The sequence below is a fragment of the Nonomuraea fuscirosea genome, assembly GCF_003001935.1.
GTDB lineage: Bacteria > Actinomycetota > Actinomycetes > Streptosporangiales > Streptosporangiaceae > Nonomuraea > Nonomuraea fuscirosea.
Genome location: NZ_PVNG01000013.1, coordinates 284,804 through 342,474, shown reverse-complemented (window position 1 = coordinate 342,474; position 57,671 = coordinate 284,804). Strand labels below are relative to the sequence as shown.

Sequence of the window (57,671 nt, the reverse complement as noted above, 5' to 3'; positions counted from 1 at the left end):
CACGCCGGTCGAGGACCAGCGGTAGGAGGACGGAAGGTCGCACGTGCCGGGGTTGCCGGGGTCGCCGCCTCCGCCGTCCACGCGGACGAGTTGCCATTGCTGGTTGGCGCCGCCCCAGTCGTCGTACTGGACGATGTTGGCGTTGTCGGTGGTGGCGGCGCCCTGGACTTCGAGGGCCTTGCCGCTGTGGCGGCTGATGAGTCTGACGTGGCCGTCGCTGCTGTCGGCGAGTCGCCATTGCTGGTTGGTGCCGTTGAGGTCGGACCATTGGACGATGGCGCCGCCGTTGGCGGTGGAGAAGTTGTAGACGTCGAGGACCTTGCCGGAGTGGCGGGATTTGACGCGGTAGTAGCCGCCGCCTGAGTCGACGAACTGCCACTGCTGCTGGTTCTGGTTGTTACGGCTCCATTGGGTGATGCGGGCGCCGTCGTTGGTGGCCAGGTTGTAGACGTCCAGGGCCTTGCCGCTGTTGCGGTTGACGAGGACGTACCAGGCGTTGGTGTCGACGGTGGCGGCGCCGGCGGGTTGTGCGGCGATGAGCAGGCTCGCCAGTAAGGCGGCCAACGCCGCCAGGACGGTCGGGAGTCTCAATCTCACGGCTGTGCCTTTCGGTCAGGGAGTGGTGAGGTCGAAGCGGCGCACGGTGATCGCGCCGCCGAGGGACTGGGTGGCGTAGTTGAAGATCCCGAAGCGGTAGCCCATGAAGAACTGCCAGGCGTTGTTCAACGTGAACGCCGGGCCGAGACTCACGAACGTGCTGCCGTCGGTGCTGTAGGAGAAGCGGGCCTGCCGGCCGGACCCCGGCCGGATGTCGGCGGTCGCCCGCAGCCAGATCCGGCCGCCGGAGACGGTCGCGCTCGCCGCCTCGGTGCCGGTGCCGGTGGTCTGCCACGAGCTGTTCATGGTCAGGCCATTGGTCATCACGACCCGGTTGACGCCGTTGTCGCGTTTGACGCCGATCCAGGCCGACTGGTCGCGCAGCATGGCCAGCCCGGCGCGGTCGCCGTTGCTCATCTGGGTGTAGTCGAGCTCGATCGTGGCCGTGGACGACGGGCCCTGGATGCGGTGGGTCAGCGTGTTCCGGGCGTTGTAGAGGTCGCCGGTGACGGTCGCGGTCTGCAGGCGCAGGCCGTTACCGGTGGAGAAGCGGCTGGTGTCGGGGTTGTGGTTCCACTCCCAGCGGTGGCCGAGGCTGCCCGAGGTGAAGGTGTCGGGGCCGGTCATGGAGGCGACGGTGCGGTTGGTCTGGATGTTCGGCCTGGGGTAGGTGGCTCCCCAGCCGCCGTTGACGGTCTGGAGGGTGGGCCAGTCGCCGTTCCAGGTGATCGGTGCGAGGGCGGGCACGCGGCCGCCTGGGTAGGCGTCCACGAACGACATGTAGTACCAGTCGCCGTTCTGCGTCTGGACGAGCCCGCCCTGGTGCGGGACGCCGCCGCCGGAGATGGGGCCGGGCAGGTTGAGCAGGACCTGGCGCATCTCGTACGGGCCCCACGGCGAGGTGGAGCGGAGCACGTACTGGCCGTTGGCGGGGCGGGTCAGCCAGATGTAGTAGTAGCCGTTCCGCTTGTAGAACCGGGCTCCCTCCAGCGTCCCGACGCTGCTCGGGGTCTGGAACACCTGCTGGGCCCGCACCTGGCTCAGCCCGTCCGCAGAGAGCTGGGCGACGCTGATGGTGCTGTTGCCGTAGGCGACGTACATGGTGTCGTCGTCGTCGATCAGCAGGCCGGCGTCGTAGTAGCAGTTGTTGATCTGCGAGCGCTTGGTCCAGGTGCCGTCCACGGCGGAGGCGGTGTAGACGTAGGTGCGGTTGAACTCGACGCAGCCGATCCAGTAGTACGTGCTGGTGCTGGGCCGGTAGTTCAGGGTCGAGGCCCAGATGCCCTTCACGTACGCCCGGCCGCCGTTGAGGTCGTACGCGCCCGACCCGAAGTCGAGCCTCGGCACCGAGTGGCCGGCGTACTCCCAGTCGACCAGGTTGTACGAGCGCAGGATCGGCGCGCCCGGCGAGTAGTGCATCGTGGAGGCCGAGTAGTAGTAGGCGTCGCCGACCCGGATGATGTCGCCGTCGGCGAAGTCCTGCCAGACGACCGGGTTGCTGAAGCCGCTGCCGCCGCCGCCGTCCACGCGGACGAGTTGCCATTGCTGGTTGGCGCCGCCCCAGTCGTCGTACTGGACGATGTTGGCGTTGTCGGTGGTGGCGGCGCCCTGGACTTCGAGGGCCTTGCCGCTGTGGCGGCTGATGAGCCTGACGTGGCCGTCGCTGCTGTCGGCGAGTCGCCATTGCTGGTTGGTGCCGTTGAGGTCGGACCACTGGACGATGGCGCCGCCGTTGGCGGTGGAGAAGCCGGAGACGTCGAGGACCTTGCCGGAGTGGCGGGATTTGACGCGGTAGTAGCCGCCGCCTGAGTCGACGAACTGCCACTGCTGCTGGTTGCCGTTGTTGCGGGTCCACTGGGTGATGCGGGCGCCGTCGTTGGTGGCCAGGTTGTAGACGTCCAGCGCCTTGCCGCTGTTGCGGTTGACGAGGACGTACCAGGCGTTGGTGTCCACCGTCGCGGCCGACGCCTGTGGCGGGAGGAACACCCCGACCATGAGCAGGGACGACAGGATCACGAGCAGACGCCTCACAGGAACCTCCAGAGAGTGGTGTCGGCCCCGTTGTCGTCGGCGAGCACGACCTGCGCGCCCTGCGCGGCGCCGGCCAGGCCGAGGACGCGGCCGCCGTTGGCGCACTGGACGCGGAAGGCGGCGCCCGTCCCGTAACGCAGCCGCCAGCGGTGGTCGGCGGTGCCGTTGTCGGCCCACTGCACGACGCGCGAGCCGGCGGCGGTGCCCATGTTCTCCACGCCCAGCACCTTCTGGCTGTGGGAGTTACGCAGCCGCAGGTAGCCGCCGGCGTCGGCGACCGCCGTCCACAGGTGGTCGGCGGTGCCGCTGTCGCCCCACTGGACGACGAGCGCGCCGTCGGCCGTGGACATGCCGGTGACGCCGAGGACCATGCCGGTGCCCACGTTCTGCAGGCGGCGCGCGCCGTTCGGCAGGAAACGCCACTGGTTGTCCGGGCTGCCGTTGTCGGCGTCCTGCACCACCGGGGCGCCGTTGGCCGTCGAGCCGCCCCGGACGCCGAGCAGCTTGCCGCTGTGCGCGTTGCGGATCCTGACGGAGCCGTCGCCGGCGTCGGTGACCGTCCAGCGGTGGTCGGCGGTGCCGGTGTCGCCCCACTGGAGCACGCGGGCGTCGTCGGCCGTCGACATGTTCTCGACGCCGAGCACCTTGCCGCTGTGGACGTTGCGGAAGCGCAGGGCGCCGCCGTCGACGACCGTGACCCAGTCGTGGTCGGCAGTGCCGTTGTCGGTCCACTGCAGGGCGGGGCCCCCGTCGGCGGTGGACATGTCCTGGATGCCGAGTACGAGCCCGCTGGCCGCGTTGACCAGCCGGAAGCTCGCCGCGCCCGCGTCGGACCTGCCGCTCGTGTTCCAGTAGACGACGTAGTTGTGGTCGTGGGCGTCGTGGAACGGCTCCAGCCGCACCTGCGCCCCGCCGGCCGTGGCCGTGAAGGTGAGGGCGGAGGTGCTGGTCCGGGAGATCGAGGAAGGGGTCAGGACGGGCGCCGCCGACAGGGCGGTGTCGCCGTAGTCGCCCGACAGCACGAGCGGGCCGTAGGTGACGGCCTGCAGATCCGGGTCGTCGTTGGCGGCCTTCATGACCACCCGCATGGGCAGCCGTACGGTCACGGTGTCGCCCGCCGTCCACGACCGGGTGAGGTCGGCGTACGTGCCCGGTGTCGTGGCGACGCTCTGCTGGACGCCGTTGACGCTGATCGTCGCGTCCCGCGTCCAGGCCGGGATGCGGACGCGCATCGACCACGACCCGCTCACGTTCCCGGTGACCCGCAGCGACGTGGTGTCACTCGCGGGGTAGGAGGTCGTCTGGGTGATCGTGATGCCGCGACCGCTCCAGTCGAGCGTGGAGGGCACGAAGAGGTTCACGAACAGGGTGGTGCCGTCGTGGAAGTAGATCGAGTCCATCAGCTTGGTGTTGGTCTCGATCCCGGTGCCCTGGCAGCACCAGAAGGAGTTGTAGTCCGTGCTCCAGGTGCCGCCGCCCCAGGCCGGGCCGACGCCGCGGCGCCCGCCGGGGTTGAGCGGGGTGAAGTAGGTGACGTGCCCGTGCGCGTCGGCCGGGCGCTGCTGGCCGAGCAGGTGGTTGAACAGGGCGTTCTCGTAGTAGTCGAAGTAGTCGGCCCGGCCGGGTGCCAGCAGCCACAGCTCCCGGGTCAGCTTGAGCATGTTGTAGGTGTTGCACGCCTCGCCGGTGTCCCTGGTCAGATGGCCGGCGATCGCGTTGGGGGCGCGGAAGTGCTCGGCCCGGCTGTTGGAGCCGTTCGCGTACGTGTGCGCGCCGACGGTGATGGACCAGGCGTTGACGGCGATGTCCCGGTAGCGGGTCGTGCCCGTCGCCTTGTACTCGCGGGCCGCCCCGATCCACTTGGGCACCTGCGTGTTGGCGTGCAGGCCGTCGAGCCGGTCCTGGCCCGCGGCCAGCGGGTCGAACACGGCCGCGTGGTCGAACCGCCGGGCCGTGGCCAGCCAGCGGGAGTCGCCCGTCATCTGGTACAGGTCCGTCAGCACCGCGTTCATGCCGCCGAACTCGGTGCCGAGCATGGCCTGCATCTGGCTCGTGCTCAGCCGGGACGTGCGGGTGTCCACCCATCCGGCCAGGGCCAGCAGCACGGTCCTGGCCTGCGTGTCGCCGATCAGTCGCCAGACGTCCAGCAGCCCGGCCATGGTCTTGTGGACGCAGTAGTACGGCACGTTGCCGTTGCTCAGCGTGCGGTTCTCCACGGCGGTGATGTCCGACTCGGGAAAGCCGGACAGGTAACCGCTGGTGAACCCGGCGGCGCCGTTGTTGGCCTGGCATTTCGCCAGCTCGGCCACCATGTGGGTGGCCTTGTCCCGGCAGGTGGTGTCGCCGAGCACCGCGTACGCCTGCGCCCACGCCGTCAGGAAGTGGCCCTGCATGTGGGAACGGAACGGGAAACTGGGCGCGTCCCAGCCGCCGTTGGCCGCCGCGCCGCCGGTGGACAGCCGGTGGTTGGCGCGGAAGACGTACAGGAGCCGGTCGACGTCGACGAAGCGCAGGTAGCTCAGGGTGCGGTTCTGATTGTCCAGCAGGCGGCCGGAGGTCAGCCGGACCTGGCCGAGGTCGAACTCGTAGGCCGACACGCCGAGGTCTGATCTGGCCCAGGGGATCGCGGCCAGGGCGGGGGACATGCCGGTCAACTGGCCGGTGGCCGAGAGCGCTGCGGTCGCGCCCGCGGCCTGCAGAAGCCGGCGGCGGCTCAAGGACATGCGGACTCCTTGGCTTCCCAACGTGATGTTAGCGCTAACATTTCGGGCTGCAGGGGTACGGGGGCCTCCTCCGGTGAGGGCGTTGTGGCGGAGTACATCCGACGGTCCGGCCTGACGTCAACGAGGGGAAGCCCCTGCCGACCCGGGCCGCGCCGCGGAACCCGCGGGAACGCCCGTCCTGCCTGGAGTTTCTCGTCTCCGGGGAGATCACGGCGCACCGCCCGTGGAAGTGAAAGTTTCACAGGAGTTACCGGTTGGCAAGAGATAACTTGCGACGGGTTCGAAGTTACGTTGCGGAGGAGTCGTGCTCGCATCGGTGAGGCCGCCCGGCGGGGTGGGCGGACGCGGTGGCCGGCGAGGCGGGTCGGGCTCTTCCCGCTGGGCTGGTCCTGAATGCTGCCGCAGCACTCCTGACGTGGGGAAAGGCGCCTGCTGAGTGCGGAGTGCGATGCCGTGGAGCGCGTTCCGCGGCACGGGCGGCTTGGGGTCGGGAGCGTTGACGCCAACTCGATGATCTTAGTTAAGTTTCCGGCCGCGCCTGGTTGACGACTCCCGTCAGAGGCATTTACCTTCCTCCAGGAAGTCGGCCGCGACGACATGCACCACCCGCCAAGCCCGCAGGCCCGTCCAGAGCTCGCATGCCCGTCCAAGCCGCACGCCTGTCCAGAGCTCGCATGCCCGTCCAGCCCGCACGCCCGTCCAGAGCCCGCACGCCCGTGCGGAGAACGAGAGCGTCATGTCGGATTTATCGCGAAGACAAGTGCTGAGGTTCGGCGCGGCCGGCGCCGGAGCCGCGATGGTGCCGCTGTCCTGGACGGCCACCGCCCGGGCCGCCCCGGCGCCCCCCGCGGAGGTGCGCGCCGCCGGCGACCTGGCCCTGTGGTACGACGAGAGCGCCGGCACGGACTGGCTGAGAGCGCTGCCGATCGGCAACGGCCGTCTGGGCGCCATGGTGTTCGGCGGCACCGACACCGAGCGGCTGCAGCTCAACGAGGACACCGTCTGGGCGGGCGGGCCGTACGACCAGAGCAACCCCCGAGGCGCGGCGGCGCTGGGGCGGATCAGGGAGCTGGTGTTCCAGGACCAGTGGGCCCAGGCCCAGGCCCTGATCGACCAGAACATGCTCGGCGCCCCGGGCGGCCAGCTGGCCTACCAGACCGTCGGCGACCTGCGCCTGACGTTCGGCGGCGCCGGCGGCGTCTCGGAGTACAGCCGCCACCTGGACCTGACCACAGCCACCACGGGCGTGTCCTACCTGCGCGACGGTGTGCGCTACCGGCGCGAGGCACTCGCGAGCGCGCCCGACCAGGTGATCGCCATTCGCCTGACCGCCGACAGGCCCGGCTCGATCACGTTCTCCGCGACGTTCGGCAGCCCGCAGCGTACGACGCGCACCAGTCCGGACGGGTCCACCGTGGCGCTCGACGGCGTCTCCGGAGACATGGAGGGCGTCACCGGCTCCGTCAGGTTCCTCGCCCTGGCCCGGGCCGTCGCCGAGGGCGGCGGCGTCAGCAGTTCCGGCGGGACGCTGCAGGTCCGCGACGCCGACAGCGTGACCGTGCTGATCTCCATCGGCTCCAGCCGGGTCGACTGGCGCGACGTCGGCGGCGACCACCAGGCCATCGCCCGGCGCCATCTCGACGCCGCGGCCGGCCGGGCCTACGACGACCTGCGCGAGCGGCACGTCGCTGACTACCGGCGGCTGTTCGAGCGCACGACGCTCGACCTCGGCCGCACCGCGGCCGCCGACCAGCCGACCGACGTACGGATCGCGCGGCACGCGAGCACCGACGACCCGCAGTTCTCCGCGCTGCTGTTCCAGTTCGGCCGCTACCTGCTGATCTCCTCCTCCCGGCCCGGCACCCAACCGGCCAACCTGCAGGGCATCTGGAACGACTCGCTGACGCCGGCGTGGGACTCCAAGTACACGATCAACGCCAACCTGCCGATGAACTACTGGCCGGCCGACACCACGAACCTGGCGGAATGCTACGAGCCGGTCTTCGCCATGATCGAGGACCTCACGGTCAGCGGCGCCCGCACGGCCCGGGCGCAGTACGACGCCGGCGGCTGGGTGACCCACCACAACACCGACGCCTGGCGGGGGACATCGGTCGTGGACGGCGCGTTCTGGGGCATGTGGCAGACCGGCGGCGCCTGGCTGGCCACCCTGATCTGGGACCACTACACCTTCACCGGCGACCTCGGCTTCCTCCGGCGGTACTACCCGGCCATGAAGGGCGCCGCGCAGTTCTTCCTCGACACCCTCGTACGCGAACCGAATCTCGGCTACCTGGTCACGAACCCGTCGAACTCCCCGGAGCTGGGCCATCACCAGGACGCCAGCGTCTGCGCCGGACCCACAATGGACAACCAGATCCTGCGCGACCTGTTCGACGGCTGCGCCAAGGCCGCTCAGGAGCTCGGCACCGACGCCGGCTTCAGGACCCAGGTCCTGGCCGCCCGCGACCGGCTGCCGCCGATGAAGATCGGCTCGCGCGGCAACATCCAGGAGTGGCTGTACGACTGGATCGAGCCCGAGACCAGCCACCGGCACGTCTCCCACCTCTACGGCCTGCACCCGAGCAACCAGATCACCAGACGCAGCACCCCGGCCCTGCACACCGCCGCCCGGCGCACCCTCGAACTGCGCGGCGACGACGGCACCGGCTGGTCACTCGCCTGGAAGATCAACTACTGGGCGCGCCTGGAGGAGGGCAGCAGGGCGCACGCGCTGCTCCGCCTCCTGGTCCGGACGGACCGGCTCGCGCCCAACCTGTTCGACCTGCATCCCCCGTTCCAGATCGACGGCAACTTCGGCGCCACGTCCGGCATCGCCGAGATGCTGCTGCAGAGCCACACCGGCGAGCTGCACGTGCTGCCGGCCCTGCCGTCCGCCTGGCCGGCCGGCACGGTGCGGGGGCTGCGCGGACGCGGCGGCCACACCGTGGACGCGACCTGGAGGTCCGGCGCGGCCACCGACGTCGTCATCGGCTTCGACCGGGACGCGACGGTCGATGTCCGCAGCCGCTCGTTCGCCGGAACCGTCCAGGTGACCGACACCACGACCGGCGGTGCCGTCACGGTCACCCGCCCCGAGCCGGACGTCGTCACCCTGACCGGCACGGCCGGCCGCGCCTACCGCGTCACGGTGACCGCCGCACCCGCCGCCTACGTCCGCATCGCCAACGTCACCACCGGCCTCGTCCTGGACAGCGGCGGCAACGTGGCCGCCGGGTCGGTGCTCAAGCAGTGGACCTACGACGGCAGCACCAACCTGCAGTGGCAGCTCCTCGACCTGGGCGGCGGCTGGTACCGCATCGTCAACCGCACCAACGGCATGGTCATCGACAGCTGGGGCGCCACCGCGAACGGCGCGAGCGCGCGGCAGGCGCCCTGGAACGGCGGCGACAACCAGCAGTGGCGGCTCAACGCGGTGACACAAGGGAGGTATCAGATCATCAACCGGGGCACCGGGACCGCTCTCGACGGGATGGGCAACGGCGCCGCCGGCTCCACCGTGGCGATGTGGGCGCCGAACAGCAGCACCAACAACCAGTGGACCGTCATCTCCTGACGGCCGGACAGCTCGTGACGGCCGGGCCTTCACACGCCGGAGCGCCGGTGCGCCGGGGACGATCGTGCTAGCGCCGCAGGCGTACGGGGTCGGCCGTGCCGTCGCGGCGCACGATCCAGGCCTCGGTGATGTGCTGGAACATCGCCTCGGCGGCGCCCTCGGGATCGTGGGCGGCGATGCGCTCGTAGATGCGGCGGTGGCCCCGGTTCGAGGCCACGCACAGGGCCCGCTCGGTCCGGCCCAGGTAGCGGGCGGTGTTGACGACCTGGCCTTCCAGCGACCGCACGACGCCACGCGCGATGCGGTTGCCCGACGCCCGCATGATCGTGTCGTGGAAGGCGCGGTCGCTCTCGGCGTACGTGACCGGGTCGTCCACGAGCTCGTCCATCTCATCGACCAGGGTGCGCAGCCGGTCGACGGTGTCGGGCCCGGCCAGGCGGGCGGCGACGTTGGCCATGTCGGACTCCAGCACGCGCCGCGTGACGACGAGGTCGTCGAGGATCGCCAGGCTCTCGTCCACGGCGATGGTCGCGGTGAGGACGAGCTCGTCGAGCATGTCCCACGTCGCCGGCGGGGTCACCATGGTGCCGGAGCCCTGGCGGACCTGCACCAGCCCCTTCTCCTGGAGGATCTTGACCGCCTCGCGCACGACGGTGCGGCTCACGGAGAACGCCTCGCACAGGGCGGGCTCGGGCGGCAGCGAGGTGCCGGGCGGGTGCACACCGCGCACGATGCGCTCCACCAGCTCCGCCGTCACCGCTCTGGCCAGGCTCGCCGGGCGGCGTACCCAGGCCGGTTGCGCCGGGACACTGCCGGTCGATTCCCGCGATGCCGTCATTTCGCCTCCGCTGACCCGGCAAGCAGTATACGCGAGACTCTCTTGCCGTCAGACGTCATACGAATTATGTTTGGCCGGAGTCGGCCGGATCCGGTGGCCGCTCCCGGGAGGCGGGCAACGATGCAGCAGCGAACGTTATGGTCGGCTCTGATGGCCGTGGCACTGACCGTGGCGGGCTGCGGCAGCGCCACCCGGACGGAGTCACCGTCCGGACAGGCGTCGCAGCCGCAGCAGAAACTCTTGGTCTGGGACTGGAAGTCCGGGGAGGCGGCCGCCGCCACCTACATCGAGCAGGCCAAAGCGGACTTCGCCAAGCGGCACCCGGACGTCACCGTCGAGTTCGTCGCCCAGCCGTTCGACCAGTACTACACCCTGCTCGGCACGGCGATCCAGACCGGCAAGGGGCCCGACGTCATGCTCTTCAACGGAGGAGGGCAGATCCGCGACCGGGCCGACGCGCTCCTCCCGCTGGATTCGTACGTGGCCCAGGACAAGAGCCGGCTGGCGGGCTGGGACGCCTTCAGCAAGGACGGCAAGATCTACGCCGCGCCGGTGACCCTGCAGGGCCACCCGATCTACTACAACAAGGCGCTGTACGAGCGGGCAGGGCTCGACCCGGCCGCACCGCCCAAGACGTGGAGCGAGTTCGTCAGCGGCTGCGCCGCCGTCAAGAAGGCGACCGGGGCCGCCTGCTTCGCGCTCGGCAACAAGGAGGGCTTCGGCATCCAGTTCTTCCTGTCGGGCCTGGGGTCCGGTGTCCTCACTCCCGAGGAGTACGACGACTGGATCGCCGGCAAGCGCGACTGGAACTCTCCCGGCGTGAAGCGGATCTTCGAGCTGTGGAAGGACGTCGGCGACAAGGGGCTGAACAACGACGGCGCCAACTCCACCGCGATGTTCAGCGACGTGTTCCGCGTCTTCGAGACCGGTAAGGCCGCGCACATCATCGGCCTCATGTCGGATATCGGGCACTGGAACGACTTCAAGGAGTTCCTGCCGCCCGACAAGATCGGCGTCATGCCGGCTCCGGTCGTCACCGACGGCGCCGTTCCGAGCCTCCCGTACGACGGCGGGATCGGCTACGCGGTCGCGAAATGGACGAAGGCCCCCGAGCTGGCCGCCGATCTCGTGCGGTCCCTGACCTCCACCGGCGCGCTGACGGCGTTCTACGGCAAGGCCGGCGCGATCGTGTCCGACACGACGGTCGACGTCTCGCAGGCCGGCCCGGCCGTCGCCGCGATCACCGCCCAGATCGAGACCGGCAAGCCGGCCCTGCACGTGGCGCTGTCCTCCAAGACCCTCGACGTGATGGGCCGGCTGTCCCAGCAGCTGCTGAGCGGGTCGACCACCGTGGACAAGGCTCTGGAGCAGCTGGCCGCCTCCGACCGGAAGGGCTGACCGCGTGCGGATCGCGGAGCCGTCGTCGTCGGCGCTGGCCGAGCGCCTGGCACCCTACGTGCTGGTGGCCCCGGCCGTGCTGATCATCGTGGCGCTGCGGCTGTGGCCGCTGGCCCTGGGCGTCAACTTCTCCTTCACCGGCGACGGCGACCTCAACGGCACCCCCGTCGGACTGGGCAACTACCTGGAGCTGGCCGCCGACCCGCTGTTCCGCGTCTCGCTGCGCAACGTCGGGCTGCTGGTCCTGCTGCTGCCGGTGGCCGTGGCGATCCCGGGCCTGCTCGCGACCTTCATCTACCTGCGCGTGCCGGGCCACCGGGTCTACCGCAGCGTCTACTTCTTCCCGGCCGTGCTCTCCCCGGTGATCGTCGGCGCGATCTTCAACCTCATGCTCGGGTACGACGGCCCGCTGAACTCCCTGCTCGGGATGGTCGGCGCCGGCCCCGTCGACTGGCTCGGCGATCCGGGCATCGCCATGTTCACCGTCGTCGGCGTGCACGTCTGGGCGACCTTCGGGATGGCCCTGGTGGTGTTCCTCGCCGGATTCAGCACCTTGGACTCCTCGTTGCTGGACGCCGCCCGGGTGGACGGCGCGTCGCTCCGCCAGTCGATCTGGCACGTGATCATCCCTAGCCTGACCCGGACCATCCAGTTCGTCTTCGTGACGACCATGATCGGGATGCTGACGTCCATGTTCGGCCTGCTCTTCGTCATGACCAGCGGCGGCCCGGAGGGCGCCACCTATCTGCCGGAGTACTACATCTGGCATCAGCAGGGACAGCTCAACCGGCCGGCGCTCGCCTCGGCCGCCTCGACGGTGCTCTTCGTCGTCATGCTCGTGGTCGGGCTGCTGCAGATCACGCTGCTCCGGCGCGCGGGAAGGCAGGACTGATGCCCGGAGGACGCCTGGCCAGGTGGGCGGCCACCGTGCCGATGGCCGGTCTCGCGCTGGCGACGATCTATCCGCTCGTCTTCACCGCCAACGTCGCGATGAAGACCCGCCGCGACTACGTCCTCGACCGGTTCGCCCCGGCGGGCGGCCTGCGCTGGGACAACATCGCCGAGGCGTGGACCGGCGCCGGGATGGGGCGCTACTTCGTCAACTCGTTCGTCGTCGTCGCCTGTGCCGTGGCGCTGCTGCTCCTGCTGGGGTCGATGGCGGGCTTCGCGCTGGCCCGGCTGAGGTTCCGCGGTTCTTCGATGATCTTCCTGGGCTGTCTCGCCGGGCTGTTCATCCCGTTCCAAGTGATCATGGTCCCGCTCACCCGGGTCATGGCCGACAGCGGGCTCGTCGACACCTACCCGGGGCTGATCCTGGCCTACGTCGCCCAGTACCTGCCGTTCACCGTCTTCCTGATGACGAGCCACTACCGGACCATCCCGGCGGAGATCGTCGACGCGGCCAGGATCGACGGCAACTCGGTGTACGGCGTCTACCGGCGGATCATGCTCCCGCTGGGCGTGCCCGCGCTGCTGTCGGTCGGCATCCTCGACGCCCTGTTCTGCTGGAACGACGTGCTCATCGCCCTGCTCATGATGCCGTCGCCGGAACACCGCACCCTCATGATCGGGGTCAACGCGCTGCGCGGGCAGTACTCCGGCGACATTCCCACCTTCGCCTCGGGTGTCCTGATCGCCGCGGTACCCGTACTGATGATCTATCTGTTCCTCCAGCGGCAGATCGCCGACGGCGTCACCGCCGGTTCCACGAAAGGCTGACATGCGGATCACGGGGTATCGCACCATGACGACGGTCCAGGAATGGGGCCGTCCCGTCGGGGACGTCAACGGCGTCTTCGCCGACGGAACCGTCCCGGTGCCGCTCGTCCTGGTGGACACCGACGAGGGGATCACCGGCGTCGGCCTCGGGCCGCAGGTGGAGATCGACACCGTCTTCGCCGCGATCGAGGGTGAGGACCCGCGCGGGGTGACGGCGCTCTACGACCGCATGCTGCGGCGGACCTTCAAGGTCGGCCACGCCGGAGCCGTCTTCGGCACGATCGGGGCGCTCGACACCGCCCTGTGGGACATCAAGGCCCAGGCGGCCGGTGAGCCGCTCTGGCGCCTGCTCGGCGGGCGCGACCGGCGGGTGCCCGCCTACGCCTCCGGCCTCGACATCGGCCTGACCGACGACGAACTCGTCGCGGTCTACCAGGTCTACGCCCAGCACGGGCTCCGCGCGGCCAAGATCAAGGGCGGCCTCGACATCGAACGCGACCTGCGCCGCCTGACGCTGGTCCGCGATGTCCTGACCGAGGCCGGGCAGGGCGCGCGGCCGGGCCTCATGCTCGACGTGAACGAGGCCTGGACCCGCAAACAGGCCGTCCGTCACGTCTGCGAACTGGAACGCACGCTGGACCTCACCTGGATCGAGGAGCCGGTACGGCGGTGGGACGCCGAGGGCCTGGCCGCCGTCGGCCGCGGGATCCGCGCCTCCGTCGCCACGGGGGAGAACCTCACCGGGCTGGAGCAGTTCCGCCCGCTGCTGGCCGCGGGGGCCGTGGACATCGTCCAGACGGCCGTCGTCTGGGGGGTGTCCCACTTCCTGCGGGTCTCCGCGCTGGCGCACGCGCACGACCTGCCGGTCAGCCCGATCGGCGGCACGCCCGTCGCGCTGCTGCACGCCGCCACGTCGGTGCCGAACCACCTGGCCAGCGAGTTGCAGAATCTGCACCCGCCGCTCGGGCTGTCCCTCGACCTGCACGTCGAGGACGGCGCGGTCGTTCTCGGCGACTCACCTGGCCTCGGCGTCACGGTCGACGAGCAGGCGGTGGACGCCTTCCACCGGCCGGCCGTCAGGACGGCCGAGAGCCCCGACGTCCGGCCGGAGCACGCCGGACGACGGCTGCTGGCGGTCGCCGACCACTCCTTGCCGGCGCGGTCACCGGGATGAGCCGGCCCCGCTCCCGCCCGCCCGGCCCCGCCCCGCCGCCCGGCCCCGCCCCGCCGCCCGGCCCCGCCCCGTCGGCTGGACCCGCCCCGCCGCCCGTGCGCGGCCCGCGCCGGTCCGGGCCGGCCGCATCAGCGGTCGCCTCAGCGGTCGCCTCAGCGGGCCGAGAAGAGGCGCTGCTGGATCTCCCTGCGGTAGTCGGCGAGGGTGTTGTCGATGTGCGTGGCCGCCGCCTGCGCGGCCGCCTCCGGATCGCCGGCGCGGATGGCCCGGTGGATCGCGTCGTGCTCCTCGACCGCCTTGGCGGCGTGACCGCCCACCGAGCCGCGCAGGCCGATGAGGCTCGACTGCGCCTGCAGCCTGCGCGCCTCCCCTACGGCGACCTGGAGGAACATGTTGTGCGAGGCGGTGGCGACGGCGGTGTGGAAGGCGTCGTCGCCCTCGTTGAACAGGTCCTCGCGCCCGGTCTCGAAACCTCGGCGGCACAGGGCGGCGGCTTCCTCGATGGCCCTCAGCTCGGCCGGGGTGGCGCGGCGGGCGGCCAGCCGGCTGGTCTCCATCTCCTGCGCCTGGCGGAACTCGAACAGCATGTAGACGTGGTCGAGGTCGGTCGGAAGGAAGAAGGACGCCCGGCGCCCGGAGCCGAACATCCCCTCGTCGTCGGCCACGTACAGCCCGCGGCCCTTCTGGGCGCGCACCCGGCCCAGCGCGGAGAGGATCTTCACCGCCTCGCGCACCACGGTGCGGCTGGTGCCCAGCCGCCGGGCCAGCTCGTTCTCGGTCGGCATGCGGTCGCCAGGACGCAGGCCGAGCTCGACGATCAGTTCCAGCACCTGCTCGGCCGCCACCTCGTAGCCCGGCCGGTATCCGCTCTCGCGGGGAGTGTCGGTCACCGTGCTCCTTCCTCGCCGTTCCCTGCCTGAGTATGACTGATGGACCGAAATCCCCGAGGCCGGGCCGATGATGAGTACGACTTATATGAACGGTTCATTCGCGACCGCTCGATCCGAAAACGCGCCACCCGCGGAATAATCGCTGGTGAGTGCGGCTATCGGGGCACCGGGATCGCAGCGTTCGGGCGTGGAGCGAGGAGATAAGCCCGCCTAATCTCTTGACGGGCCGTCAAGATCTGACGCTAATGGGGGAGGCAGGCCGGCGCCCCCCACCCCCCGGAGGAACGACTGTGCCCTCACCCTCGCCCGTCACGCCGCCGAGACCCACCCTGATCGGCCTCGTGACCGCCGTGCTCGCCGCGGCGTTCGTCCTGATCGCCCCCGCTCCGGCGCTCGCCGCCACCACCACCCTTCACGCCGCACCGTCCGGCACCGGCACCGCCTGCACCTCCACTCAGCCGTGCGCGCTGTCCGCCGCGCAGGCGGCGGTACGTGCGCTGAACGCCGGGATGTCCGGTGACATCGTCGTCGAGCTGGCCGGCGGGGTATACCGGCTCTCCGCGCCGCTCCGGCTGACCGCCGCCGACTCCGGCACCAACGGGTACACGGTCACGTGGCGGGCCGCGGCGGGAGCCGTTCCGGTCATCAGCGGGGCCAGGGCGGTTACCGGCTGGTCACTGGCGGACTCCGGCAGGAACATCTGGCGCGCCGGCGTCGGCGCCGGGATCGACACCCGGCAGCTGTACGTCGACGGCGCGCTCGCCACCCGGGCGCGCACCGCCGTCAACCGGTCCGACTTCACCGCCGGCAGCACCGGAATGAGGTTCACCAGCGGCGCGCTGAGCTACCTGAACAACCTCACCGGCCAGGACCGGATCGAGATGGAGAGCGTCGGCTCCTTCACCGACCGGTACGCGCCCGTGCGGAGCATCGGCGGCAACCTCATCACGATGCGGCAGCCCGCCTGGAGCAACAACAACTTCGGCTACGACACCTTCACCAGCCCGCACCGGGCGGGGCCGCTCTACCTGGTCAACGCCTACGAGTTCCTCGACTCGCCGGGGGAGTGGTACCTCGACCCCGCGACCGGCGTCCTGTCCTACATCCCGCTAGCCGGGCAGAACATGGCCGACGTCAGCGTGGAGCTGCCGGTGCTGCAGTCGCTGGTACAGGTCGGGGGCACCTATGGCGCGCCCGCGCACCACATCACGTTCAGCGGGATCACCTTCACCGGCACCAGCTGGCTCGGCCCGAGCGGCGACCAGGGCTACGTGGACCAGCAGACCGGCGCCTACATCGCCGGCGACTGGAGCCGGCCCGCCTTCACCGCCTGCCACCAGGGCTGCCGCGAGTTCGAGGCGACCCGGCCGAACTGGTTCCAGATGCCCGCCGCCGTGCAGGTCTCCGCGGCCGACACCATCACCTTCACCGGCTCGCGCTTCGTCAACCTGGGACAGACCGCCATCGGCATCGGCAACGACGCCAACGCGCACGCCTCCGGGGTCGGCCTGGGCGCCACCGGCATCACGGTCACCCGGTCGGAGATCGCCCACAGCTCCGCCGGCGGCATCGTGGCCGGCGGCGTGCGCGCCGACGCGCACCACCCGGGCGACCCGCGCATGGTCAACCGGAACATCACCGTCAGCCACAACCGCATCCACGACCTCGGCCTGGACCACCGTGGCGTCGTCTCGGTCCTGACCACGTACGTCACCGGCACCGACGTGTCCCACAACGAGGTCTACAACCTGCCCTACACCGGCATGTCGATCGGGTACGGCTGGGGCGCCAACGAGCCGGGCGGCAGCGACCACTACGCCCAGCGCGGCCTGTACGACTTCCAGCCCCGCTACACCACGCCCACCACCGCCTCCGGCAACCGGCTCGTCGGCAACTACGTGCACGACGTCATGCGGCAGATGACCGACGGCGGCTGCATCTACACCCTCTCGTGGAACCCGGGTGCGGTGATCAGCGACAACCACTGCCTGCGCACCAACGGCTGGTTCGGCGTCTATTTCGACGAGGGCTCCAGGTACTACACCGTCAGGAACAACGTGCTGTCCAGCACCGGCACCTGGGCCACCGCCAACTACTGGTACGGCGAGAACATGGGCGACTTCACCGTCACCGGCAACTGGTCCACCAACGGGAGCACGAACGTGACGAACGGCGACCGCGGCAGCGTGGTGAACGGCAACATCACCGTCTCCGGCGGCTCCTGGCCGGCCGGCGCCCAGGCCGTGATCGCCGCCGCCGGTCCCGAGGGCGCGCCTTCCGGCGGCACCGGCGCGCTGAAGCACGCGGGGTCGGGCCGCTGCCTGGACGTCAACGGCGCCTCGCAGGCCAACGGCGCGCAGGCCCAGCTTTGGGACTGCCACGGCCAGGCCAACCAGCAGTGGACCCAGACCGGCGCCGGTGAGCTGCGCGTCTACGGCGGCAAGTGCCTGGACGTCAACGGGGCCGGCACCGCCGACGGCACCGCGGTGATCATCTGGGACTGCAACGGTCAGAACAACCAGAAGTGGCGGCTCAACGCCGACGGCAGCGTCACCGCCGTCGGGGCGGACAAGTGCCTGGACGTGCCTAGCACCGCCAACGGCGCCAAGGCGCGCATCCGGACCTGTACCGGCGGCGCCGACCAGAAGTGGTCCCGCGCCTGACACCGTCCGACCGGTCTTCCTGTCGCAGGAGGGAACCCTCATGTCCCGACGTCCGTGGCGCGTGCTGCTGACCGCGCTGGCGCTGATCGCCCCCGGAGCGCTCGCGCTCGACGCCACCCCCGCCTACGCCCTCGACATCCCGCCCTCCGACTACCAGCAGGTGTCGCTCGCCTCGGGCGGCACGGAACTGGGCGAGGCGATGTCGCTGGCCGTGCTGCCGAACCGGTCGGTGGTGCACACGGCACGCGACGGCACGGTACGCGTCACCGACGCCGCCGGCGCCACGAAGGTGGCCGGCCGGCTCAACGTCTACACCCACGACGAGGAGGGCCTGCAGGGCGTGGCGGCCGATCCCGGCTTCGCCTCCAACCGGCACCTGTGGCTCTACTACTCCCCGCGGCTGAGCACGCCGAGCGGCGACGCGCCGAGCACCGGCACGCAGTCCCAGTTCGACCAGTGGAAGGGCGAGCTGTATCTGTCCCGGTTCACCCTGAAGACGGATGACACGCTCGACCTGTCCAGCGAGAAGGTCGTCCTGCGGGTGCAGAACGACCGCGGCATGTGCTGCCACGTGGGCGGGGACATCGACTTCGACGCCGCCGGCAACCTCTACCTGACCACCGGGGACGACACCAACCCGTTCGAGTCGGCCGGCTACTCCCCGCTGGACGAGCGGACCAGCCGCAACCCGCAGTACGACGCCCAGCGCTCCGCCGCCAACACCAACGACCTGCGCGGCAAACTCCTGCGCATCAAACCGCAGGCCGACGGCACGTACACCATCCCCAGCGGCAACCTGTTCCCGCCGGGGACGGCGCGGACCCGGCCGGAGATCTACGCGATGGGCTTCCGCAACCCGTTCCGGATGAGCGTGGACAAGGCGACCGGCATCGTCTACCTCGGCGACTACGGGCCCGACGCGGGCGTGTCCAACTCGGCCCGCGGGCCGAGCGGGCAGGTGGAGTTCGACCGCGTCACCGCTCCGGGCAACTACGGATGGCCGTACTGCACGGGCACGAACACCACCGCCGAGACCTACAACGAATGGAACTTCGCCACCAACGCCACCGGTCCCAAGTACGACTGCGCGGGCGGCCCGGCCAACAACTCCTTCCGCAACACCGGCCAGGCCACGCTGCCCGCCGCGAAGCCGGCCTGGATCCGGTACGCGGGGGACGCGGGAAGCCCGCCGGAGTTCGGCTCCGGGTCGGAGTCGCCGATGGGCGGCCCGGTCTACCGCTACGACCCCGGCCTGAACTCGGCCGTCAAGTTCCCCCAGTCGCTCGACGGGCGGTACTTCGCCGGCGAGTACGGGCGGCGCTGGATCAAGGCGATCGAGGTCGAGCAGGACGGAGGCTACGGAGAGATCGCCGCGTTCCCCTGGTCGGGGACGCAGGTGATGGACATGGCCTTCGGCCCCGACGGAGCCCTGTACGTCCTCGACTACGGCACCGGGAGCAACAACCAGGCGCTCTACCGCATCGAGTACATCGGCGACGCCGACCGCAACCCGATCGCCAAGGCGTCCGCCGACAGGACGTCAGGGCCGGCGCCGCTCACCGTGGCCTTCTCCTCGGCGGGCAGCTCCGACCCGGAGGGCGGCGCGCTGACGTACGCGTGGAACTTCGGCGACGGCACCACCTCCACGGCGGCGAACCCGACCAAGACCTACTCCGCGAACGGCTCCTACACGGCCACGCTCACGGTCCGGGACCCGCAGGGCCTCACCGGCACGGCGAGCGTGACCGTGACCGTCGGCAACACCGCGCCCACGGTCACCCTCACCACCCCGGGTGACGGACAGCCCTTCTCCTTCGGCGACACCGTGCCCTTCCAGGTCACCGTCAGCGACCCGGAGGACGGCACGATCGACTGCGCCGGGGTCACCGTCGCCTACTTCCTCGGCCACGACAGCCACCGCCACCAGATCACCTCCCGAACCGGCTGCTCGGGTTCCATCGCGGTGCCCGTGGACGGCGAGCACGACGCCGCGGCCAACATCTACGGGGTCTTCGAGGCCTCCTACACCGACGGCGGCGGCCTGACCTCCACCAGCGCCCGCGTCCTCCAGCCACGGCACCGGCAGGCGGAGCACTTCGGCGCCCAGCAGGGCGTCCAGACGGCCGAGCACGCCACGGCGGAGGGCGGCATGACGGCCGGCTTCATCGACGACGGCGACTGGATCTCCTTCCAGCCGTACCGGCTGGCGGACGCCACGCGGATCACCGCCCGCGTGTCCTCGGCCGGCGCGGGCGGCCGGATCGAGGTGCGGGCCGGCTCGGCGACGGGCACGCTGCTCGGCACCGCGACCGTGGCGAGCACCGGAGGCTGGGACGTCTTCACCGACGTCTCGGCGTCCCTCGCCGGTGCGCCGTCCGGGACGACGACGCTGTACCTCGTCTTCCGCGGCCCGTCCGGGCAGGGCTATCTGTTCGATGTGGACGCCTTCACCCTGTCCACCGGCGGCGGCCCGGGCGGCACGGGCGCGCTCAAGGGCGTGGGCTCGAACCGCTGCCTGGACGTCAACGGCGCCTCGCAGGCCGACGGCGCACTGGCCCAGCTCTGGGACTGCAACGGGCAGCCCAACCAGCAGTGGACCTCCACCGACGCGGGAGAGCTGAGGGTCTACGGTGGCAAGTGCCTGGACGTGAACGGGGCCGGCACCGCCGACGGCACCGCGGTGATCATCTGGACCTGCACCGGCCAGAACAACCAGAAGTGGCGGCTCAACGCCGACGGCACGATCACCGCCGTCGGCGCGAACAAGTGCCTGGACGTGCCCGGCACCGCCAACGGCGCCAAGGCACGCATCTGGACCTGCGACGGAGGAACCGACCAGCGCTGGACCCGCATCTGAAAGGGACACCCATGCTGCGACATCTGACTTCGGCCCTACCCGGGAGCGGCCGCAGGACGCTGCGGCGCCTGACCGTGACAGCGGCGGCGATCGGCCTCGCCGCGACGATGCTCCCCGCCCTCCCCGCCACGGCTGCCGCCGTCAAGGTGCTGGTGTTCTCCAAGACGGCCGGCTTCCGGCACGACTCCATCCCCACCGGGATCCAGGCCATCCGCGACCTGGGCGCGGCCAACGACTTCGCCGTGGACGCCACCGAGGACTCGGCCGCCTTCAGCACGGGCAACCTGGCCCAGTACCAGGCGGTGGTGTTCCTCAGCACGACCGGCGACGTGCTGAACGCCGACCAGCAGGCCGCCTTCCAGACGTACGTGGACGGCGGGGGCGGCTACGTCGGCGTGCACGCGGCCGCCGACACCGAGTACGACTGGCCCTACTACGGGCAGCTCGTGGGGGCCTGGTTCAACAACCACCCGGCGATCCAGCGGGCCACCGTGCGGACCGAGGACCGGGCGCACGCCGCGACCGCGCACCTCGGGGCGACCTGGTCGCGCACCGACGAGTGGTACAACTACCGCACCAACCCCCGCCAGAACGTCCGGGTGCTGCAGAGCCTGGACGAGAGCAGCTACAGCGGCGGCGGCATGGGCGACCATCCGATCACCTGGTGCCACCCGCAGTCCTCGGGCCGCTCGTTCTACACCGGCCTAGGGCACACCCAGGAGTCGTACGCCGATCCGGACTTCCGCGCGCTGCTGGCCGGCGGGATCCGGTACGCGGCCAAGGCCGTCAACGCCGACTGCCGCCCGGAGACCGGGTACACGACGTTGTACAACGGCTCCACGGCGGGCTGGTCGCAGGCGGGGCCGGGATCGTTCGCCGGCAGCGACGCCACGCTGACCTCCCAGGGCGGCATGGGCATGCTGTGGTACGACGCCAAGGAGTTCGGCTCCTACTCACTCAAGCTCGACTGGAGGCTGACCGGCGACTCCAACTCCGGGGTGATCGTCGGATTCCCGGCCACCGGCGACCCGAACGCGGCGCTCAGCACCGGATACGAGGTGCAGATCGACGCGACCGACACCCCGGACAGGACGACCGGGGCCGTCTACGGCTTCAAGTCCGCCGACCTCGCCGCCCGCGACGCCGCGCTGAACCCGCCGGGCCGGTGGAACACCTACGAACTGCTGGTGGAGGGCGAGCGGCTGCAGGTGTTCCTGAACGGCACCAGGATCAACGACTTCACCAACACCGATCCGGCCCGCTCGCTCCAGCAGGGCCACATCGGCATCCAGAACCACGGCTCCGGCGACGTGGTGTCCTTCCGCAACATCCGGATCAAGGAACTGTCCGGCCCGCCGGGCGGCACCGGCGCGCTGAAGCACGCGGGGTCGAACCGCTGCCTGGACGTCAGCGGCGCCTCGCAGGCCAACGGCGCGCAGGCCCAGCTCTGGGACTGCCACGGCCAGGCCAACCAGCAGTGGGCCTCGACCGCCGCCGGTGAGCTGCGCGTCTACGGCACCAAGTGTCTCGACGTGAACGGGGCCGGCACGGCCGACGGCACCGCGGTGATCATCTGGACCTGCAACGGCCAGAACAACCAGAAGTGGCGCATGAACGCCGACGGCACGATCACCGCCGTCGGCGCGAACAAGTGCCTGGACGTCGCCGGCACCGCCAACGGCGCCAAGGCGCGCATCTGGACCTGCAACGGCGGAACCAACCAGCGCTGGACCCGTGGCTGAGCCCCCCGGGAGCCCGAGAAGGCAGGCCACGTGCTGAGCATGCGCGGCATCGGCAAGGGCTTTCTGGGCGTGCGAGTGCTGTCCGGCGTGGACCTGGAGGTGACGGCCGGCGAGGTCCACGCCGTCGTCGGCGAGAACGGCGCCGGCAAATCCACCCTCATGAAGATCATCTGCGGGGTGCACGCGCCGGACGAGGGCACGATCGAGATCGACGGCCGGCCCGTCACCTTCGGCCACCCGATCGAGGCGCAGCGCTCCGGCATCGCCATCATCCACCAGGAGTTCAACCTGCTGCCGGAGCGCACCGTGGCCGAGAACGTGTTTCTCGGCCGCGAGCCCGTCAGGCGCGGCCTGGTCGACCGCGCCGCCATGGAGGAGGCGACCGCCAGGCTTCTCGACGAGCTGGGCGAGGGCACCTTCGGCCCCCGCGACACCGTCAAGCGCCTGCCGGTGGCCCAGCAGCAGATCGTCGAGATCGTCAAGGCGCTGTCGGTGAACGCCCGGCTCCTCGTCATGGACGAGCCCAGCGCGGCGCTCGCCGAGCACGAGGTCGAGCTGCTCTACCGGCTGATCGGGCGGCTGAGGGACCGCGGCGTCGCCGTCGTGTACATCTCCCACCGATTACGCGAGGTGTTCGACCTCGCCGACCGGGTCACCGTGCTCAAGGACGGCGCGCGCGTCACCACGCTCCCGATCGGCGAGGTGACCTCCGACGAGCTGATCCGCCTCATGGTGGGCCGCGACCTCGGCGCCTGCTTCCCGCCCCGCTCGGCGGGCGCCGGCGAGGTACGCCTCAGCCTGCGCGCGGCCGGCAACCACCGGCTCCGCGACATCGATCTGGAGCTGCGCGCCGGGGAGATCGTCGGCATCGCGGGCCTGCAGGGCTCCGGCAGGTCGGAGCTCGCCAAGGCGATCTTCGGGGCGGAGCCGTTCACCACGGGCGAGATGACCCCCTCGTGCCCGCGCTCGGTCCGGGAAGGCGTGGCCATGGGCATCGGGCTCGTGACCGAGGACCGCAAGGCCGAAGGGCTCGCGCTGCGCCAGTCCGTGCGCGACAACGTCCTGCTCGTCGCCCGCGCGGTCGGCGCCGGGAACCGTGGCGGTGTCCGCGACCTGCTCGAACGGGTGCGCCTGTCGCCCGCGCGCCGGGAACAGGAGGTCCGCTACCTGTCCGGCGGCAATCAGCAGAAGGTCGTGCTCGTCAAATGGATGACGATGGCACCGCGGGTGCTGTTGTGCGACGAACCGACCCGGGGCGTCGACGTCGGGGCCAAGGCCGCGATCCACGGCCTGATGCGCGAACTGGCGAACGACGGCATGGCCATCATGATGATCTCGTCCGAGCTGCCCGAGCTCATCGGCATGAGCGACCGCATCGTCGTCCTGCGCGACGGCCGCGTCGCGGGCACGCTGCCGGCCGGGGCCTCCGAGGAAGCCGTCATGCGTCTGGCCGCGGGCGAGGTGGGCTGAGTGGACCTGCTCACGCGCGCCGGCCGCGCCGCCCGACAGGCGCGCGGCGGCCCGGCGAGTCACGCGCACGACCCCGCGCGAGTGGTGTTCCTCGCGCTGTTCGGCCTGGTCGCGGCAGGCTGGGCCCTCGTCGCGATCGACGGCGGCCAGTTCCTCACCATGGAGAGCGTCGTCGGGATCCAGCAGCGCTCCGCCGCCCTCGGCATCGTGGCGATCGGGCAGACGCTGGCCATCCTGGCCGGGTCGCTCGACCTGTCGGTGGCGTACCTGATCAGCCTGGCCTCGCTCGTCGCGGCGGAGATCATGGCGGGCCAGGACGGGAACATCGGGCCGGCGATCGCCGCGGTGCTGGTCATCAGCGCGCTGGTGGGACTTTTCAACGGGCTGGTCATCACCCGGCTCCAGGTCCACGCCTTCATCGCCACGCTCGGTGCCGCACTGATCATCAAGGGCGTCGTCGACCACCTGTACGACGGCCCGGCGGGCAAGGTGCCCGAGTCGTTCCAGCTCCTCGGCTACTCCCGCGTCGGGCCGATCCCCGTCTCCGCCATGCTGTGGGCGGGCGTCGCCGTCGTGGCCTGGTTCTTGCTGAGCAGGACCCGGCTGGGCCACCGGATCTACGCGGTGGGCGGTGACGAGGAGGTCGCCCGGCTGTCCGGGATCCGCACCCCCCGTGTCATCGTGATCACCCACGTGCTCTGTTCGGTCTGCGCCGGCATCGCGGGCCTCCTGCTGGCCGCCAGGCTCGGGGCGGGAGCGCCCACGGTGGGCACCGACGGCGGATACGACCTGGAATCCATCGCCGCGGTCGTGCTCGGCGGGACCGCGCTGGCCGGAGGCAGGGGCGGGGTCGCCGGGACCGTGGGCGGGGTCCTGCTGCTGGCCGTCCTGGACACCATCTTCAACCAGCTCGAGATCAACTCCTTCGTCAAGGATGTGGTCCGCGGCGCGGTCATCGTCGTCGCGGTGGCCGTCTACGCCCGGCGCGGCACGAGGCGGACGGCATGAGGCGGGCCCTTCCCATCCTCGCGGTCCTCGTGGTGCTGCTGGCCGCGATCGCGATCGCCAACCCCTTCATCCTGGAGCCCGCCGGATTCCTGGCGTTCCTCAAGCGGGCCGCGCCGCTGGTGGTCCTCGCCGCGGGACAGTATTTCGTCGTCGTCTCCGGCGAGTTCGACCTGTCGGTCGGCTCGCTGGTGACGGCCGAGGTGGTGATCGCCGCCCGGCTCATCGACGGCGACGAGTCCGCCACCTGGCCGGTGCTCGCCCTGCTGATCGTCGCCGGGCTGCTCGCCGGCCTCGTCAACGGCGTGCTCACCACCAAGCTGCGGGTGCCGTCGTTCATCGTGACGCTCGGCATGCTGCTCGTCCTCAGCGGGGCGGTCTTCCTCTGGACCGGTGGCGCGCCGCGCGGCGCGCTGTCGGAAGGCTTCCGGGAGTTCGGCCGCGGCGGCCTCGGACCCGTGCCGTGGTCGGTGCTGATCCTGCTGGTCACGGGAGCGGCGGCGATCTGGCTCATGCGCGCCGACTTCGGCAGGACGCTGATGGCCACCGGCGACAACGAGCGCGCCGCGGCACTGTCCGGGGTGCGGGTCGATCGGGTCAAGATCTTCGCCTTCATGCTCTCCGGCCTGTCCGCGGCCGTCGCGGCGATCCTGCTCGGCGGATTCGCCGGGGTCTCGGCGCAGGCGGGCCAGGGGCTGGAGTTCTCCGCCATCACCGCGGTCGTGCTCGGCGGCGTGGTGCTCGGCGGCGGCCGCGGTTCCGTGCTCGCCGCCATGGCCGGGGCGGTCACGCTGGAGGCACTGTTCACCCTGCTCAACCTGTACGGGATCTCGGGGGCGCTGGAGTTCACCGTGCAGGGCGTCATCATCATCGCCGCGGTCGCGGCAGGAGCCATCCGGCTTCCCCGGAAGCCCACCCCCCGAAGAGGAGACGCACATGCCGCGTCCTAGGGCCGCAGTCGCCGTGCTCGCCGTGCTCGTCGCCGCCGGCTGCACCACCGACAAGCCGGCGGCCACCACCCCGTCCGCGGCGCCCGCCGCGAGCGCTCAGGGCTCCGGAACGGGCGCGCAGTCGAAGTTCTTCGTCCAGGCGGACTTCGACGCCCAGCTCGGCATGCGCTCCCAGACGCCTGAGGGCCCCGCGAACAAGCCCTGGGAGCAGGCCATCGCCCCGAAGATGATCGACACGGCGCAGTACAAGAAGGACGGGCCGTACCACCTGTGCTTCTCCAACGCGGCGGTCAACAACCCCTGGCGCCAGGTCGGCTGGAAGACGATGCAGGCCGAGGTGAGCCTGCACGAGGAGATCGGAAAGTTCACCGCCCTGGACGCCGAGGGCAAGGACGACAAGCAGATCTCCGACATCGCCGAGCTGCAGGCCAAGGGCTGCGACGCGCTGATCGTCTCGCCGAACACCACGGCCACGCTCACCCCCGCGGTGGCGGCCGCCTGCGGGAAGGTGCCCGTCATCGTGTTCGACCGGGGCGTGGAGACCGACTGCCCGGTGACGTTCATCAAGCCCATCGGCGGCTACGCCTTCGGCGCCGACGCCGCCGAGTTCCTGGCAGAGAAGGTGCCGGAGGGCGGGAAGGTGCTGGCGCTGCGCATCCTGCCCGGCGTGGACGTGCTGGAGACCCGCTGGTCGGCGGCGAAGGTGGTCTTCGACAGGAGCCGCCTCCAGGTCGTGGGGGTGGAGTTCACCGACGGGGACGCCGCCAGGACCAAGAGCATCGTCAGCGACTACATCCAGCGGCACGGCACGATCGACGGCGTCTGGATGGACGCGGGCGCCACGGCGGTGGCCGCGGTCGAGGCGTTCGAGGACGCCGGCCTGCGGGTGCCGCCGATCAACGGCGAGGACCAGCAGGACTTCCTGCAGAAGTGGAAGGACGCCGGCCTCACCGCCGTAGCGCCCACGTACCCCACCTACCAGTGGCGCACCCCGGTCATCGCCGCGCTGAAGATCCTCAAGGGCGAGGAGGTGCCCGGGACGTGGAACCTGCCGCAGCCGAAGGTCACCAGCGAGACTCTGCCGGCCTACCTCAAGCCCAACATGCCGCCCCTGCACTACGCGCTGTGCGGGTGTGAGGACCTGCCCGGCTTCCCGGAGAGCTGGGGCGGGAAGAAGGGCTGACCGGTTCCTTCCCGCGAACGACGACGAAGAGGGACGCCATGTTCTCCATCGGAGTGAACACCTGGGTCTGGGTCTCCCCGCTGACCGACGACGAGCTGGCGCGGCTCGCCCCCCGCGTCGCCCGGTGGGGCTTCGACGTCATCGAGTTGCCCGTCGAGCGGCCCGGCGACTGGGACCCCGGCAAGGCCGCGGCGGTGCTGGCCGAGCACGGGCTGACCGCGTCCGTGGTGCTGGTCATGCCGCCGGGGCGCGAGCTCGTGGCCGCCTCCGCGCAGACCGTCCGCGACACCCAGGACTATCTGCGGCACTGCGTCGACGTGGCGGTGACCGTCGGCTCCCCGGCGATCGCGGGGCCGGCGTACGCCTCGGTCGGCCGCACCTGGCGGCTCTCGCCGGACGAACGCCGGGCCGTCTACGCCGAGCTGCGCGAGAACCTGCGTCCCGTCCTGGACCACGCGGCGGGGCGCGGGATCAAGCTCGCGGTCGAGCCGCTCAACCGGTACGAGACCAGCCTCCTCAACACCGTCGAGCAGGCGCTCGACGCACTGCCGGAGGACTGCCACCTGGCCCTCGACGTCTACCACCTCAACATCGAGGAGAAGGACCCCGCCCGGGCGGTGCGGGCCGCGGCGGATCGCCTCGCGCACGTGCAGGTGTGCGGCACCGATCGCGGCACACCGGGGGCCGACCGCTTCGACTGGCCGGGCTTCACCCAGGCCCTGCGCGACGCCGGCTACGAAGGCCCGCTCGTCATCGAGTCGTTCACCGCGCACAACCGGACCATCGCCACCGCGGCCTCCATCTGGCGGCCTCTCGCGCGGAGCCAGGACGCCCTGGCCGTGGACGGCCTCGCCTACCTGCGCGCGCTGTGAAAGTTCCCACCGTTGCCGGCACCCCCTCAGGAGATCCTTCATGCGAAGATCACGCCTGTTCTGCGCCCTGGTCGCAGCCTTGTCAGGGCTGCTGCTGTCCTTGTCGCCGCCGGTCGCGCACGCGGCCGCGCCCCAGTTCAAGGTGCTGCTGTTCACCGAGACGGCGAGCGGCGCCTTCCGGCACGACTCCATCCCCGCCGGCGTCGCGATGTTCCAGCAGCTGGCGACCGACAACGACTTCCAGCTCGACCACAGCGAGAACTCCTCCGTCTTCACCGCCGCGACGCTGAGCACCTACGACGCGGTGATCATGTTTCAGACCAACGGCATGGTGTGGGACAACGACGCCCAGCGCCAGGCCTTCCAGGCCTACGTCCGCAGCGGCCGCGGCGTCGTGGCGATCCACAACGCCACCGACATGAACATCGAGGCGCAGTTCCCCTGGTGGGACCAGGTCGCCCTGGCCGGCGCCCACATGACCGCGCACTCGTCGATCCTGCAGGGCACCGCCAAGGTGGCCGACAAGGCCCACCCCGCCACGAAGGGGCTGCCGGACCGGTGGGTGCGCTCGGAGGAGTGGTACAACTTCGACAAGAACACGCGGGGCTCCGTCCACGTGCTGGTGACCGCCGACGAGACCACCTATGACGCGGGGCCGAGCAGGATGGGCGCCGACCATCCGATCTCCTGGTGCCACAACCCGGAGGGCGGCCGGGTGTTCGCCACCGCGATGGGCCACCAGACGGCCTCCTACGCGGAGCCGCTGTTCAAGCAGCACCTGCTGGGCGCGGTGCAGTGGGCGGCGGGCGCGGCGCCGGGCGACTGCGGCGGCACCGTCGCGGCCCGTTTCCAGAAGGTCACCCTCGACGGTGCGCCGGACCAGCCGATGGAGCTGGACGTGGCCGCCGACAGCAGGGTCTTCTACATCTCGCGCTCCGGCAAGGTGAACCTCATCCCCGCCAACGGCGGTGGCACGCGCGTCATCGGCACCCTGCCGGTGTACGACGGCGGCGAGGACGGCGGCATCGGACTGGCGCTGGACCCGGGCTTCGCCACCAACGGCTGGATCTACATCAACTACTCGCCGGCCGGCGGCGGCGAGGTGAACAGGGTCTCGCGGTTCACCTTCAACGGCACCGGCCTCGACCTGGCGAGCGAGAAGAAGGTCATCGAAGTGCCGGCGTACCGCAACGTCGACGAGCCCGGCCACACCGGCGGCTACCTCGCGTTCGGGCCGGGCGGAAACCTGTACATCGGCCCCGGCGACGACACCAACCCCAACGGTTCCAGCGGCTACGCCCCGATCGACGAGCGGCAGGGCCGTGAGCACTACGACGCCCAGCGGTCCTCGGCCAACACCAACGACCTGCGCGGCAAGATCCTGCGCATCCACCCCGAACCCGACGGAACCTACACGATCCCGTCCGGCAACCTCTTCGCGCCCGGCACCGCCAGGACCCGGCCGGAGATCTACGCGATGGGCTTCCGCAACCCGTTCCGCTTCGCGATCGACAAGGTGACAGGCTGGATCTCGGTGGGCGACTACGGTCCCGACGCGGGCGCCGCGAACCCCAACCGCGGCCCCGAGGGCACCGTCGAGTGGAATCTGATCAAGCAGCCCGGCTTCTACGGGTGGCCGTACTGCGTCGGCAACAACCTCCCGTTCAACGACTACAACTTCGCCACCGGCACCTCCGGCGCGAAGTTCGACTGCTCGGCGCCGGTCAACAACTCGCCCAACAACACCGGCCTGACCAGCCTGCCCGCGGCCAAGCCTGCGACCGTCTGGTACGACTACCACGCCTCGGCCGAGTTCCCCGAGATCGACTGCTGCGGCGGCGCCGCCCCGATGGGCGGCCCCTTCTACCGCTACGACGCGACCGGCGGGTCGGACCGCAAGTTCCCCGCCTACTACGACGGCACACCGTTCTTCTACGAGTGGAGTCGCAACTTCGTCAAGGAGGTCCGCCTGGACTCCTCGGGCAACCTCCTGAAGATCAACCCCTTCGTGGCGCAGCTCGCCCCGCGGGCGCCGATCGACATGAAGTTCGGCCCGGACGGCGCCCTCTACATGGCCGACTGGGGCAACGGCTTCGGCCACGCGAACACCGACGACAGCATCTACCGCATCGACTACGTGGCCGGGAACCGAGCACCCCTGGCCAAGGCGAGCGCCAGCCCAGACTCGGGCACGGCGCCGCTGACGGTGGCCTTCTCCTCGGCCGGCTCGGCCGACCCCGACGGCGACGCCATCACCTACGCCTGGGAGTTCGGCGACGGCGCGACCTCCACCAGCGCCAACCCCTCCCACACCTACACCGCCAACGGCAGCTACACCGCCAGGCTGACCGTACGGGACGCGGGCGGCAAGACGGGCAGCGTCACGGTGCCCGTCGTCGTCGGCAACACCCGTCCCGAGGTGGCCTTCTCGGCTCCGCCCGACGGCGGGTTCATCGACTTCGGCGACGAGGTGGACTACACGGTCGACGTCACCGACGCCGAGGACGGCGCCGCCGACTGCGCCGAGGTCAACGTGATCACCGCGCTCGGCCATGACCAGCACGCCCACGACACCGGCCAGTACACCGGGTGCACCGGGACGGTCACGACCACGGCCTCCGGCCATGACGAGGCCGCCAACGTCTACTACGTCCTGTCCGCCGACTACACCGACTCCGGCGGTCTGAAGGGCTCCGCCGGCATCACCCTGCAGCCCAAGCACAAGCAGGCCGAGCACTTCACCGGCTCGTCCGGGATCCGCGTCGTCGACGAGTCCGGAGCCGAAGGCGGCAGGCGCATCGGTGACATCTCCAACAACGACTGGATCTCCTTCACCCCGATCAGCCTGTCCGGCATCGACACGGTGTCCTTCCGCGTCTCGGCGCCGTCCGGCACCGGGGCCTCCATCGAACTGCGCGCCGACTCGCCGACCGGTGCCCTCCTCGCCACCAGCACCGTGCCGGCGACCGGGGGCTGGAACACCTACGTGTCGCTGCCCGCGGTGCGGGTCACCGACCCCGGCGGCACGCGCAACGTCCACGTCGTGTTCAAGGCGCCGTCCGCGAACGCGTTCGACCTGGACTCCATCACCTTCAACGGCAGGGGTGTGGGCCAGGGCGACGGCTCGCCGCCGGACACGAGCGCGTTGCGAGGCGCCGGGTCGGGCCGGTGCCTGGACGCCGGGTCCTCGCAGGCCAACGGCACGCAGGCGCAGATCTGGGACTGCAACGGGCAGGCGAACCAGCAGTGGACCACGACCAGCGCGGGCGAGCTGCGGGTCTACGGCGGCAAGTGCCTGGACGTGAACGGCGCCGGCACGGCCGACGGCACCGCGGTGATCATCTGGGACTGCAACGGCCAGGACAACCAGAAGTGGCGCATGAACGCTGACGGCACCATGACCGCCGTCGGCGCGAACAAGTGCCTGGACGTGCCCGGCAACGCCACCGCGAACGGCACCAAGCTGACCATCTGGTCGTGCAACGGCGGCGCCAACCAGCGCTGGACCCGTACCTGACCCCAGCGGGTGCGGGCCGTCGCCGGCATCGCCTGGCGACGGTCCGCACCATGGTCAGGACGCCTGCGTCAGCGACATCACCGCCCAGGGCGCGAGCTCGACGTCCAGGTCGAGCACCCCGTCGTCGGGCACCGTCAGCGTGTACCGCAGGAGCGCGCCGGCGACGCCGCTCAGATGGTCGTGCTCGGCCCGGGACAGGTTCAGCGGCGAGCCGAGCCGGTACCACGCCTCGGCCACGTTGCCGTGCTCCCAGTCCAGGATCTCGACCAGGAACGTGCCGCCGGGCCGCAGGCCGCCGATCGAGTGGCGGACGCGCCTGGCGGGTCCCCGTCCGGCCAGCTCGCGGACCTCCGGATAGGAGCCGCACGCGGCGACGCCCTTCGTCTCCATGTCCTCGGGATAGTTGAAGAACACCGCCGACACGGCCGACGTCCGGCTGTCCCGGGTGACGACCCCGTGGGGCGTCGAGAGGAGCAGCCGGTCGCCGAGCCGCCCCAGCATCGTGAACGCGTGGAACGTGGGCTTGTGGATGCCGCCCTCGTTCACCAGCCCGAACCCGCCGTGGAACGGCCCGATCCCGGCGCCGCCCTCCTCGAACACGTCCGTGAACGTCCAGTACGAGATGGAGTCGGCCAGGGCCGCGCACCGCAGGTACGACCGGGTGATGTAGGTCGCCGCGAACGGCGTGTCGTGGATGAAGTCGCGGGCCGAAGGAGACGTGGACCACTCGCTGATGTGGATCTCCGCATCGGGATACGGGCTGTCGCGCACGATCTCGCCCAGGAGGGTCAGGTCGTCGTAGGTGGCGTCGGCGTACCGGGTGATGTGCACGGCCTCGCCGTTCGCGCCGTAGGCGAAGTCGGTGGGATAGAGGTGGGCCGAGACGAAGTCGATCGGCAGGGCCCGTCCGGCGCACCAGGCGATGAAGTCCTCGATCCAGACCGGGCGCCAGTCGAGCGCGTCCACGTCGGTCGCGGCGGCCGTCGCGAGCGAGGCGGAGCGATCCTCGCTCTCGCCCTTGTAGCGGTCGTCGGGCACGAAGACGCTCGTGGCCGGCCCGCCGACCTTGAGGGCCGGGTCGATCGACTTGATCGCCCGTACGGTGTGCTCGTACAGCTCGAAGTACTCGGTCTTCGTGCCGGTCCAGAAGTAGGGGACGAGGTTCGGCTCGTTCCACACCTCGAAGCGCCATCGCCGTACCTCGTCGAGACCGTACCGGTCGATCCAGTGCTCGACCGTTCGGGTGACCAGCTCGACCCAGCGCGCCATGTCGTTGGGCGGGCTGCAGTGGGCGCCCCACCAGAACACGGTCTCGGTCCGCGTGGCCAGCCCGCGCGGCATGAAGCCCAGCTCGACGAAGGGACGGACGCCGAGGTCCACCAGGAAGTCGAAGACCTTGTCGACGTAGGAGAAGGTGTACACGGGGGAGGGGAGAGGCGAGTCGGGGCCGAAGCCGCCGCCGTAGCCGTCCCGGTAGACGAACATGTCGTCGTGGAAGACGCCGTGGAAGCGGAGGTACTCGACCCCCGTCGCGGCGGCCACCTCGGCGAACTGGCGCTGCCAGTCCGCGCGCAGCGCCTCGTTCGCCCGGCCCGCGCCGATGCACCTGCTCCAGACGTGCGGCAGCGCGCTCTCCGCGCGCGGCTCGCCGTCGATCCGCAACCGGGGCTCGCTCTTCATCGCCTCACTTCTCTTCGACGGATCTGCATGGATGGATCAGCCCTTCACGGCGCCCAGCGACAGGCCCGACTGCCAGTACCGCTGCAGGCTGAGGAACGCGATGATCAACGGGACGATCGTGAGCAGCGCCGAGGTGATCACGAGGTTCTGGACGAGGGCGCCGTTCCCGGCGGTCGAACCCAGCTTGTTCCACTGGTTGATGCCCACGGTCAGCGGATACCAGGCGGGATCCTTGAGCATGATCAACGGCAGGAAGTAGTTGTTCCAGATGGACACGAACGAGAAGAGCAGCACCGTCACGCCGGCCGGCGCGAGGAGCGGCAGCGCGATCTGCAGGAAGGTCCTGAACTCCCCGGCGCCGTCGATCTTCGCGGCCTCCAGCAGGCCCGACGGCACCGCCTCGGCCGTGAACACCCACATCAGGTACAACCCGAACGGGTTGATGAAGGACGGGATGAGCACCGCCCACGGCGTGTTGGTCAGGCCGATGTGCGCGAACAGCAGGAACTGCGGGATCGCCAGGGCGATGCCGGGCACCGAGATCGACCCCAGCACGACCAGGAGGAACGTCCGCTTGCCGCGGAAGTCGAGCTTGGCCAGGGCGTACCCGCCGAGGGCGGCCAGGAAGGTGGACACGGTCGCGCCCACGACGACGTAGAGCAGGGTGTTGAGCAGCCACCGCGCGAAGATCCCGTCCTGGTAGGTGAACACCTGCGCGATGTTGTCCCACAGGGCGAACTCGCGGCCGGGCGCGAGCCCGAACGTCGACACGAAGTCGGCCTGCGACTTGGTGGCGTTGACGACCAGCCAGCCGAGCGGCAGCAGGCAGTACAGGGTGAACAGGCCCGTCATCACCGTGAGGGTCGTGCTCTTCCTGGGATTGTCCACCGTGGGGAGCCGGCGGCTAGCGATCTGCATTCCTCAGCCCTCTGATCTGGACGGCGTAGGCGACGGCGATCGTGATCGCCGCCATGACGAGCGCGAGCGCCGCCGCGTAACCCTGCTGCGACCCGGTGAACGCCAGGTTGTAGGCGTACAGGTTGGGCGTGTAGAAGGTGGTGACGCCGCTGTTGGCCACCATCGACGGCAGGATCTGCGGCTCGTTGAACATCTGGAACGTGCCGATGATCGAGAAGATGATCGTGACGACCAGCGACCCGCGCAGGGCCGGCAGCTTGATCCGCCGGACGATCTGGAACTCGCCGGCCCCGTCGATGGCCGCCGCCTCGTACAGTTCGCGCGGGACGGCCTTGAGCGCGGCGTAGAAGATGAGCATGTTGAACCCGGTGAACGCCCACGTCACCATCACCCCGATGGAGATGAGCGTGGTGCCGGGGGCGAACGGGTCGAGGTCGGTGCCGAGGGCCCGGTTGAGGCTGCCGAACAGGCCGTACTTGACGCCCAGGAGGAAGCCCCACATGAGCGTCGACACGATCGCCGGCACCGCGTACGGCAGGAAGATCGTCACCCGCAGGAACCTGGCGCCGTGCAGACGCATGGAGTCCAGCGCCAGCGCCAGGGCCATGGCGAAGAACAGCATGATCGGCACCTGGACGACAGTGAACCAGACGACGCGTCCCGCACCGTCCAAGAACTGCGGGTCCTGGACCAGCTTGACGTAGTTGGCGAAGCCGACGAACGTGTTGCCGCCGACGAGCTTGTCCTGGAAGAGGCTGAGGTAGGCGGCGTAGAGGATGGGCACGACGAAGACGAGCGCGAACAGCGTGCCGAAGGGCGCGATGAACGCCAGTCCGATCGGTGACCTCCGGCGCTTGGGGGTCGGCGCCACCGGTCAGCTCACCTCGAAACCCTGCTCGTTGCCGTACTGGATGCAGCGCTGCCGCCACTGTTCGAGGACCTCGGCCAGCGAGCCCTTGCCCGTCGTGTACAACGGGGAGGCCAGGTCGCCGTAGATCGAGCGGGCCCACTCGAAGAACGGCGGGTACTGCCAGCCGTCACCGACGATCTCCGACGCCTCGGCCAGCACGGCGCCGACCTTCTGGCCGCCGAAGTACGGGTTGGCCTTGCCCTGGAACTCCTCGTTGTCCAGCACCGACAGGTTCGGCACGAAGGCGCCGGCGTCGACGCGGGTGGACAGGCCGCCGCCGTGCGCGAAGTACTCGAGGAAGGTGAAGGCCGCCTCCTTGTGCTCGGCCGCGGCCGGGATGCCGAAGGAGCTGCCGCCGTTCGCCGCGCCGGTCTTGGCGCCCTGCTGCCACTGCGGCATCAGCGCGACCCGGAAGTCGCCGGAGGACTTCGGCGCGCGCTCGGGCAGCGTGGAGGTCAGCCAGCCGCCCATGGTCTGGGTGGCCAGGGTTCCGTCGTTGAGCGCCCGGTTCCAGTCGTCGGACCACCCGGTGATCTTGGTGTTGATCAGGCCCTCGTCGAGCAGCTTCTGCCAGAAGGCCACGGCCTTGGTCGTGCCGGGGTCGGTGAAGTCGATGCGCACCTTGGTGCCGTCCACCTTGAAGGGGCGGCCGCCGGCCTGCCAGATGAGGGAGAGCAGGAAGAAGATGTCGCCGGTGTCCTGGGCGATGTAGTAGTCGTCGCCGAGGGCGTGGATCTTCTTGGCGGCCTCGTAGTACGCCTCCCAGGTGGCGGGGGGCTCGTCGATGCCGGCCTTCTTGAGCGTGGATTCGTTGTAGAACATCGCCGACGGTCCGTAGTCGAGGGCACCGCGTAGACCTTGCCGTTGACCGTCACGTCGCTCCACGCGGCCGGGACGAAGTCCTGCTTGAGCCGGTCGGCGCCGAGCTCCCCGAGGTCGGCGAGCTTGCCGGGGACGGCGAAGTACGGCACCGCGAAGTACTCGAACATGACCAGGTCGGGGGCGCCCGAGCCGGCCTGGATGGCGTTGTCGAGCGCCTTGAACTCGTCCTGGGACGAGCCCGCGTTGACGACCTCGACCGTGATGTCGGGGTGGGCGGCCTGGAAGCCGGGGACGGCCTTCTCGACGGTGCCGTCCCAGCTCCAGACCGTGATCTTCGTTCGCTCGCCGCCGCCGCCACCGTCGCCGGCGCTGGAGCCGCCGCCCGAGCACGCGGTCAGCGCGAGCATCGGCGCGAGTGCCGCGGAAAGGAGCCTGAGCTTGTGGGAGAGCCTCATGGCCCTCTCCTCTCGTTCCTGGGCGTTCCGAAATTATTTCGCAACTTATTCGGTCTGGCGAGGACACTAGGTGTCCCCTCTTCGCCGTGTCAACGGGGTGACGAACGGAAACCGCTGGAGCGAGGCGCGCATGATAGGTTTCGAAATAATTTCGGAGCCCGGGGAGGGGAACGTCGTGGTGCGAGGGCGAGGTCGTTCTGATCGAGCCACCCTGGCCGACGTCGCCCGGCTCGCCGGCGTCTCGCCGACGACCGCGTCCAAGGTGCTCAACGGGCGCAGCGACGTGGGCGCCAAGACACGCGAGCTGGTGCTCGGCGTCATGGCCGAGATCGGCTACAAGCCGACGGCGGCGCGGCACGAGCAACCCCGCGAGCGCACCCTCCTCACCGTGCTCGACATCGTGGAGTCCCGTTACGCCGGAACGGTGCTCCAGGGCATCCTCATGGCCGCCACGTCGGCGCGGGCCGAGCTCCTGCTCCGCCTGCCGCCCGGCGAGCCGATCAGCATGAGCCGTCCGGCGGCGGGCGCCTGGATCGGGGAGCAGCAGGCGTCCGGCGTCGTCGGCCTCATCGCGCTGGCCGTCGCGGTGCCCGACTCGGTGCTCGACGCCGCCGAGGATCTCCAGCTGCCCGTCGTGACCATCGATCCCATCGACACGACGGAGTCACGGCTGGTCAGCATCGGCTCCACCAACTGGGCGGGCGGCCGTTCCGCGACCGAGCACGTGATCAAGTTCGGCCACCGCAGGATCGGCTGGATCGGCGGGCCGATCGGTTCGGCCCCTTCGATCGAACGTTTCCACGGCTACCAGGCCGCGCTCGACTCGGCCGGCCTCGCCCCGGACCGCGCGCTGATCCGCCACGAGGCGTTCTCCGTCGAGGCCGGGCGGCGGCACGCCCGCGACCTCCTCACGTCCGGGGAACGGCCGACCGCGATCGTCGCGGGCAACGACGAGATCGCCGTCGGAGTGCTGGCGGCGGCCAAGGAGCTGGGCGTCTCCGTGCCGGGCGAGCTGTCGGTCACGGGGTTCGACGACACGCCGCAGACCGAGTGGACCACGCCGCGGCTCACGTCGGTCCGGCAGCCGCTGGAAGGCATGGGGCGGATGGCCGTGGAGACCATTCTCGGCATGGCCGACGGTGTCCAGCCCGCCTCGCGGCATCTCCAGCTGGCGACCACCCTCAGTGTCCGCGACTCGACGGGCCCCGCCCCCGCGTCATGAACAGAAGGATTCGGTCATGTCTCTACCCCAAGAACATCCAGCCGAAAAGCCCTTGTTTCCAGGATCGACTTCGCTTAACTTGGCGCCTGCAAACGTAACCGATAACGATTGCAATTGGTGAGGCACCATGGCCGACGGCGGCGCTCCGGTGACGATGAGTGATGTCGCCCGGCTGGCGGGAGTCTCCACGGCGACCGTCTCGCGGGTGGTGAACCGGCGCTACGGCGTCAGGGCGAGCACCGTCGAACAGGTCCGCGCGGCCATCGAGCAGCTCGGCTACGAGACGAGCCTGGTGGCCACGAGCCTGCGCAGCAGCCGGACCAACGTCCTGGGGCTGGTCACCCACAGCTTCCAGTCCTACACCGCCGAGGTGCTGAAAGGGGTGATGGACGCCCTGCGTCAGTCGGGTTTCGATCTGATCGTCTACGCCAACAGCGACCTCTACGGCACCTACTCCGACGGCTGGGAGCAGCGGCACCTGGCCCGCCTGTCGGGCACGCTCACCGACGGCTGCATCGTGGTCACGCCCTCGCGCGAGGTGCGCAGCGGCACGCCGGTCGTGGTCATCGATCCGGCGCGAGGCTCGGAGGCGCCGTCGGTGACGGCCGACAACTTCGCGGGCGCCACCGCGGTGGTCGAGCACCTGCTCGGCCTCGGGCATCGGCGCATCGGCTTCATCGCCGGCCGGGCCGGCATCGAGGCCGCGTGGTCACGCGAGCAGGGCTATCGCACGGCGCTGGCCGAGGCCGGCGTGCCGATCGACCCGCGGCTGATCGCGCGGGGGAGCTTCGACCCCGACTCGGCGGCCCCGCTCGCGCGTGCGCTGCTGGAGCGGCCCGACCGGCCGACGGCCGTCTTCGCGGCCAGCGACGGGATGGCGTTGAAGACCCTGGAGGTCGCCGGGGAGCTGGGGCTCCGCGTTCCGGGCGACCTGTCGGTGGCCGGCTTCGACAACATCCCCGAGTCGGCGCTGGCCGAGCCGAGGCTGACCACCGTGGACCAGTCGATGTACCGGCTCGGGAACGAGGCCGCGCGCATGCTCATGTCGCTGGTGCGTGGCGACTGGGAGGGCCCGCGCCGGGTCGTGCTCCCGACCCGCCTGGTGGTGCGCGGCTCCACCGCCGCACCAGGCTAGTCCTGTGATCGTGACGTCACCGTGAGGTATGGCGTCCCGGCGCACCTGACGCTCGCGGCAACGAACGTCAGGTGGGCAAGCTGACGACCCCGACGACGGAATGGGAGGTGCGAACACCGCCACTGAGGATCCACCGTAGACATCCGGCCGGCCGCCCGGGCTTCAACCGTGGCCGACCATCAAGGGAGTTTTCGCATGCCATTTTTAGGCTATCACGGCAGGTCACACCCACAGAGCGGCGGGCGCGGGCTCGCCGCGATCACCGCCGCGCTCCTGACGATCGCGGCGGTGCTGCTCGTGCCGGGGCCGGCGGCGGCGGACACGCCGTGGCTGACGGTCTCCGAGGACGGCTACGCGTCCTTCACCGTTCCGGTGGCCGCCGTCGAGGCCGCTGTGGGCCCGGTGTCGCAGGTCGCCATCGAGGGCAACTTCGGCCCCTCGTCCACCCGGGCGGAGTTCGGCCTCACCCGGCGGGGCGACGCCTGGTCGGGCGTCCTCGGCCCGCTCAAGCCCGGGCTGTACTCGTACCGGGTCACGGGCGATGACACCAAGGGGCTCAAGGACCCGACGAACAGCACCGTTGTGGCGTCCGACCCGCTCCGGAGCACCTTCTTCGTGGCCGGAGACGCGGCGCGCCCGCTGGCGGACGCGCCCGAGGGGCAGCGTGGCACGATCGACACCCTGACCTACGGCGCCGGGAGCAAGGCCCTGGTCTGGACGCCCCCGGGATACACCGCCAGAAAGCCCTACCCCGTCCTGTTCCTGCAGCCGGGCGACGGCGTGAGCGCCACCGACTGGCTCGACCTCGGCCGGGCCGGGCAGATCCTCGACAACCTGACGATCCGGCGGGCCATGGAGCCGATGGTGGTCGTGATCAGTGACGGCGGCGCGGCGGTCGGCGAGGACCTGCGCAAGGCGGTCGCCGACCGCTACCGCGTCCACCGCGACCCGGCGCACCAGGCGATCGCCGGAGTGGCCGAGGGCGGCGCGCGGGCGCTGCGGGCCGCGCTGGCCCGCCCGTCCCGCTACGCCTACGCCGGCTCGTTCTCGGGTCTCCTGACGGAGGTGAAGGCGGACAACCGCCAGGTCAAGCTGGTACGTCTGTACACCGGCAACGTGACGGACCCCGCGTACAACGCGACCGTCCGCCTGACGAAGGCGCTGGACCGCGCCCGCGTCGGCTACGAGTTCGACGGGGTCAACCCCGACGCCGGGGCGAACTGGAACGCCTGGCAGGAGAACCTCGCCGACTTCGTGCCGCGGTTGTTCCGCAAGGTGCGCGACCACGGCCCGAGCGCCGGGCACGGGCGGCTGAAGGGCGAGTTCACCCCGCCGGCGCCGGGCACCACGCCGACGCCGTTCGTGACCAAGGACGGCTTCGTCACCTTCGAGACGACGACGGACTTCCAGAACGCGCAGAACGTCAAGGTCTGGGCGAACTGGGCGCCGGGCGGTAGCTGGCTGCGCGTGCCGATGACGCGTGCCGGTGACCGCTGGCGGGTGACCGTGGGGCCGCTCGACCCGTGGTTCTACTACTACCGGCTGATCGTGGACCGCACCTCGGTCAAGGACGTGTCGAACCCGACGAAGGTGACCACCGAGCCGACCTGGAGCACCTTCCTGGTCGCCGGTGAGCGGGCCCGCATGGTCACGGACGTGCCCGCGGGGCGGGGCGGCGAGGTCGAGCGCCTGACGTACCGGAGCGCCGTCGCGAACGAGGACCGGACCGCGCTGGTCTGGACCCCGCCGGGCTACGACCCGGAGCGCGCGGAGCCGTACCCCGTCTTCTACCTCCAGCACGGTGGCGGCCAGAACTACACCGACTGGGTGGAGATGGGCCGGGCCAAGCAGATCCTCGACCACCACTTCCTGGACGGGAACCTGGTGCCGATGGTGGTCGTGATGGGCAACGGCAACGTGTCCGACTTCAACAAGGAGTTGCTGGAGAACCTCGCACCGGCGGCCCGCGAGCACTACAACGTCTCCAGCGACCCCTCGCGGCAGGCCCTCGCCGGTCTGTCGATGGGCGGCGGGCAGACGTTCGGGATGCTCAAGGCGAACCCCGGCCAGTTCGCCTACGTCGCGGCCTTCTCGGCCGGGTTCGGCAGCGGCGCCGGCGTCGACGCGCAGGCGATCAACGACGGCACCAGGCTGCTGCGCCTGTACGTCGGCGACCGGACGGACTTCGTCTACCCGTCGTTCATGGCGTCCCTGGACACCCTGAACACGCTCGGCATCCGCTACGAGTTCGACGGGGTCACCCCCGGGCCGCACGGCTGGGACGTGTGGCAGAAGAACCTCATCGATCTCGCTCCGCGCCTGTTCAAGCGCTGATCGTCCAACGCTGAGCCGCAAGCGCTGAGCGAGATCCGCCTGGGCGTGCTGTTAGCGCTCACATGAGGATCGGCGCGACGGACGGGGCCCGGGTGCTCGCCACCCGGGTCCCGTTCCCGCCCGATCGCCCGGTCTCCACGGCGGCGCACGACCCCCGTGCGCCGCGATCCGCAAGGGAAATATGCGAATGAAAATGAACCGGTTCTCTGCCGCGGTGGCCGTGCTGGCCGCCGCGACCGCGCTCACGGCCTGCTCCTCCGGCGGAGGAGGGGGCGGCCCGACCACCGCGAGCGGCGGCGGCGCGAGCAACTGCACGAACACGATCCCCAAGAAGGACCTGCCGGTCGTGACGATGTGGGGCTGGTACCCCAACATGCAGCTCGTCGTCGACAACTTCAACAAGCAGAACGCCGAGGTTCAGGTCTGCTGGACGAACGTCGGCCAGGGCAGCGACGAGTACGACAAGTTCCAGACCTCCATCTCGGCCGGCACCGGCGCACCCGACGTGATCATGATCGAGATGGACCGGATCCCGACCTTCCAGATCCAGAACGCGCTGGTCGACATCAAGAAGTACGGCTACGACGCGGCCAAGGCCAACTACAGCGAGGGCGCCTGGAAGGACGTCTCCGTCGGCGACGCCGTCTACGGCGTGCCCGTCGACGGCGGCCCGATGGCGATGATCTACCGCAAGGACATCTTCGACAAGTACGACATCAAGCCGCCGAAGACGTGGGCCGAGTACGAAGAGGCGGCCAAGAAGGTCAAGGACGCCGGCGGCCCGGCGTTCGGCGACTTCGCCGCGAACGTGTCGGCCCTCACCATGGCGCTGCAGATCCAGAAGGGCGCGGCCCCCTTCACCTACGATCCGGCGCAGCAGAGCTCCATCGGCGTCAAGCTCAACGACCAGGCCTCCAAGGACGTGCTCGACTACTGGGGCCGGCTGGCGAAGGACGGGCTGGTCGGCACACAGGACCAGTTCACCCCCGAGTACATCTCCGGCGTGATCAACGGCAAGTACGCCACGTACATCTCGGCCGCCTGGGCGCCCGGCTACCTCACCGGCGCCGGCGTCGGCAAGGGCGAGGACACCGGGAAGTTCGCCGTCGCGCCCCTCCCGCAGTGGGATGCCGCCAACCCGGTGCAGGTGAACTGGGGCGGATCCGCTTTCTCCGTGACAAGCCAGTCCAAGAACCCCGAACTCGCCGCGAAGGCCGCCTTCGGCCTGTACGCCGACAAGGAGTCGCTCACCCACGGCTGGACCAACCAGATCATCTTCCCGCTCAACCTCCAGGCGCTCAACGATCCCGAGTTCGTGAACCTGAAGGTGGACTTCTTCGACGGCCAGCAGGCCAACAAGGAGGTCTACGTCCCCGCCGCGAACGCCTACAAGGGCGTCACCTACAGCCCGTTCGGCCAGTACTACTTCGACGCCATGACCAAGCAGGTCAGCGCGCTCATCGAAGGCTCCGTCACCGGTGCGCAGGCCGCCGACCGGGTGCAGGAGGACGTGGCGAAGTACGCGAAGGAACAGGGCTTCACCGTTCAGTGACCCGCGGGGTGGGCCGTCCCGCACCGGGCGGCCCACCCGCGACCCCCCAGCATCCACCTACCGGGAGTCCAGGTTGACCCTCATGATCGACAAGAGTGCGCCGAGCACCCGAGACAAGCCCAGGACGCCCGGCAAGGCGCGCCTGCGCGAGCACGTGATGGGATGGCTCTTCGTCGGGCCGTTCGGGATCGTGTTCCTCGCCCTGCTCATCGCGCCGCTCGCGTACGCGCTCTATCTCAGCCTCTTCCAGAAGAAGCTGATCGGCGGCACCAGTTTCGTCCTCTTCGACAACTACGTGAAAGCCTTCACCGACCCGAGTTTCCTGTCCGGGTCGTGGTTCGTCATCCGTTTCTCGCTGGTCTCCATCCCCTTGCAGATCATCATCGCGCTCGCGATGGCCCTGATCCTGGATGCGGTGACCTCCCTGTTCGCCCGTTTCTCCCGTCTCATGATCTTCCTCCCGTACGCGATTCCGACCGTCATCGGCGCCGTCATGTGGGGATTCCTCTACAGCAAGAGCTTCGGGCCGCTCTCCGACCTGTTCGGCCTGTTCGGCGCCACCCCGCCCGACTTCCTCGGCGGCAACCTGATCTTCTACGGCCTGGTCAACATCGTCACCTGGCAGTGGGCCGGCTACTACATGATCATCCTGTACGCGGCGCTCCAGGGCATCGACCCCGCGCTCTACGAGGCCGCCCGCATGGACGGCGCCGGCAAGTGGCAGATCGCCCTGCGCATCAAGATCCCGCTGATCGCGCCGGCGCTGCTGCTGATCCTGGTCTTCTCGCTCATCGGCACCCTGCAGTTCTTCAACGAACCACAGATCCTGCGCTCCCTCGCGGCCGGCACGATCAGCCCCGACTTCACCCCCAACATGTACGCCTACCAGCAGGCGTTCGCCCTGGCGAACTTCAACTACGGATCAGCGATCTCCTTCGCTCTCGGCGGGATCGTCTTCGTCGGCGTCTACGCCTTCCTGTTCTTCACCCGCAAGCGGAGGAGCTTCCTGTGACGAATGCCCGCTCCCGCGCCGGCGTCCGCCGCCGGCCGCAACGCCACCTGCCCCTGCAGGTGCTGCTCGGTTTCCTGGTCGTGTACTTCCTCGTGCCGTTCTGGTGGGTCATCGTCAACAGCTCCAAGGACGCGCCCGGCCTGTTCGGCGGCGGCAACACCCTGTGGTTCGCCGACCGGATCGACTACCTCGGCAACCTGCAGCAGCTGTTCACCTACGACAACGGCATCTACGGCAAGTGGATACTCAACTCCACCCTGTACGCCTTCGCGGGCGGGATCGGCGCCACGGTCCTGGCCGTCATGGCCGGCTACGGGTTCGCCAAATACCGTTTCGCCGGCCGGCGCTTCAGCTTCGCGCTCGTGCTCGGCGCGCTGATGGTGCCGGCGACGGCCCTGGTCATCCCCACCTTCGTGATGTTCTCCGAGTTCGGCCTGACCAACACGATCTGGGCGGTGATCCTCCCCTCCCTGCTCAACCCGTTCGGCGTCTACCTGATGCACGTCTACGCGCGCGACGCCGTCCCGGACGAGATCCTGGACGCGGCGCGGGCCGACGGCGCGGGCGAGATACGCACGTTCCTCCAGGTCGCCTTTCCGCTGATGCGGCCCGCGGTGGTCACGGTCCTGCTCCTGTCGGCCGTGGCCTCGTGGAACAACTACTTCCTGCCGCTCGCCATGCTGTCGGACAACCGGCTCTTCCCCGTCACCGTCGGGCTCGGCCTCTGGCAGGGCATCGCGTCGGCCAACAACGCGGGCAGCACCTCACTCTGGAGCCTGATCATCCTGGGCGCGCTCGTGTCGGTCGTCCCGCTCGTCATCGCCTTCTTCAGCCTCCAGCGGCACTGGCGGGGCGGGTTGTCCGTCGGCGGCCTGCGGTAGCCGGGAGGCCGGCTCAGACGGCCGGGGGCGGGGCGGTGCTGGCGCGGACGACGAGCTCCGTGGCCAGCTCGACCCGGTTCTGCGCCGGCGGCTCGCCCTGGGCCAGCGCCAGCAGCATGGTCGTGGCGGCGGCGGCCATGGCGGTCAGCGGCTGGCGGATGCTGGTCAGCGGCGGGATCGCCCATCGCACCGACGGCATGTCGTCGAAGCCGACCACGCTGAGGTCGCCGGGGATGCGCAGGCCGAGCTGGTGGGCCGCGTGGTAGGCGCCGATGGCCTGGCCGTCGTTGGTGGCGAAGATGGCGGTGGGCCGGTCGGGCAGGCGGAGCATGCGGTGCGCCGCCGCCAGGCCGCCCTCGATGAGGAAGTCCCCGCGGCCGATGAGCTCGGGGTCGACGGGCAGGCCGGCCATGTCGAGGGCGGTGCGGTAGCCGTCGAGCCGGGCCCGGCTGGACAGGGCGGCGTCGGGGCCGGTGATGATGGCGATGCGGCGGTGCCCGAGTTCGAGGAGGTGACGGGTGGCGGTGAGGCCGCCGTTCCAGTTGCCGACGCCGACCGAGGGGATGTTCCCGCTGGGCACGTCCGCCGGGTCGAGCAGGACCAGCGGGATCTCGCGGCGGGCGAGCTGCTCGTGCTGGATCTCGGCCAGGCCGGAGAACACGGCGATCACGCCGCTCGGGCGGCGCCGCAGCACGCCCTCCAGCCAGGCGTCCGTGGTGGGCTGGTCGCGGCGCAGGTCGGAGATGCCGACCGTGAGGTCGTGCTCGCGCGCGACGTTCGTCACGCCCTTGGTGATCTCGACCGGGTAGTCGCCTTCGAGGGCGTGGAAGACCAGCTCCACCAGGGCCGTCGGGGTGGAGCGGCGGCGCTGGCGGCGGTAGCCGTGCCGGCTGATGAGCTCCTCGACGGCGGCGCGGGTTTTGGACGACACCTCGGCGCGGCCGTTCACGACCTTGGAGACCGTCGCGGTGGAGACTCCGGCCAGCTCGGCGAGCTGGGCGATGGTGAGAGGGGACGACTCCGTGGTCATGGCCGCAGTCTAGTCAGGGGATGCGGGACGGTCGGGTGGCGCGGGCACGCCGTGCGGTCACCGACGGGTGGCGCGGGCATGGCGTGCGGCCACCCCCGTCCGCTCCCGGTGCGGACGGGGGTGGCCGCTGTCTTCAGGGGCCGGAACCCGTTGTTCTTCAGCGGAGGGCGATCAGCCGGGGGAACAACTCACGCGGTGTAGGTCCACTTCTGGTTGCTGCCGCCCCAGCAGCTGTAGAGCTGCAGGCCCGTGCCGTTGCCGGTGCCGCCGCCGACGGCGTCGAGGCAGAGCCCGGACTGGACGCCCACGATCGTGCCGTCGGAGTTGACCCGCCACTTCTGGTTGTCGCCGCCCCAGCAGGAGTAGATCTGGATCCGGGCGCCGTTGCCGGAACCGGCGGCGTCCAGGCACTTGTTGCCGTAGACCCGCAGCTCACCGGACGAGGTCTGCTCCCATTGCTGGTTGCTCTGGCCGTTGCAGTCCCACAGCTGCACCGCGGTGCCGTCGGCGGTGCCGGCATTGGTCACATCCACGCAGCGGCCGGAGGCCGAGCTCCTGATCTGCCCCTCGTCGCCGCCGCCGGGCGGCGGCGTCGTGGTGCCGCCGTTGAGCGCGTTCAGCACCGCGGTGTAGGCGGCCTTCTTGTTGCCGTTGCCGTCGAAGAGCAGCGCGCTGGCGCCGGAGCCGAGCCAGGAGTCGGTGTCGCGCACGCCCCAGACCGTGATGCCGGTGCACCGCGGCACCGCCAGGCAGTCGTTGACGACGTTGGCGTACGTGGTGGCCGAGCCGCCCTGGATGTCCAGCTCGGTGATCTGCACGTCGACGCCCAGCGCGGCGAAGCTCTGGATGGTCGTGCGGTAGTTGCTGTTGTAGGGGCTGTTGCCGTTGAAGTGCGACTGCAGGCCGACGCAGTCGATCGGCACGCCACGGGACTTGAAGTCGCGGACCATGTTGTAGACGCCCTGCGTCTTGGCCCAGGACCAGTTGTCGATGTTGTAGTCGTTGTAGCAGAGCTTGGCGGCCGGGTCGGCGGCGCGGGCGGTGCGGAAGGCCACCTCGATCCAGTCGTTGCCGGTGCGCTGGAGGTTGGAGTCACGCCGGCCGCCGGAGTTGCCGTCGGCGTAGGCCTCGTTGACCACGTCCCAGGCGTAGATCTTGCCCTTGTAGTGGTTCATGACGCCGTTGATGTGGTTGATCATCGCCTGGCGCAGCGTGCTGCCCGACAGCTGCTGCATCCAGCCCGGCTGCTGGTTGTGCCAGGCCAGCGTGTGCCCGCGGACCCGCTTGCCGTTCTGCACGGCCCAGTTGTAGACCCGGTCCCCTGCGGAGAAGTTGAACTGTCCCCGGTTGGGCTCGGTGGCGTCGATCTTCATCTCGTTCTCGGCCGTGACCATGTTGAACTCGCGGTTGGCGATGGTCGTGTAGGCGGAGTCGCCGAGCTTGCCCGAGGCGATGGCGGTGCCGAAGTAGCGGCCGCTCTGCGCCGCCGCCGCGCCCAGCGTGCTCTCCGCGGCGACGGCCGGGATCGCCGTCGCCAGTGCCGTGATCAGGCCGAGTGCGCCGATCGCGCCGGTGATCAGCGCTCGGCGGCGGGCGCGTTGCGGTCGCCTGGCGGTGAGTGGGGGCATGTCGGGTACAGCCATGCTTGAGCCTCCAGGGGCGAATCATGGGTGCGGTACGAGCTCGTCGTCGGAGCGCGTACTGGAGGTGGGGGAGCTCACCTCGGGCACTCAGTGTGTGGAGGTCACCGAAAGTTGTCAAGAATCCAGTGAAACTTTCGTAACAGCCCGTTCTTCTGTTAGGGCGCTGTACTGGAGTGTTGCGGGGCCAGGGCGCTTGAAATGTTTCGGATCGAACACCGGGCAGGCTGAGCTTTCGTGAAACTTTCATCGCCCCGTCGTGCGCGATGGATCGCCTCTACCTGGCCTATCCCCAGGGGGCCGGGGCCCACCGCCGTCACCGTAAGCTAAGGCGCTCTTGACAGTACCTTTCCGGGTCATGTTCGCTACCTCCCGCCACTGCCTTCAAGGAGCTCGGCCCCGTCGGCGTTAGCGCTAACAGCGGAGAGGCGGCACCATGAACCGAGGCGGACCGCGAACGAGCCGGTACGTGGGCGTCGGCGCCGCCGTGGTGGCGCTGCTCACGGCGGGGATCACCGCGCTGGCCATGTTCCTGACGGCCACGCCGGGCGCCTCGGCCGCGGCGTTGACCGAGGTGACGGGCTTCGGCGCCAACCCCGGCGGCCTGCGGATGTACGTGTACGTCCCGGACGGGGTGGCGGCCAGACCCGGCGTGCTGGTGGCGATGCACGGCTGCAACGGCTGGGCTCCCTCCTTCCACCAGGGCACCGAGTTCGCCTCCCTCGCCGACCGGTACGGCTTCGTGGTCATCTACCCGCAGGCCAACAAGAGCGCCAACGGCCTGTCCAACTGCTTCGACGTCTGGTCCGCCGAGGCGCTGCGGCACGGCGGCGGCAGCGACCCGGTGTCGATCGTCTCCATGACGAACTACGTGCTGCAGCGCTACAACGGCGACCCGGGGCGGGTGTTCGCCACCGGCTTCTCCTCCGGCGCGATGGAGACGCTCAACCTGCTCGCCACGTACCCGGACGTGTTCCAGGCCGGAGCGCCGTTCGCGGGGGTCCCGTACGGGTGCCTCGGTCCCGCGGGCTGCGGCGACAAGACCCCGCGGCAGTGGGGCGACCTGGCCAGGGACGCCTATCCCGGCTACACCGGGCCCCGGCCGAGGGTGATGGCCTGGCACGGCACCGCGGACAACGTGCTGCCGTACACGATGCTGCAAGAAGAGACCGATCAGTGGACCGACGTGCACGGGCTGAGCCAGACCCCCACCGGCACGGACAGCCCGCAGTCCGGCTGGACGCGGCGGGTCTACGGGGCCGGGCAGGTGGAGACGTACACGATCAGCGGCGCCGGTCACGACCTGCCCCACCCCGGGATGGCCGCGCACGCCATCCGCTTCTTCGGCCTGGACGACGGCTCGTCCACCACCACGCCGACCGCGCCGCCCGCCGGGCAGATCAGGGGCGTCGGCTCCGGGCGCTGCCTGGACGTGCCAGGAGCGGCCACCGCCGACGGCACTCAGGTGCAGCTGTGGGACTGCAACGGGCGCGCCAACCAGCAGTGGGCCGCCACCGCGGCCGGTGAGCTCCGGGTCTACGGCGGCAAGTGCCTCGACGCGGCCGGCGCGGGCAACGGCGCCGGCATCCAGATCTACGCCTGCCACGGCGGCGCGAACCAGCGCTGGCGGCTGAACGCCGACGGCAGCATCACCGGCGCGCAGTCCGGGCTGTGCCTGGACGCGGTGGGCCAGGGCACCGCCAACGGCGTCCGGCTCCAGCTCTACACCTGCCACGGCGGCGCGAACCAGCGCTGGACCCGCACCTGAGCGCTCCGGCGGGTTACCGGCCCGACCCGGCCAGGTCGTGGGCCGCGCCGATCACCCGTTCCACGACCTCGGCCAGCGGCTCGGACGCGTCGACGATCGTCGCGCCACGGCGCTCGTAGATCGCTCGTAGCCGGGGGTTCCACATCAGGGATGCCGCCAGCTCCTCGGGGTGCCGGCCGAACGTGTTCGTGGTCCGGGTGGCGAGGCGGTGGCGGAGGGTGTCGTCGTCGATCACCAGGCACACGACGAGGTCGAACAGATCGCGTACGTCCGCCTCGTTCTCGACCGACCCGCACAGGAACGCGACCCGCGAGCGGGACTCGACGGCGAGTGCCTCGACCCGCTCGCGGACGATCGCCCACCCATGCCGATCGAGCCAGCCCTCGGGGACGGGGTACGGGGGGTCCGTCACCACCTCGCCCGTGTCCCGATCGACCCAGCGGCTGAAGCCGTCGTCATCGGCGTCGTACGCGGCGTACCCGCGCGTCCGCAACATTCCGCAGACCGTGGACTTACCGGTCCCCGAGTTGCCCGTCACCCACACCAACGGCATGCCGCCAGTGTAGAGACGATCACCGCGCCCCCGCGCCCCCTTATCCTGCCTTCGATGAACGGTTCCGAGGCCGCCGGCGAAGACTTCCGCGAGCATGGACGGGGTCACCGGGGCATGACCGGCCACCAGGAACGCCCCCTGCTCTTCCTCGACGTCGACGGGCCGCTCCTGCCCTTCGGCGACGGCGCGCGGTCGTCGGGCGGCGGGCTCGGCGACGGCGCGCGGCCATCGGGCGGCGGGCACCTGGCCCGGCTCGACCCGCGGGCAGGGCTTCGGCTGGCGGCGCTGCCGTGCCACCTGGTCTGGGCCACGACCTGGGAGGACCGGGCGAACACCGAGATCGCGCCCCGGCTCGGCCTGCCACGGTTGCCGGTCGTGAACTGGCCCGAGCCGTCCCCCGAGGACGAACGCGAGGACCGGTGGTTCGGGCTCTGCTGGAAGACCAGAACGCTGGTGGCGTGGGCGAGCGGGCGGCCGTTCGTGTGGATCGACGACGAGATCACCGACGCCGACCGCGCCTGGGTGTCCGCACACCACCCCGGCCGAGCCCTCCTCCATCACGTCCCGTCGGCCCGGGGTCTCACCGGCGACGACTTCAGCGCTCTCGACCACTGGTTACGAGCGGTCTGATCCGGCGGTCGCCCGGGGATTTGAGTTCGCCCATAGGCGAACTTCTAGCGTCGTCACCATGACCGACAACATCGATGGCCGGCTCCGTATCGCCGTGGTGATCGGGAGCGTGCGCACGCCCAGGATGGCCGACTCTCTCGCCGCGTGGCTGGAGCGCGAGCTCGCCGGGGTCGACTGGCTCGAACTCGACCTGATCGACCTGGCCGCCGTCTCGCTGCCGATGCACGCGATGCAGCTTGGCGGGGCGGGCGGGTCGCCGATCTCCGGGCGGCTGGCCGACGCCGACGGGTTCGTGTTTCTGACCCCTGAGTACAACCACAGTTTTCCCGCGGTGCTGAAGAACGCGATCGACTGGCACTTCACCGAGTGGGCGTACAAGCCCGTCGCCTTCGTCGCATACGGGTCCTCCGGTGGCATCAGGGCGGTGGAGCAGTTGCGCGGCGTCATGCCCGAACTGCGGGCCACCACGGTCCGGGAGGCGGTGCTGATCCCGATGGCGTGGGAGCACCTGGACGCCGGCGGCCGGTTCGTTCCGCCGCCGGGCACGGTGCAGGCGCTGCACGTGACGATGGACGAGTTGCGGACGTGGGCGAGTGCGTTGCGCTCCGTCCGGCTCCCGGATCCGGCCGGTCGGCAGTGAGCGAGCCGACCCGGCCGGGGGTGGACAAGCTGACCCGGTCGGAGGTGAGCACGCCGACCCGGCCTGCGGTGGGCGGGCTGACGCGGACGGAACTGCGGGTCGCGGTCGTGCTGGCGTTCGGTGGGTTGATGGCGGTGCTGGACGCGACGATCGTCGTGGTGGCGCTGCCGCGGCTGATGGCGGCGTTCGGCGCCTCGCTGACCTCCGTCCAGTGGATCATCACCGCGTACACGCTCGGCATGGTGACGACGATGCCGCTCGCCGCCGGGCTCGCCGCGCGCTGGGGCGCCCGGCGGGTGTACCTGGTGGCGCTGGCCGGGTTCGCGGTCGCCTCCGCCGTCGCCGGCGCGGCCGGCGACCTGGGCTGGCTGATCGGCGCGCGGGCGGCGCAGGGCCTCAGCGGCGGGCTGATGACGCCGCTGGGGATGGCGATCGGGTTCGGCGCGGTCGCCCCGGAACGGCGCGGCCGGATGGTGGCGGTCACCGGGCTGCCGCTGCTCATCGGGCCGATCCTGGGCCCGGTGCTCGGCGCGGCGCTCCTGGGTACCGGCTCGTGGCGGGCGCTGTTCTTCCTCACCGTGCCGCTGGCGCTGGCGGGAGCCGCGGGCACGCTGGCCTGGCTGCCGGCCGATCCCGCGCCGCGGCAGCGGGTCCGGCTCGACCTGCCGGGAGCGATGCTGCTGGTGCCGGGCATCGTCGCGGTGGCGTACGGGATCAGCGCGAACGACAGCGCGGCCTGGACACGGATCGCCACGGTGGCCGTCGGCGCGGTGCTGGTCGCGGCCTTCTCCGTCCGGGCGCTGACCCATCCGGAGCCGCTGCTGCGGATCCGCCTGTTCGGCGATCCGACGTTCGGCCGGGGCGCCGCGGTGCTCGCCCTGTACGCGGCCCCGTACTTCGGCTCGGCCCTGCTGATGCCCGCGTACGTGCAGACGCTGCGGCTCGACAGCGCCTCGGTCACGGCCGCGCTGATGATCCCCGGCGCGGTCGGCATGGGCCTCAGCCTCCAGGTCGCTGCCCGGCTGCTGGAACGGCTCGGCCCCCGGCTGGTCGTCGGCACCGGGCTCGGCCTCGCGATCGCGTCCGGCGTGGTCCAGGCGATCATCCTGCGGCCGGACACCCCGTACCCGCTGCTCGGCCTGCTCGGACTCGTCCAGGGAGCGGGCACCGGTGCGATCATGATGCCGACGATGTCCGGTTCCAGCAGGAATCTGCACGGCCCCGACCTGGCCTCGGGCTCGGCGTTGCTGGCGCTGGTGAGCACGATCGCCAACGGCATGGGCACCGTACTGATCAGCGCGCTGTTCACGGTGCTGACCGCCGCGACGACCGGCGGCGCGTCGCTCACCGCCCTGGCCGGGCAGGGAACGGCGGAGCGAGCCGCCCAGGCGGTCGCCGTCACCGACGCCCTGCGCTGGGCTCAGGCGGCGGCCCTCGTCCTGATGTCGCTGGCCCTGCTCGTACGGCTGCGCTCCCCGGGCCGGGCGTCGGCGATACTGGACCGGCGAGAGCCGGCGGCCGCGAGGACGAGAGGTGGGACATGACCGTCACCGACCACCCCGGATTCCAGGCGTCGCTCACGGTCGGGCAGGTGGCCAAGGCCGCCGGGGTGACGGCCAACGCCGTCCGCTTCTACGAGCGCTACGGCGTGATCAACGCCCACCGCAACAGCGGCAACGCCCGTCGCTTCACCGTCGACGCGATCTGCCGGATCAAACTCGCCCTCGCCGCGCAACGGGTGGGCATCACCCTCAAGGAGAGCGCCGAGATCCTGGCCGGCATCCCGCCCCTCTCCCGCGATCTCGACCAGTGGCTCGCCGCGGGTGAGGAACTCGTCCGGATCGGCCGTTCCCGCGTCGACCGGCTCCAGGCCACCGTGGACGAACTGGCCACCTTGGACTTCCTCCAGAACGATCCGCGCACCTGACCCTCCGCCCTCGCAGCTGACGCCCCGGCGCCCCGGCGCCGGCCGCCCGTACAACCGCGCCCGTCGCCGCGCGTACAACTGCGCTCGCCATCCCGTGTACGACCGTGCCCGCCGCCGTCCGGACGACGGCGGTGGCCTCCACCTCACCCACAGCAGAAAGCCGACATGCGTACTCTCCATGGCAAGACCGCCCTGGTCACCGGCGCCAGCAGAGGCATCGGCCGGGCCATCGCCCGGCGCCTGGCCGGTGACGGCGCCCGCGTCGCCGTCCACTACGGCGGCAACGAGAAGGCCGCCGCGGAAACCGTCGCCGCCATCGAGGCGGCCGGCGGGCAGGCCTTCGCCCTGCGGGCCGAACTGGGCACGCCCGGCGACGCCGACCGCCTGTGGGCCGCCTTCGACGCCCACGCCGGCGAGCTGGACATCCTGGTCAACAACGCCGGCATCCTCAACGACGAGCCCGGCATCGAGCACGTCACCAGAGCACAGTTCGAGCGGATCTTCGCGGTCAACGCCACCGCCCCGTTCTTCGTCACCCAGCTCGCCCTGCCCCGGCTGCGCGACGGGGGCCGGATCATCAACATCTCCACGATGCTGACCCGCGGCGCGTTCATGCCGCAGTCCATCAGCTACGCCATGTCCAAGGGCGCGCTCGACGTGCTCACCGCGACCCTCGCCAAGCAACTCGGCCCGCGCGCGATCACCGTCAACACCGTCGCGCCCGGCGTCATCGACACCGACATGCACGAGGGCCGACTCATCGGGGACGCGCTGACCTGGGTGTCGTCGCTGTCACCCCTGGGCCGCGTGGGCACCCCCGAGGACGTGGCCGGCGCGGTGGCCTTCCTGGCCCGCGACGACAGCCGCTGGGTGACCGGCCACTGGCTGGACGCCTCCGGCGGAACCCTGCTCTGACTGCGCGCCGGTGCCCTGCTCGTGCTGCCGCGACTGGGCATCCGGCCGGCCATCCTGACCTCGGCACCTGGCGAAGCAGGGTCACTGCCAGGCGGAGAGGAGGCGCTGGAACTGCTCGTTCGCCTGGATCGGGTCGAAGTCCGGCATGGCCTCGCGCATGAGCTCGTGCGTCTGGTTCTGGGCGTCGGCGCGGGCCGCCCGTACCGCCGCGAGGGTCTGTTCGGCCAGTTCCTGGCTGTTCATCCGCTTCGCCCGGGGGCCGTAGGTGACGGCGAGGACGCGGCCGTTCACGTCCACGGTCGCCTTGACCTGGCCTCCGGCCGTCTCGCCCGCTCCCACGATCTGGTCGAGGTCCTCCTGCGCCGTCTCCAGCCAGGCCAGCACCCGCTCGCCCTGGCGGGCGATCTCCTCGATGTGCTGGTCGGTGATGTCGGCGGGGTCGAACCGGGGGTGGTCGTGCACGCTGCTTCCTCCGTGCCCGACGAGCGGGCCGTACGAGATGGGGCGGGTCATCAGGGCGCGGTCATCCGAGCAGGTCGCGGGCGACCTGCTCGACCCGGCCGCGGACGAACGTCTCGTCGAGCGGCTGGGGGAGAGTGGCGGCGCCCTCGGCCGCGTCCGCGATCTCCTGCGCCTTGCGCGCCGCCTCGTCCTGCGCCGCCCGGAGCACGGCGGTCACCTCGCGGGCGAGCGCCGCCTCTTCGAGCCGCAGCGCCCTCGGGTCGATGCGCAGCCGGGTCGGCTCGCCCTCGCCGACGGCGGCCGCCTCGATCAGCCCGTCCTTGCTCCTGGCCACACCCTCAACCCGCCGCATGGCGGCCTGCGCCTCCCGGAGGTCGCGGATGACCCGCTGGCCCTGGGCGAAGTATTCGAGCAGGTATTCATCGTCGTTGTCGGGTGTGGGTGGCCGCATGTCGGACCTCCGGCGGTGAGGAGAGCGGACGGCCGACCAGTCTAGACACACCCGGCCGCGTTTTTACACGGAGATTTACGTCTCATGAACAACAAAAATCATGAAGATCCTGACAAGTGACGATATCGTGCTGCGCCATGACGGGACTCGAGATCGCCTTGGGGGCGGTGGGGCAACAGGCCACCCGGATCAGGGCCCACGGTGAGGACTACGACGCCGCGCTCTCGCCGATGAAGGAGCGCGGCGACGGGGTGTCCTCGTTCGGGGACGACGGTCTGTTCGGCATGTTCACCAGCGTGTACGCCGAGTGCCGCGCGGTGTCGATGGCCGCGCTCGACGGGCTGTCGGGGACGATCGCCGGCACCGGCGACAACCTGCACGCGGTGATGCGGAACACGCAGGAGGGCGAGGCCGCGAGCAACGAGAGCGTCCAGGCGCTCGACCGGTCATGGCTGTAGTCCTTCCCCCGGCGGCGGCCGGGATCATGCAGATGCTCGGCCCCTGGCCGAACATGAACGAGGACGAGGTCAGGGCCGAGGGGAACGCCGCGCGTACGGCGCAGTCCGGTACGGCCCCGGCTGCGGGCGGCGCCGACGCGGCGGTCCGCAACACGCAGCAGGTCTACCGTGGCCAGTCCGCCGCCGGCATGGAGACGCACTGGAACAGGACCGGCGCCCAGGGCGGCCATGTCGCGCAGGCGAACGCGGCGATGCGGGTGATGCCGGCGGCCCTGGACGGCACCGCCACCGTGGTGTCGGCGGTGAAGGTGGCAGCGGGCACGCAGGCGGTGTTCACCGCGGTCGGGGTGGCCAAGGCGCTGGCGTTCGGCGGGGCGGTCGGCGCGACCGTCGCGACGGCCCGGATCCTGGCCTCGCGCCAGGCGGTCAGGAAGATCCTGCGCGAGGGCAGCGAGGGCACCGGCAAGGTGATCGCCCCCATCGTGCGCCGCCGGGTCACCGAGCCGATGCGCCGCATCCTGGACGACCTGCGGCCCCCAGGGCCCCGCCTGGCCGCGGCCGGCCCGCGCGGCGCGGTCCCGCTGCGGCCGTCCGGCCTGCGCAACCCGACCGGCCCCCGTTCCGTCAAGGACGGCATCGCCAAGATGGGCCGCAACAACAGGCGCGGCCGGGACAACGGCAGAGGGAGCGGCGGCCGGGGTAGCGACCGGGGGAGCGGCGGTTTCTTCTCCCGCAACTCGGGCCAGGGCTCGCGCCACGACGGAAGGATCCACGGCGATCCGCCCAGCAGCGCCAAGGGCATGACCGAGGCGGAGGCCAAGAAGGCCAAGGCTATGTTGGAGAAGAGCATCAAGGCCAGGAAGGCGGAGGAGCAGAGGAAGGGCTACGAGGTCGGGCACGCCGAGCGGATCAAGAGAGAAGAGAAGGCGCTGCGCGATCTGGACGAGAGCATTCGTAAACGGCAGTACGACCAGGACCCCTACGGCGGTGGCCAGTCCAGCGGCGGCACGTACAACAGCAGCTCACAGGCCCAAGCCGACCGCTACCCTACTGACGCCGAGTGGGAGCAGCAGAAGAAGAACAGGAGGTGGTAGAGCCCATGCCGACGCAGACGGGCGAGGATCTGATCGAGCGCATCCTCGCGCATCCGGGCGACGCCGACCTCGTGGGCCCGGCGGCCAACGATCTGCTCAGCGAGCTGTACGCGGGATTCCCCGTCCAGAACCTGGTCAGGCTGCTGCACAGCGGCGACGACCGGATCCTGCCGACGGCGGCCTGGCTGCTGTCCGAGCTCACCGACCTCGCCGCGCCGCTGGTCGAGGAGTTGCCGCCGCTGCTGTCCCACCCGATCCGCAGCGTACGGTACGACGCCGTCGCGGCGGCGCTGGTGATCGCCGACGAGCGGCACGGGCCCCTCATCGCCCGGGTGATCGAGCTCAGCCACGATCCCGAGAGCGGGGTCCGCTGGAAGGCGCTCGAATTCCTGACCGAGGCGTCGATCGAGCAGCTTGAGGCGGGAGCGGCCTGCCTGCCGCCCGGGCAGCTCAAGGACCTGACCGAGTGGCTGATCCGCCAGGACGGCGACGAGCCCGACCTGACCGGCATCGTCCACCGGCTGGAGGACGGCGACGCGGTGAGCCGGCTGTTCGCGACGGCGGCCGCCGCGAGCCTGTCCGACGAGCAGGACACCAACCTGCTGGAGCACGCGGTCATGGTCGAGGAAGAGGAGATCCGCTCGTTCGCCGAGGAACGGCTGAACGAGCTGCGCGGCTCCGCCTGAGCATGCCCGCCCCGGCGCGGGGTCAGCCGGGCGCTCGGATGAACGGGAACGTCGTGCCGCTGACGCAGAAGGTCACGATCGAGCGCCTGGGGGCCGACCGCGGCTACGCCGCCCTCGCGGTGCCGTTCGAGCTCTCCCTGCCCTGCTTCCGCGACGCCCGCGCCGTTTCCGGCGTCGGCCGAGCGGGTGGTTCCGTCGCCGGGCGGCAATGGACATGCCTTTTCCCGAGGTCTGGGCTATGGTCGGCCGTATGACGGGACCGTGGAGAACACCACAAGGGTCCATCGCGCATGTCGGCGCGATGGTCCTGGTCCTGCTGTCCCTGGTCGTGGCCAGCGCCACCGCCCCGGCGAGCAACGCCGTCGCGGCGGCCGCGCAGTCCTCGGCCGCCGGCCCCGTGTGGAGCGCGGGCGGATCCGGCACCGACCTGTCCAGCCTGCCGCCGCAGGCGGGCAGCGCCCGCGAGCACCACGTGCTGTCGCTCTGGCCGCCCCTGCGCGGCGAGCGCCAGGCCGACCTCGCCCACCTGGCCCTGCTGCCGGCGCCCGGATCCGACGCGGACACGCGCCGCGATCCCCAGCAACTGGCGCACCGCACCGCGGGATCGCGCAGCCCGCCGCAGGCGTAACCGACGTCTTCCGCACCGGAGTCCGCCGCCACCAGCGCCGCGGGGTCCGGTGACGCGCGCTGCGCGCACGCTCACCTGACGCCTTGGACGGTGTCCGTCCGCAGGTGTGCCGCCGCGCCGTGAAGCCGTCACGCGGCCGTCATCCCCGGCAGGAGAAACGGGCAGGTCGTCCCTGCGTCCAGCGCCCCCACGTACGGGGCCGCTCCGGCCTGCCGCCGTTCCGCTGACGTTGTCAGGAGTCGATCATCGTCATGGCTGTTGTCGCCTCTGTCCCAGTTCATCCGCGCCGGAAGCCCGCGCATCCCGGCACCCGCCCCGCCCGGTTCCGCCTGGCAGGCGCGGGTGTCGCACGGCTCCACCCGGCCGATGCCCCTGCCGTACGGTTCCGTCCGGCGGCGCGGGGGAGTGCGGGATGAGTCCGGCTCGGCGCTTTCTGGCGCTCGACCTGGGCACCGCCCGGACGCGGTCGCTGGCCGCGGGCGGGCAAGCCATCGCCGACCGGCCGTCGGCCATCGTGCGGCGCTCGCCCGGCTCCGGCCGGACCGACGTGGCCTCGCCCATCCGGCACGGCATGGTGGCCGACCCGGGCGCCTGCCTCCGGCTGGTGCGCATGGCGGTGCAGGACACCCGCCACTACGACACCCGGCCGCTGGAGCAGGTGC

44 protein-coding genes and 1 pseudogene (2 of these 45 running past the window's edge) are annotated in these 57,671 nt (G+C 70.7%); 31 read left to right on the top strand and 14 right to left on the bottom strand.

The window, feature by feature from the left end; all coding sequences use genetic code 11:
- The 3 genes in view from B0I32_RS29725 to B0I32_RS29715 are tightly spaced (at most 15 nt apart) and all read right to left on the bottom strand, a layout consistent with a single transcriptional unit that may run on beyond the window.
- Positions 1–597: the 5' portion of a non-reducing end alpha-L-arabinofuranosidase family hydrolase gene (locus B0I32_RS29725; RefSeq protein ID WP_106245362.1), read on the bottom strand. It extends 864 nt beyond the left edge of the window; 597 of the gene's 1,461 nt are visible here — the first part of the coding sequence; its start codon is at positions 595–597; its stop codon lies off the left edge, out of view.
- A 15-nt stretch (positions 598–612) separates the two neighbouring features.
- Positions 613–2,628: a family 43 glycosylhydrolase gene (locus tag B0I32_RS29720; protein ID WP_219912056.1), complete on the bottom strand. Its 2,016-nt coding sequence runs from the start codon at positions 2,626–2,628 to the stop codon at positions 613–615.
- A complete protein-coding gene (locus tag B0I32_RS29715; RefSeq protein ID WP_106245360.1) occupies positions 2,625–5,351 on the bottom strand; it encodes a beta-L-arabinofuranosidase domain-containing protein in 2,727 nt (908 codons plus the stop codon). Before B0I32_RS29715 ends, B0I32_RS29720 begins: the two co-directional genes overlap by 4 nt.
- Positions 5,352–6,111: 760 nt before the next feature.
- Here B0I32_RS29715 and B0I32_RS29710 point away from each other — a divergent pair.
- Positions 6,112–8,928, top strand: a complete 2,817-nt coding sequence (locus B0I32_RS29710) for a glycosyl hydrolase family 95 catalytic domain-containing protein (protein WP_219912055.1) — start codon at positions 6,112–6,114, stop codon at positions 8,926–8,928.
- Positions 8,929–8,995: 67 nt separating this feature from the next.
- Here the strand turns inward: B0I32_RS29710 and B0I32_RS29705 are convergent, their stop codons facing one another.
- Complete coding sequence (locus B0I32_RS29705; RefSeq protein ID WP_181307913.1) at positions 8,996–9,766, bottom strand: FadR/GntR family transcriptional regulator; 771 nt, start codon at positions 9,764–9,766, stop codon at positions 8,996–8,998.
- Positions 9,767–9,916: 150 nt separating this feature from the next.
- On the opposite strand from B0I32_RS29705, the gene B0I32_RS29700 reads away from it, so the two are divergent.
- Genes B0I32_RS29700 through B0I32_RS29685 form a run of 4 tightly spaced genes read left to right on the top strand, consistent with a single transcriptional unit; the run spans position 9,917 to position 14,057 of the window.
- Positions 9,917–11,164 carry an ABC transporter substrate-binding protein gene (locus B0I32_RS29700; RefSeq protein ID WP_219912054.1) on the top strand — a complete coding sequence of 416 codons (1,248 nt, stop codon included), beginning with the start codon at positions 9,917–9,919 and terminating at the stop codon, positions 11,162–11,164.
- A 4-nt stretch (positions 11,165–11,168) separates the two neighbouring features.
- The gene (locus B0I32_RS29695; RefSeq protein WP_106245354.1) at positions 11,169–12,056 is read left to right on the top strand and encodes a carbohydrate ABC transporter permease; all 888 of its coding nucleotides are present in this window, start codon (positions 11,169–11,171) and stop codon (positions 12,054–12,056) included.
- Positions 12,056–12,883, top strand: a complete 828-nt coding sequence (locus B0I32_RS29690; RefSeq protein WP_106245352.1) for a carbohydrate ABC transporter permease — start codon at positions 12,056–12,058, stop codon at positions 12,881–12,883. Before B0I32_RS29695 ends, B0I32_RS29690 begins: the two co-directional genes overlap by 1 nt.
- Positions 12,884–12,908: 25 nt before the next feature.
- Positions 12,909–14,057, top strand: coding sequence for a mandelate racemase/muconate lactonizing enzyme family protein (locus B0I32_RS29685; protein WP_219912053.1), 1,149 nt, complete (start codon positions 12,909–12,911; stop codon positions 14,055–14,057).
- Between the two features lie 152 nt (positions 14,058–14,209).
- Here the strand turns inward: B0I32_RS29685 and B0I32_RS29680 are convergent, their stop codons facing one another.
- Complete coding sequence (locus B0I32_RS29680) at positions 14,210–14,947, bottom strand: FadR/GntR family transcriptional regulator (protein WP_106245349.1); 738 nt, start codon at positions 14,945–14,947, stop codon at positions 14,210–14,212.
- Between the two features lie 290 nt (positions 14,948–15,237).
- On the opposite strand from B0I32_RS29680, the gene B0I32_RS60125 reads away from it, so the two are divergent.
- From B0I32_RS60125 to B0I32_RS29635, 9 genes are read left to right on the top strand one after another with little or no spacing between them, the layout of a single operon-like run.
- A complete protein-coding gene (locus tag B0I32_RS60125) occupies positions 15,238–17,610 on the top strand; it encodes a ricin-type beta-trefoil lectin domain protein (protein ID WP_245956108.1) in 2,373 nt (790 codons plus the stop codon).
- A 40-nt stretch (positions 17,611–17,650) separates the two neighbouring features.
- Positions 17,651–20,467: a PQQ-dependent sugar dehydrogenase gene (locus tag B0I32_RS29670; protein ID WP_106245346.1), complete on the top strand. Its 2,817-nt coding sequence runs from the start codon at positions 17,651–17,653 to the stop codon at positions 20,465–20,467.
- An 11-nt stretch (positions 20,468–20,478) separates the two neighbouring features.
- Positions 20,479–22,209: a ThuA domain-containing protein gene (locus B0I32_RS29665; protein WP_181307911.1), complete on the top strand. Its 1,731-nt coding sequence runs from the start codon at positions 20,479–20,481 to the stop codon at positions 22,207–22,209.
- Positions 22,210–22,248: 39 nt separating this feature from the next.
- Positions 22,249–23,679 carry a sugar ABC transporter ATP-binding protein gene (locus B0I32_RS29660; RefSeq protein WP_181307917.1) on the top strand — a complete coding sequence of 477 codons (1,431 nt, stop codon included), beginning with the start codon at positions 22,249–22,251 and terminating at the stop codon, positions 23,677–23,679.
- On the top strand, positions 23,680–24,687 hold the full coding sequence (locus B0I32_RS29655; protein WP_219912052.1) for an ABC transporter permease: 1,008 nt from the start codon (positions 23,680–23,682) through the stop codon (positions 24,685–24,687).
- Positions 24,684–25,634 carry an ABC transporter permease gene (locus B0I32_RS29650; protein ID WP_106245342.1) on the top strand — a complete coding sequence of 317 codons (951 nt, stop codon included), beginning with the start codon at positions 24,684–24,686 and terminating at the stop codon, positions 25,632–25,634. Before B0I32_RS29655 ends, B0I32_RS29650 begins: the two co-directional genes overlap by 4 nt.
- Positions 25,621–26,817 (top strand): substrate-binding domain-containing protein, encoded by a 1,197-nt coding sequence (locus B0I32_RS29645; RefSeq protein ID WP_106245340.1) that lies wholly within the window; start codon positions 25,621–25,623, stop codon positions 26,815–26,817. The genes B0I32_RS29650 and B0I32_RS29645 overlap by 14 nt, the downstream gene beginning before the upstream one ends.
- 38 nt (positions 26,818–26,855) lie before the next feature.
- Positions 26,856–27,689, top strand: coding sequence for a sugar phosphate isomerase/epimerase family protein (locus B0I32_RS29640; protein WP_106245338.1), 834 nt, complete (start codon positions 26,856–26,858; stop codon positions 27,687–27,689).
- 40 nt (positions 27,690–27,729) lie between these two features.
- The gene (locus B0I32_RS29635) at positions 27,730–31,206 is read left to right on the top strand and encodes a ThuA domain-containing protein (RefSeq protein ID WP_106245337.1); all 3,477 of its coding nucleotides are present in this window, start codon (positions 27,730–27,732) and stop codon (positions 31,204–31,206) included.
- 54 nt (positions 31,207–31,260) lie between these two features.
- On the opposite strand, the gene B0I32_RS29630 is transcribed toward B0I32_RS29635, so the two are convergent.
- From B0I32_RS29630 to B0I32_RS60120, 4 genes and pseudogenes are all read right to left on the bottom strand, one after another.
- Positions 31,261–32,886 carry a GH39 family glycosyl hydrolase gene (locus B0I32_RS29630; RefSeq protein WP_106245335.1) on the bottom strand — a complete coding sequence of 542 codons (1,626 nt, stop codon included), beginning with the start codon at positions 32,884–32,886 and terminating at the stop codon, positions 31,261–31,263.
- 36 nt (positions 32,887–32,922) lie between these two features.
- Positions 32,923–33,804, bottom strand: a complete 882-nt coding sequence (locus tag B0I32_RS29625; RefSeq protein WP_219912051.1) for a carbohydrate ABC transporter permease — start codon at positions 33,802–33,804, stop codon at positions 32,923–32,925.
- Positions 33,791–34,675 carry a carbohydrate ABC transporter permease gene (locus B0I32_RS29620; protein ID WP_106245333.1) on the bottom strand — a complete coding sequence of 295 codons (885 nt, stop codon included), beginning with the start codon at positions 34,673–34,675 and terminating at the stop codon, positions 33,791–33,793. Before B0I32_RS29620 ends, B0I32_RS29625 begins: the two co-directional genes overlap by 14 nt.
- Positions 34,676–34,678: 3 nt before the next feature.
- A pseudogene (locus B0I32_RS60120) lies at positions 34,679–35,943 on the bottom strand (ABC transporter substrate-binding protein).
- 223 nt (positions 35,944–36,166) lie between these two features.
- On the opposite strand from B0I32_RS60120, the gene B0I32_RS29610 reads away from it, so the two are divergent.
- The 6 genes from B0I32_RS29610 to B0I32_RS29585 all read left to right on the top strand — a co-directional run bounded on the left by B0I32_RS29610 (position 36,167) and on the right by B0I32_RS29585 (position 44,127).
- Positions 36,167–37,213 (top strand): LacI family DNA-binding transcriptional regulator, encoded by a 1,047-nt coding sequence (locus tag B0I32_RS29610; RefSeq protein ID WP_245956107.1) that lies wholly within the window; start codon positions 36,167–36,169, stop codon positions 37,211–37,213.
- A gap of 127 nt (positions 37,214–37,340) precedes the next feature.
- A complete protein-coding gene (locus B0I32_RS29605; RefSeq protein WP_106245332.1) occupies positions 37,341–38,348 on the top strand; it encodes a LacI family DNA-binding transcriptional regulator in 1,008 nt (335 codons plus the stop codon).
- Between the two features lie 195 nt (positions 38,349–38,543).
- Positions 38,544–40,682, top strand: coding sequence for an alpha/beta hydrolase-fold protein (locus tag B0I32_RS29600; RefSeq protein ID WP_106245330.1), 2,139 nt, complete (start codon positions 38,544–38,546; stop codon positions 40,680–40,682).
- A gap of 193 nt (positions 40,683–40,875) precedes the next feature.
- Positions 40,876–42,234: an extracellular solute-binding protein gene (locus B0I32_RS29595; protein ID WP_219912049.1), complete on the top strand. Its 1,359-nt coding sequence runs from the start codon at positions 40,876–40,878 to the stop codon at positions 42,232–42,234.
- A gap of 82 nt (positions 42,235–42,316) precedes the next feature.
- On the top strand, positions 42,317–43,246 hold the full coding sequence (locus B0I32_RS29590; RefSeq protein WP_106245327.1) for a carbohydrate ABC transporter permease: 930 nt from the start codon (positions 42,317–42,319) through the stop codon (positions 43,244–43,246).
- Positions 43,243–44,127, top strand: a complete 885-nt coding sequence (locus B0I32_RS29585; protein ID WP_106245325.1) for a carbohydrate ABC transporter permease — start codon at positions 43,243–43,245, stop codon at positions 44,125–44,127. The genes B0I32_RS29590 and B0I32_RS29585 overlap by 4 nt, the downstream gene beginning before the upstream one ends.
- 13 nt (positions 44,128–44,140) lie before the next feature.
- Here B0I32_RS29585 and B0I32_RS29580 read toward each other — a convergent pair whose 3' ends face one another.
- The gene (locus B0I32_RS29580) at positions 44,141–45,157 is read right to left on the bottom strand and encodes a LacI family DNA-binding transcriptional regulator (protein WP_106245324.1); all 1,017 of its coding nucleotides are present in this window, start codon (positions 45,155–45,157) and stop codon (positions 44,141–44,143) included.
- A 188-nt stretch (positions 45,158–45,345) separates the two neighbouring features.
- Entirely contained in the window at positions 45,346–46,800 is a 1,455-nt protein-coding gene (locus B0I32_RS29575) for an endo-1,4-beta-xylanase (RefSeq protein WP_219912048.1), read from the bottom strand.
- Between the two features lie 433 nt (positions 46,801–47,233).
- Between B0I32_RS29575 and B0I32_RS29570 the strand changes: the two genes are divergently transcribed.
- Positions 47,234–48,565, top strand: coding sequence for an extracellular catalytic domain type 1 short-chain-length polyhydroxyalkanoate depolymerase (locus B0I32_RS29570; RefSeq protein ID WP_106245320.1), 1,332 nt, complete (start codon positions 47,234–47,236; stop codon positions 48,563–48,565).
- 13 nt (positions 48,566–48,578) lie between these two features.
- Here the strand turns inward: B0I32_RS29570 and B0I32_RS29565 are convergent, their stop codons facing one another.
- Positions 48,579–49,118 carry an AAA family ATPase gene (locus B0I32_RS29565; RefSeq protein ID WP_106245319.1) on the bottom strand — a complete coding sequence of 180 codons (540 nt, stop codon included), beginning with the start codon at positions 49,116–49,118 and terminating at the stop codon, positions 48,579–48,581.
- Between the two features lie 54 nt (positions 49,119–49,172).
- Between B0I32_RS29565 and B0I32_RS29560 the strand changes: the two genes are divergently transcribed.
- The 5 genes from B0I32_RS29560 (at position 49,173) to B0I32_RS29540 (ending at position 53,230) form a co-directional block, all read left to right on the top strand.
- Positions 49,173–49,748 carry an HAD domain-containing protein gene (locus B0I32_RS29560; protein ID WP_245956106.1) on the top strand — a complete coding sequence of 192 codons (576 nt, stop codon included), beginning with the start codon at positions 49,173–49,175 and terminating at the stop codon, positions 49,746–49,748.
- Between the two features lie 58 nt (positions 49,749–49,806).
- Positions 49,807–50,388 carry an NADPH-dependent FMN reductase gene (locus B0I32_RS29555; RefSeq protein ID WP_106245317.1) on the top strand — a complete coding sequence of 194 codons (582 nt, stop codon included), beginning with the start codon at positions 49,807–49,809 and terminating at the stop codon, positions 50,386–50,388.
- A complete protein-coding gene (locus tag B0I32_RS29550) occupies positions 50,385–51,932 on the top strand; it encodes a DHA2 family efflux MFS transporter permease subunit (RefSeq protein WP_219912047.1) in 1,548 nt (515 codons plus the stop codon). The genes B0I32_RS29555 and B0I32_RS29550 overlap by 4 nt, the downstream gene beginning before the upstream one ends.
- Entirely contained in the window at positions 51,929–52,315 is a 387-nt protein-coding gene (locus B0I32_RS29545; RefSeq protein ID WP_106245316.1) for a MerR family transcriptional regulator, read from the top strand. The genes B0I32_RS29550 and B0I32_RS29545 overlap by 4 nt, the downstream gene beginning before the upstream one ends.
- 165 nt (positions 52,316–52,480) lie before the next feature.
- The gene (locus tag B0I32_RS29540; RefSeq protein ID WP_106245314.1) at positions 52,481–53,230 is read left to right on the top strand and encodes an SDR family oxidoreductase; all 750 of its coding nucleotides are present in this window, start codon (positions 52,481–52,483) and stop codon (positions 53,228–53,230) included.
- An 81-nt stretch (positions 53,231–53,311) separates the two neighbouring features.
- Here B0I32_RS29540 and B0I32_RS29535 read toward each other — a convergent pair whose 3' ends face one another.
- Both B0I32_RS29535 and B0I32_RS29530 read right to left on the bottom strand, forming a co-directional pair.
- The gene (locus B0I32_RS29535) at positions 53,312–53,743 is read right to left on the bottom strand and encodes a YbaB/EbfC family nucleoid-associated protein (protein ID WP_106245313.1); all 432 of its coding nucleotides are present in this window, start codon (positions 53,741–53,743) and stop codon (positions 53,312–53,314) included.
- Between the two features lie 10 nt (positions 53,744–53,753).
- Complete coding sequence (locus B0I32_RS29530; protein ID WP_106245311.1) at positions 53,754–54,143, bottom strand: YbaB/EbfC family nucleoid-associated protein; 390 nt, start codon at positions 54,141–54,143, stop codon at positions 53,754–53,756.
- Positions 54,144–54,280: 137 nt separating this feature from the next.
- Here B0I32_RS29530 and B0I32_RS29525 point away from each other — a divergent pair, with 137 nt between their 5' ends.
- From B0I32_RS29525 to B0I32_RS29500, 5 genes are all read left to right on the top strand, one after another.
- Positions 54,281–54,601: a hypothetical protein gene (locus tag B0I32_RS29525; protein WP_106245309.1), complete on the top strand. Its 321-nt coding sequence runs from the start codon at positions 54,281–54,283 to the stop codon at positions 54,599–54,601.
- A complete protein-coding gene (locus B0I32_RS29520) occupies positions 54,592–55,695 on the top strand; it encodes a WXG100-like domain-containing protein (protein ID WP_146178354.1) in 1,104 nt (367 codons plus the stop codon). The genes B0I32_RS29525 and B0I32_RS29520 overlap by 10 nt, the downstream gene beginning before the upstream one ends.
- A 5-nt stretch (positions 55,696–55,700) precedes the next feature.
- Positions 55,701–56,381: a HEAT repeat domain-containing protein gene (locus B0I32_RS29515; protein WP_106245305.1), complete on the top strand. Its 681-nt coding sequence runs from the start codon at positions 55,701–55,703 to the stop codon at positions 56,379–56,381.
- A 250-nt stretch (positions 56,382–56,631) separates the two neighbouring features.
- Complete coding sequence (locus B0I32_RS29505) at positions 56,632–57,009, top strand: hypothetical protein (protein ID WP_146178353.1); 378 nt, start codon at positions 56,632–56,634, stop codon at positions 57,007–57,009.
- Between the two features lie 412 nt (positions 57,010–57,421).
- On the top strand, positions 57,422–57,671 hold the 5' end (the start) of the coding sequence (locus B0I32_RS29500) for a rod shape-determining protein (protein ID WP_106245301.1). It continues 527 nt past the right edge of the window; 250 of the gene's 777 nt are visible here — the first part of the coding sequence; it begins with the start codon at positions 57,422–57,424; the stop codon falls past the right edge of the window.

Excerpts from the sequence above, each read along its gene's own strand:
- B0I32_RS29715 (WP_106245360.1), bottom strand. The coding sequence starts at position 5,351 with ATGTCCTTGAGCCGCCGCCGGCTTCTGCAGGCCGCGGGCGCGACCGCA.
- B0I32_RS29705 (WP_181307913.1), bottom strand. The coding sequence starts at position 9,766 with ATGACGGCATCGCGGGAATCGACCGGCAGTGTCCCGGCGCAACCGGCC.
- B0I32_RS29700 (WP_219912054.1), top strand. The coding sequence starts at position 9,917 with ATGGCCGTGGCACTGACCGTGGCGGGCTGCGGCAGCGCCACCCGGACG.
- B0I32_RS29690 (WP_106245352.1), top strand. The coding sequence starts at position 12,056 with ATGCCCGGAGGACGCCTGGCCAGGTGGGCGGCCACCGTGCCGATGGCC.
- B0I32_RS29685 (WP_219912053.1), top strand. The coding sequence starts at position 12,909 with ATGACGACGGTCCAGGAATGGGGCCGTCCCGTCGGGGACGTCAACGGC.
- B0I32_RS29670 (WP_106245346.1), top strand. The coding sequence starts at position 17,651 with ATGTCCCGACGTCCGTGGCGCGTGCTGCTGACCGCGCTGGCGCTGATC.
- B0I32_RS29665 (WP_181307911.1), top strand. The coding sequence starts at position 20,479 with ATGCTGCGACATCTGACTTCGGCCCTACCCGGGAGCGGCCGCAGGACG.
- B0I32_RS29660 (WP_181307917.1), top strand. The coding sequence starts at position 22,249 with ATGCGCGGCATCGGCAAGGGCTTTCTGGGCGTGCGAGTGCTGTCCGGC.
- B0I32_RS29650 (WP_106245342.1), top strand. The coding sequence starts at position 24,684 with ATGAGGCGGGCCCTTCCCATCCTCGCGGTCCTCGTGGTGCTGCTGGCC.
- B0I32_RS29645 (WP_106245340.1), top strand. The coding sequence starts at position 25,621 with ATGCCGCGTCCTAGGGCCGCAGTCGCCGTGCTCGCCGTGCTCGTCGCC.
- B0I32_RS29640 (WP_106245338.1), top strand. The coding sequence starts at position 26,856 with ATGTTCTCCATCGGAGTGAACACCTGGGTCTGGGTCTCCCCGCTGACC.
- B0I32_RS29635 (WP_106245337.1), top strand. The coding sequence starts at position 27,730 with ATGCGAAGATCACGCCTGTTCTGCGCCCTGGTCGCAGCCTTGTCAGGG.
- B0I32_RS29630 (WP_106245335.1), bottom strand. The coding sequence starts at position 32,886 with ATGAAGAGCGAGCCCCGGTTGCGGATCGACGGCGAGCCGCGCGCGGAG.
- B0I32_RS29625 (WP_219912051.1), bottom strand. The coding sequence starts at position 33,804 with ATGCAGATCGCTAGCCGCCGGCTCCCCACGGTGGACAATCCCAGGAAG.
- B0I32_RS29605 (WP_106245332.1), top strand. The coding sequence starts at position 37,341 with ATGGCCGACGGCGGCGCTCCGGTGACGATGAGTGATGTCGCCCGGCTG.
- B0I32_RS29600 (WP_106245330.1), top strand. The coding sequence starts at position 38,544 with ATGCCATTTTTAGGCTATCACGGCAGGTCACACCCACAGAGCGGCGGG.
- B0I32_RS29595 (WP_219912049.1), top strand. The coding sequence starts at position 40,876 with ATGAACCGGTTCTCTGCCGCGGTGGCCGTGCTGGCCGCCGCGACCGCG.
- B0I32_RS29590 (WP_106245327.1), top strand. The coding sequence starts at position 42,317 with ATGATCGACAAGAGTGCGCCGAGCACCCGAGACAAGCCCAGGACGCCC.
- B0I32_RS29580 (WP_106245324.1), bottom strand. The coding sequence starts at position 45,157 with ATGACCACGGAGTCGTCCCCTCTCACCATCGCCCAGCTCGCCGAGCTG.
- B0I32_RS29575 (WP_219912048.1), bottom strand. The coding sequence starts at position 46,800 with ATGGCTGTACCCGACATGCCCCCACTCACCGCCAGGCGACCGCAACGC.
- B0I32_RS29570 (WP_106245320.1), top strand. The coding sequence starts at position 47,234 with ATGAACCGAGGCGGACCGCGAACGAGCCGGTACGTGGGCGTCGGCGCC.
- B0I32_RS29565 (WP_106245319.1), bottom strand. The coding sequence starts at position 49,118 with ATGCCGTTGGTGTGGGTGACGGGCAACTCGGGGACCGGTAAGTCCACG.
- B0I32_RS29560 (WP_245956106.1), top strand. The coding sequence starts at position 49,173 with ATGAACGGTTCCGAGGCCGCCGGCGAAGACTTCCGCGAGCATGGACGG.
- B0I32_RS29555 (WP_106245317.1), top strand. The coding sequence starts at position 49,807 with ATGACCGACAACATCGATGGCCGGCTCCGTATCGCCGTGGTGATCGGG.
- B0I32_RS29545 (WP_106245316.1), top strand. The coding sequence starts at position 51,929 with ATGACCGTCACCGACCACCCCGGATTCCAGGCGTCGCTCACGGTCGGG.
- B0I32_RS29540 (WP_106245314.1), top strand. The coding sequence starts at position 52,481 with ATGCGTACTCTCCATGGCAAGACCGCCCTGGTCACCGGCGCCAGCAGA.
- B0I32_RS29535 (WP_106245313.1), bottom strand. The coding sequence starts at position 53,743 with ATGACCCGCCCCATCTCGTACGGCCCGCTCGTCGGGCACGGAGGAAGC.
- B0I32_RS29530 (WP_106245311.1), bottom strand. The coding sequence starts at position 54,143 with ATGCGGCCACCCACACCCGACAACGACGATGAATACCTGCTCGAATAC.
- B0I32_RS29525 (WP_106245309.1), top strand. The coding sequence starts at position 54,281 with ATGACGGGACTCGAGATCGCCTTGGGGGCGGTGGGGCAACAGGCCACC.
- B0I32_RS29520 (WP_146178354.1), top strand. The coding sequence starts at position 54,592 with ATGGCTGTAGTCCTTCCCCCGGCGGCGGCCGGGATCATGCAGATGCTC.
- B0I32_RS29515 (WP_106245305.1), top strand. The coding sequence starts at position 55,701 with ATGCCGACGCAGACGGGCGAGGATCTGATCGAGCGCATCCTCGCGCAT.
- B0I32_RS29505 (WP_146178353.1), top strand. The coding sequence starts at position 56,632 with ATGACGGGACCGTGGAGAACACCACAAGGGTCCATCGCGCATGTCGGC.